We start from the raw sequence: 57,671 nt of genomic DNA on the forward strand, positions 1-57,671 counted from the left end.
CACCACCGTATACTTTTGCAAGTACGTTTGTGATTGCTGCTGTTAGAGTTGTTTTACCGTGGTCAACGTGGCCGATTGTACCAACGTTTACGTGCGGTTTTACGCGTTCAAACTTTTCTTTTGCCATGACGGAACCTATCAGTTTTGTGTATCTAGATTACATATGAAAATAATCCACCGAGGGTAGATTAATTTAATTTTTTCAAATTTCAAATAGTTTTTTCTGACAGATAAAGGAAGATATTAAGATGAGTTCTCGATACTGGTGCTGATAGGCAGATTTGAACTGCCGACCTCACCCTTACCAAGGGTGCGCTCTACCAACTGAGCTATATCAGCAACACCAGAAGTCTGGAGCGGGCAGCGGGAATCGAACCCGCATCATCAGCTTGGAAGGCTGAGGTAATAGCCATTATACGATGCCCGCATAGGAACCTGTTCTTAAACTACCTCTAACCGTCAAGAATAAAGTGGTGGAGGGAGCTGGATTCGAACCAGCGAAGGCTGAGCCGTCAGATTTACAGTCTGATCCCTTTGGCCGCTCGGGAACCCCTCCACGAAAATTCTTTACTAAGTCACTTCCGGTAAAAGGAAAGTGGTGCCGACTATCCGAGTTGAACGGATGACCTACTGATTACAAGTCAGTTGCTCTACCAACTGAGCTAAGTCGGCACTGCTTTAGTACGGGGCGAGATTCTAAGGTAAGGTTTATTGTGATGCAACCATAAAATTAAAAAAAATGTGATTTTATGTGTTAAACGCTCACTATTCAGACAAATACCCATACTTTTACTATTTTGTGGCTATTTCATGCCAATAATTCAGCCCTTTAAAAACCAGTAAGCTGTCAAATTTAGCATCTATAAATGAATCTGCTAACAGTTTGCCATAGCCACCAGCAAATAATAGCTGACAATCTTGTTGGTTAAGATGTTGTTTTGCTAGCTCGATTGCACCTAGGGTAGCAACCATGGCACCATTTTTTAGACCATTTGGAGTATTACGCCCTAAATCTGTAGTAAAGGGTATTTGTTTATCATCAAATACCCGCTGCGTATTTTGGGTAAGTGAAGACGTCATTAAATCAAGACCGGGTAAAATCCAGCCCCCTAAATGCGCCCCTTCTTTGTTGAGCACATCGATTGTCGTTGCGGTACCGGCATCGATAATGATGCAGTTTTGCTGAGGATATTCTACATACGCAGCTATCACCGCGAGCCAGCGATCAATTCCTAAGTTTTGAAACTGCTGATAGGCGCAGGTTAACATAGCGAGTTTAGCTGTCACCTCTGCTTCAAAGTAAGGAACAGCATGTTGCTGCGCCTGTGCCAATAAAGGTTTAAGTAGCTCAGCGCTACCCACGCAGGCATATACCAGCTCTTTTATTTGTAACCAAGGTAAATTGCTGAGCTCACATGCTTGATAACCCTTACCATCAAATAAAACGGCTTTAATTGCGGTATTGCCAACATCCACTAATAGTTTCATAGCTCAGCCTTACGTAATGAAATTTCACCACCATAATAACTTTTTACTTCGCCATCTTGACGAATGCGCACGCCACCTTGGTTATCAATCCCTTCGCAAATGCCACGCCAGCTTCGATGACCAGTATTTAGCTCAACGCACTCGCCTGCAAATGCATTTAACTGATTCCACTGTAGATACATACCGTTTAAACCTGATTGCTGATACTGGGTTAAGCGTTTTTCTAAATAAAAGCACAAATAAGCCACCAGCTTGTTTTTATCTAACCCCTTTACATGCTGGCTTAAGTCAGTCCATGCTTGATCTATGTGTTGGCTAACACTTTCTGGCATATGTAAGTTGATACCTATACCTATTACAAGCTGGCAAGGTCCTTGTGGTTGACCATCAAGTTCAACTAATACACCTGCTAATTTTTCACGGTTTAAGTAGATATCATTTGGCCATTTAAGCTCTACATCCAATTGGTACAAGGCTTTAAGTGTATCGTAAACAGCCAGCCCAACAGCAATAGATACCCCCATAGCAGCTTGCAAACCATCATCCAAACGCCAAAAATAACTAAAGTATAAGTTTGCACCAAACGGAGATTGCCAAACGCGCCCACGGCGTCCTCTTCCAGCTTGCTGCATTTCTGCAACTAACACGCTACCAGATGGCAGTGGTACCTCTGTTTGCAAACGGCGCATAAGCTCACTGTTAGTTGAATCAATAATTGGCTGCACTTCGACCTCAGCGGTGCTGCCACCCAATACAGTATAATACTGGCCGATTTTATCTTTGTTCAGTAAGCCTGCACTATTGTTAAGGCAATACCCTTTACCAGTGACCTTGAAAATATCGAGCCCCATTTCCTGTAACGAGTGAATATGTTTACCCACTGCTGCGCGGCTAATACCAAGTTGCTCACCCAATTGCTGACCAGAAATAAAACCACCAGTATTCAGAGCATGTAAAATAGCGAGCTTATTACCGTCTGGTGCTTTCATAATGAAGCTCCTAATTCAATGTGACACTCATGAACGGCATTAATCAGTCGTACTTCGTGTTGTAGAGCAATCTGATATTTTTGCCAAACTTGTTGTTGAACATGTTTTACCATGGCAATTAAATCATCGCCTGTACTATTACCATGATTGACTAGCACTAACGCTTGCTGTTGATGAACCTCAATACCTGCGATTTTACAACCTTTTAATCCTGCTTGTTCAATCAACCATCCTGCCGCAACCTTATGGTGCTCAGCATCAACAAAGTAATGAGGTAACTCAGGATACTGTTTTAAAAGTAACGCAAGTTGCTCATTACTGATCACTGGGTTTTTAAAAAAGCTGCCAGCATTCGCAAGTTTGTTTGGATTTGGTAATTTACTGCTTCTAGTTGCGATGATTTGCTCAAACACCTGCTGAGGAGAGGGAGCTGAAAGCTGTTGCAATGGTCCATAACTAAGCACTGGCTGCCATTTTTTAGGTAACAGTAACCCTACTTGGGTGATCACAGCTTTATTTTTCAAGGCATGTTTGAATATAGAATCACGATAGCCAAATTGGCATTCATTCTTAGCTAAGCGGTTTATCGTTTTGGTTGCAATATCAAAGTACTCAACATAACTAACAAACTTTTCAAGCTCCACACCATAAGCACCAATATTTTGCACTGGCGCAGCCCCAACAGTACCTGGAATTAAAGCAAGGTTTTCAAGCCCAGGCATTTCATTGGCAACGGTCATAGAGACTAATTGGTGCCAGTTTTCTCCGGCTGCGATGTGCAATAAAAAGCCATCACTTTGCTGCTCTATATCTATGCCCTTCGTGTTCATGTGGATCACAGAACCTTGGTAGTCAGATAAAAACACCGTATTACTACCCTCACCTAAAATACAAAATGGCTTAGAAAAGTCTGTGCTTAAAAGCTGATCCACTTCATCAATTTGATAAAAATGCTGGCATTGGCTAGGCAAAGAAAAGGTATGAAAAGATTGCAGGGACTGAGCCACAAAACGCCTCAAAGGTTACCGGTAACTAATCGCATTAGTGTAACCTATCGTCGCAAAATACGCATTAGATTGTAAAAATCACTCAACCCACTGCACTAATCATGTTATAAAACGAGCTCTTTTTCATTTCCGTTCCAGGGTTATTATGAAGTTTAAACCATTACTTTTAAGTCTTGCTATGGCCGGTGCTTGCTCTCAAGCAACTGCAGATGCAATCAGCCAGCACACTTACGCAAACTTAGATGACGTAACAACCACTCACCTACTACTAGATTTAGATGTTGATTTTGATGACAAACAACTAGAAGGTTTTGTTGAGCACACGCTAGATTGGCACAATGCAACAAGCAAAACGCTAGTACTTGATACACGCGATTTAGATATCGACAAAGTAATGTATCAAGATCAAAAAGGCAGCTGGCACAAGGCTGACTTCACCCTTGCTGCACGTGATGACGTGAAGGGCTCAAAATTAACAATTAAATTTAAAAGCCAAGCGGTTAAAGCTCGTATTTACTACAACAGCCGCCCAGAAGCTTCAGGTTTACAGTGGTTAACGCCAGAGCAAACAGCCAGTAAATCACACCCATTTATGTACAGCCAATCACAAGCAATTCATGCTCGTAGCTGGATCCCAGTACAAGATACGCCAGCAATGCGCGTAACATACTCGGCACGTATTCACACCCCTAAAGACATTCGTGCGGTAATGAGTGCTGATAATAAAGATGCTCTTTATAAAGACGGCGATTACTTATTTAATATGCCACAACCAATTTCGCCATACTTAATCGCAATTGGTGCTGGTAATTTAGAATTTAAAGCCATGTCTAAGCAAACAGGTATCTTTGCTGAGCCAACAATTTTAGATGCATCTGTTGCTGAGTTTAACGACACACAAGCGATGATCGATAAAACTAACGCTATGTATGGTGAATACGCATGGGGTCGTTATGACTTATTAATGCTACCACCAAGCTTCCCATTTGGTGGCATGGAAAACCCACGCTTATCTTTCATCACCCCAACAGTTGTTGCTGGTGATAAAAGCTTAGTAAACCTAATTGCTCACGAGCTTGCTCACTCTTGGTCTGGTAACTTAGTGACTAATGCGACGTGGGAAGACTTATGGCTAAATGAAGGTTTCACGTCTTACGTTGAAAACCGCATTATGGAAGAAGTGTTTGGCCGTGACCGTGCAGTTATGGAACAAGCGCTTGATGCAGCCGGCTTACGTGCATTACTTAAAACTCTGCCAGCACCAGATACGCGCCTTAACTTAAAACTTAATGGCCGCGATCCTGATGATGCATTTAGCTCAGTGCCTTACACTAAAGGTCAGCTTTTCTTAATTTATCTTGAAAACAAATTTGGCCGTGACAAGTTCGACCCATTCGTAAAAGGTTACTTTGACCAGTTTGCGTTTAAGTCTCTTACAACAGCTCAATTTGTTACTTACTTAAAAGCCAACCTTATCGACAAATATCCTGGCGTAGTGAGCATGGATAAAGTCAATGAATGGATCTTTGAGCCTGGTTTACCAAGCGATGCACCGAATCCAACCTCTGATGCCTTCGATAAAGTTGATGCAGTAACCAAAACATGGTTAAACGGTGAGATCAGTGCAGCCCAATTACCAACAGCAGATTGGTCAGTTCATGAGTGGCTACACTTTTTAAATAATCTTCCTCGCGATTTAAGCATTGCAAAAATGACTGAGCTGGATAATCAATTCAACCTAACACAGTCAACTAATGCAGAGCGCGCTTTCGCATGGTTTATGCTAGCGGTAGGTAATGGTTATCAACCTATCTACCCTGCTTTAGATAAACATCTATCAGGCATCGGTCGCCGTAAATTAATTGTGCCACTCTATAAAGCACTTATTAAAAACGGTAGAAAAGACTGGGCACATGATGTGTACTTAAAAGCACGTCCGGGTTACCACCCACTTGCACAAGGTACTGTTGACGACTTATTTGCAAAGTAAGTCATCAAACACAAAAAAGGCGCTGAAAATCAGCGCCTTTTTTAATTCTTTTATTAGTTACTTACTTTTTGTAAGAAGGCACGGCGCTCTTCAGGGCTTGCTTGTTGCCACCAAAATTCAAGCATAGCAGCCGCATTTGGCATATTTTTAAGTCCTGCTTGTCCGCCGGGTACTTTTGCAGGCAATGTAACAGGTTTTGCAGTCGCAGGCTTGTTGCTTGTAGCAGCAACTGGGGCGCTTGCCACAGCTTGTACAGGCGTGCTTGCTACACGATAGCTAACTATAGATAAAGGCACAGCAAGTTCACTGCCCTTGGCTTTTAAGCTTACTTGCGGTGCTTCAGCAAATACTTCTGCGGCAACAGCATTATTGGCACGATTGAACACTAAATCATAGTCTTTGCCACTTTCCACCGTGAGCTCAACCCAAAACGGCTCAGACTCAACAACTTGATGGTCATCATATCCTTGTTCGTATAGATCTGTGTATTTCATCTTCACTTGGTATGTACCAGGAGCAAGCTCAACATCGTCAACACGACTGAAAAACGACTGCTCAATAAGGCGCTCTCCAACTTGTAAAGGTACAAACTCTTCTGGAAAGTGAATAGTCTCAGCTACACTGCTAAAACTGTTAAATAGCATTAACGCACTACTCAGTAATACTAACTTACGCATGTTCACTCCTTGGTTGTTCAACTTGCGGCAGTTTCAGTTTGACACTGCAAATAAAGTTTGTCATTAGTGGGTGGTCATTTAACCACATTTATAAGAGAGCTAAGTATGAGCCAAGAGACTATTTTTACAAAGATTATTAACCGAGAGATCCCAGCTGATATTATTTATGAAGATGAGCTATCACTGGCTTTTAAAGATATCAACCCGCAAGCCCCTTTTCATGTACTGATCATCCCAAAAACTCCAATAGCGACAATTAACGATGTTACAGAAGAAAATGCAGCTTTAGTCGGTCACTTATATGTGGTTGCAGCAAAGCTCGCCAAGCAATTTGGCTTTAGTGAAGACGGTTTTCGCGTCGTAATGAACTGTAATGACCATGGTGGACAAACTGTGTACCATATACATCTACACATGCTAGCAGGTAAAGAAATGGGCTGGCCTCCATATCAAGACAAGAAAAAACAACCGATCTAATACTTTGATATGTAAACAATTGTAAAAACTAGCACAAACATATTATTTTCGGCTATAATAATTATATATCAGTTAGTTAACATACTGCACTTTGTTAACTAACTGTAATTTTTGACAGAAAACAGACACAAACTGTACTTTTCCTGCACAACTCTCAGAAATTTCTAATACGAAAGGGGTGGATTGCGTGATAGGATTTAACTGTCAACTTTATTCAAGAGTGTATATATATGAGTAGTTCAGCCTTTTTATTATTAGATCCAGAGCCAATTAACACTATTGGCATAAACGTATTAGAGCCATTGTTAAAAACACAAGGACTTGCAGTGACATCTGGTACTGATATCTCTGAAGTACCAGAAGGAACACGCTTGTTATTTATTGAAACTTCAAGCACTGATCCGTGGGGTAAGTTAAAAGAACAACTAGTTAATCTTCGAATGAAATGCGATATCGTACTGTTTAACTTAGATGAAAACCCTGAACTTGCTAACCGTGCTCTATTAAGTGGTATTCGTGGTGTATTTTACACAACAGATAATGCAGATGTGTTAATGAAAGGCATTCGTTTATTACTTGAAGATCAACTATGGTACCGCCGCGATATCATGTGTAACGCACTAAATCGTATGTTGCAGTTCAATAAAGATGCACTCCACAAATTGACAGATGGTGATATCGAACCGGTTAAACTTACTAAACGTGAAAAAGCAATTATCTCACTAATGAGTAAAGGTTCGAAGAATAAAGAAATTGCTGAAGACTTAAGCATCAGCCCACATACAGTTAAAACTCATTTATATAGTGCATTTAGAAAAACTAAATGTCGTAACCGTATCGAGCTATTGTCTTGGGCACAGCAAAATATTCCAGACGAAATTCGTTAAACCAAACATCCTACTAATTAAAACAGACGCAGCCGCGTCTGTTTTTGTTTCTGGTTGCTAAACACTGCAATTGACTTTATGCTCAAACTGATTGCAAAACACCGGAAATACAATGCTCGATTCTGTTACTTTATATTACGCCAGTGCAGCCATGATGGCAGTGATGACCCTTCTTAACTATCTTACATGGCGAACCAATAAAAAAACTCCGGGTACTTTACTTTATATTTTCTATCCTTTAGTGATGTTTGCATCAGTAATGAGTTTTGCATTACATGGCCACATCAATAATATTGCCAGTGTTGGCATTGCAAATACGTTGCTCTTTAGTGCCTCCATTATTCATGTACTCGCTATTTGCCAGTTTTTAAATGCCAAATGCGTTGGCTTTAAAACCTTTATTGCTATTACCGTCGTACTAGCTATCAGTATAATTTACCTTGCCTCCGACAGCGCAGAATTACGTAGTCGAATTCTGGTTTCAGACCTTCAACATATCGTTGAGGTACTATTTTTACTGGCTTTATTCATTCGTAATGGTCGTAAAAGTTACCCAAATGGCAGTATTGTTTATATTTTAATTCTCAGCATTCTTCTAGCGGTTTTCACAGGCCGTACTGTAATGATGGAAAATGTCACTGCAGCTAATCTACTATCTACAAATTGGTTTAGTATCCCTTTGTTGATAAATGGCGTCATCGCGCCGATCTTTTACGCAACAGGTATGGCACTTTTATGTAATGAACGTCGCGAACAAAACTTAAACCAATTAGCCGAAAAAGCGCATAAAGATCTAGAAATACGTGGCTTATTCTTATCAACTATCAGCCATGAGATACGCACACCATTAAATGGAATTTTAGGAAGTGCACAGTTAATAATGAATCAGTCGAGTGACCCACGAGATAAGCCTTACTGTGAGGCGATAATTAACTCAGCTGAATCACTAAACCTATTGGTAGATAAAGTACTCGACTATGCAAGCCTCGACCAACGTGATGAAGCGCTTTACGAAGAAGACGTAGAGTTTAAAACCTGGCTCAATAACCTCTGCCTTTTACTAAGCCCTTTAGCAGAGCAAAAACACTTAAAATTTGAACTTATTTACAACCTACCCGAACAAGCATGTTATTACTGCGACCAACAAAAACTCAGGCAAGTAATTATTAATCTTGTTGGAAATGCGATTAAATTTACCGACCACGGTGCCGTGAAAATCCATGTTAAACTGCTAAATGAAGGTCAATTAGATCACCTTGTGCGTGTTAGTGTAATAGACTCAGGTCCAGGTATTGAAGATGAAGAGATTGCATACCTAACAGAACCTTATGTACAAAGCAGCGCAGGTAAAGAAAAAGGCGGAACGGGCCTTGGCTTAGCGATCACCAGTCGTTTACTCGAAAAATTAGGCAGTAAACTGATTATTGAAAGTGAACTAGATAAAGGCAGTACTTTCAGCTTTGATATTCCTCTTGCTATTGGTGAACTCAGCTTAGTTGAACAACGCCATCAATCAAAAGATTACGTAACCGGTCTTGATGTTTTATTAGTTGAAGATCTCGATTTAAACCAGAAAATTGCCATTGAATTTATGGCCGATGATGAACACAAAATTAAGCTTGCTAAAGATGGTACCAGCGCAATTGAACTGATGCAGAAACATCACTTTGATGTAGTATTATTGGATATGAATTTACCAGATCTAACTGGCCAAGAAGTGCTGAAAAAGCTAAAAAATATTGACCATTTAAACCAACGAACCCCTGTATTAGCGTTTACCGCAAGCCTTAGTCCGGATGAAATTAAAGAGTACTTAGCACTCGGTATTAAAGACATTGTAGGCAAGCCAATAAAGCAGCAAAAACTACGCCAAGCGCTCAGTGATTCACAAACGAATCAAGCAGCAAGTATTGCCGTAGAACTGCGTGATACACTTTATGATGAAACGGCCGCAGCCACTCTTGTAAGTTCATTCAATGAAGATGAGATGTCATCAATTTACAACGAGTTTGTACTCTCAGCTAGAAACAAACTGATCCGCTGCCAGCAGCTTGTCGAAGACGATAAAGATCAGTGTATCAAGCTACTCCACCGCCAAGCTAGCACAGCTTTGCAACTAGGCTTTAACCGCTATGGTTTAGAACTTAAGAAAATTGAGCGTAGGCTACTCGATAACAAACCTTTGAAGGATTCATTAACTGATGCCATGGTACTTTGGCAAGAAAGCCTACAAGCCTATTTAAAGCATGTGAGAAATGAATTGGCATAGCGGTAACAAACTTGAGTTAATGAACTCAAGTTAAAAAGCCACTCTCTCGATCAGCATATTGCTGTATTTTAAAAACAAAAAGCCCCAGCAGATGCCGGGGCTTTTTAGTAAGGAAACTTAATTAAAAATTAAGCTTTCTTTGGACGCTCAACAACGTCTACTAAAGTCCAAGACTTAGTCTTAGAAATAGGAGCGCACTCAGAAATAGTAACTACGTCACCAGTTTGAGCTGTGTTGTTTTCGTCATGTACGTGTAGTTTAGTCGTACGTTTGATGAATTTACCATATACTGGATGCTTCACGTAACGTGCGATAGCAACAGTGAAAGATTTGTCCATCTTGTCGCTGATTACACGGCCTTGAAGAGTACGGATTTTATCGCTCATTATTGACCTGCCTTCTGGTTAATAACTGTTTTTACACGCGCGATATCGCGACGTACTGTTCTTAGCGTGTGTGTCTGAGCTAACTGACCAGTGCTTGCTTGCATGCGCAGGTTGAACTGCTCACGAAGAAGTCCTAGAAGTTCAGCATTTAGCTCTTCTACGCTTTTGTCTTTTAGTTCGCTAGCTTTCATTACATCACCGTCCGAGTTACGAAAGTTGTTGTGAATGGTAATTTACGCGCTGCAAGGTTGAATGCTTCACGAGCAAGCTCTTCAGAAACACCTTCCATTTCGTAAAGTACTTTACCAGGTTGAATTTCAGCAACCCAATATTCAACAGAACCTTTACCTTTACCCATACGAACTTCTAATGGTTTGTTCGTAATTGGCTTATCTGGGAATACACGAATCCAGATTTTACCTTGACGCTTTACGTGACGTGTCATAGCACGACGAGCTGCTTCGATTTGACGAGCAGTCATACGGCCACGGCCAGTAGCTTTCAAACCGAAAGTACCGAAGCTTACTTTGTTACCGTTTTGCGCTAAACCGCGGTTGCGGCCTTTGTGCATTTTACGGAATTTTGTACGTTTTGGCTGTAACATTACTCGCTACCTCTACTTAGCACTTTTTTTGGCTTTCTTTGGCGCGCGTTTAGCTGGCTTCTCTTGCTCTTGTACTAGTGGTAAACCACCAATAACTTCGCCTTTGAAGATCCAAACTTTAACACCAATGATACCATAAGTGGTTAAGGCTTCAGAAGTTGCGTAGTCGATATCAGCACGAAGAGTATGTAGAGGTACACGACCTTCACGATACCATTCTGAACGTGCGATCTCAGCACCGCCAAGACGACCGCTAACTTCAACTTTGATACCCTTTGCACCAATGCGCATTGCATTTTGTACCGAACGCTTCATAGCGCGACGGAACATAACACGACGCTCTAGCTGTGACGCAATACCGTCAGCTACTAGTTGTGCATCAAGTTCAGGCTTACGAACTTCAGCGATATTAATCTGAGCCGGAACACCTGCAATCTTAGTTACTGCTTGACGTAGTTTTTCAACGTCTTCGCCTTTTTTACCGATAACAACACCAGGACGAGCTGTGTGAATTGTTACACGGATAGATTTAGCTGGACGCTCAATAACGATTTTAGACACAGAAGCCGCTTTTAATTCCTTAGTAAGGAATGTACGTACTTTGTGATCGCCAAAAAGCTGATCAGAGAAATCTTTTGAATTCGCGTACCAGGTAGAAACCCAAGGTTTAGAGATACCTAGGCGAATACCAGTAGGATGAACTTTTTGTCCCATTACTTATACTCCTAGCTATCTGAAACCACAACAGTGATGTGGCTTGTACGCTTAAGGATGCGGTCTGCGCGTCCTTTAGCACGTGGCATAATACGCTTCATTGTTGGACCATCGTCCACAAAGATCGTAGTTACACGAAGCTCATCAATGTCAGCACCTTCGTTATGCTCTGCGTTAGCAATAGCAGACTCAAGTACTTTCTTAACTAATACAGCCGCTTTTTTAGGGCTGTACGCCAGGATTTCTAGAGCGCGATCAACCGGAAGTCCGCGGATCTGATCTGCAACTAGACGTGCTTTTTGCGCCGAACCAGAGGCGAATTTATGTTTAGCTAATGCTTGCATTTATCATTCCCCTCTTAACGTTTCTTCGCTTTCTTATCCGCAGCGTGACCGCGGTAAGTGCGAGTTGGTGCAAATTCACCTAGTTTGTGACCGATCATTTCGTCTGTGATGAACACAGGAACGTGCTGACGACCATTATGGACAGCGATGGTCAATCCGATCATGTTAGGTATGATCATTGAACGACGGCTCCAAGTTTTAATTGGCTTCTTGTCACCGCTTTCCAACGCTTTCTCTACCTTCTTCAGCAAGTGTAGGTCAATAAAAGGACCTTTCTTGAGAGAACGTGGCATGGCTATTCCTCAACTATTATTTAGTACGACGACGTACGATAAATTTATCAGTACGCTTGTTCTTACGTGTCTTAGCACCTTTAGTCGGTTTACCCCATGGAGACACAGGATGACGACCACCAGATGTACGACCTTCACCACCACCGTGCGGGTGATCTACCGGGTTCATGGCAACACCACGAACTGTCGGACGGATACCACGCCAGCGATTTGCACCAGCTTTACCTAGTGAACGAAGCATATGCTCAGCATTACCTACTTCACCAAGTGTTGCGCGACAGTCAGATAGAACTTTACGAACTTCGCCAGAACGAAGACGTAGAGTTACGTATTGACCTTCACGAGCAAGGATTTGAACGTATGCACCAGCAGAACGTGCGATTTGCGCACCTTTACCTGGTTTTAATTCTACGTTGTGAACAGTCGAACCTACAGGCATGTTACGCATTGGTAACGTGTTACCAGCTTTGATTGGTGCATCAATACCAGATTGGATTGAATCACCAGCTTTTAAGCCTTTAGGTGCAATAATGTAACGACGCTCACCGTCTGCATATAATACAAGAGCGATGTTTGCGCTACGGTTTGGATCATACTCTAGACGCTCAACAACAGCTGGAATGCCATCTTTAGTGCGTTTAAAGTCGATTACACGGTAATGATGCTTATGACCACCACCGATGTGACGAACCGTGATACGACCTTTGTTATTACGACCACCAGACTTAGAGTTTTTCTCTAGTAGTGGTGCGTAAGGTTTACCCTTATGTAGATCTGGGTTAACCACTTTAACCAGGTGACGACGACCCGCAGAAGTTGGTTTACACTTTTGAAGTGCCATAATTCTAACTCCCCTTATTACTCGGCGCCGCCGACAAAGTCTAGCTCGCTACCTTCTTTAAGAGTAACGTAAGCTTTCTTCCAGTCTGAACGACGACCGAAACGCATGCCAGTACGTTTTGTTTTACCCTTAACGTTTAGTGTGCGAACACCAGTTACTTCTACTTCAAAAAGCTTTTCTGCTGCAGCTTTGATTTCAGCTTTAGTTGCATCAGAAGCTACTTTGAAAACAATCGTGTTGTTTTCTTCAGCAGCGATAGTGCTTTTTTCAGAGATGTGTGGAGCAAGGATCACTTTTAAAAGACGTTCTTCACGGATCATGCTAGCGCCTCCTCAAGTTGCTTAACAGCAGCAGCTGTAATAAGTACCTTATCGAAAGCGATTAGGCTTACAGGATCGATACCAGCTACATCACGCGTGTCAACCTTGTATAGGTTACGTGCCGATAAGAAAAGATTCTCATCTACTTCTTCAGTCACGATTAGAACATCTTTAAGCTCAAGTTCTTTAAGCTTAGCAACTAGTTCTTTAGTTTTTGGTGCTTCAAGACCAAACTGTTCAACAACGATTAAACGCTCTTGACGAACTAATTCAGATAAGATGCTTTTGATCGCACCGCGGTACATTTTACGGTTTACTTTTTGGCTGTGATCTTGTGGTTTAGCTGCGAAGCTAACGCCACCTGAACGCCAAATTGGGCTACGAATTGTACCAGCACGTGCACGGCCAGTACCTTTTTGAGACCATGGTTTTTTACCACCACCGCTTACTTCAGAACGTGTCTTCTGAGCACGAGTACCTTGACGAGCACCTGCTGCGTAAGCAACAACTACTTGGTGTACTAATGCTTCGTTAAACTCACGTCCAAAAGTAGCTTCAGAAACTTCAAGAGCGCCAGAAGCGTCTTTAATTGCTAATTCCATCACTAAATCTCCAGGACTTATGCTTTAACAGCTGGTTTAACGATAACGTCACCGCCGATAGCGCCAGGTACTGCACCTTTAACTAAAAGCAAGTTACGCTCAGCGTCAACGCGAACTAGTTCTAAGTTTTGAGTCGTTACACGCTCAGCACCCATGTGACCGGCCATTTTCTTACCTTTAAACACCTTACCAGGTGATTGGTTTTGACCGATTGAACCAGGAGCACGGTGAGATAGAGAGTTACCGTGAGTAGCGTCTTGCATGCTGAAGTTCCAGCGCTTAACACCACCTTGGAAACCTTTACCTTTAGAAGTACCGGTTACGTCAACTTTGTTGATTTCGTTGAATAATTCAACAGTAAGCTCAGCGCCTACTTCAAAATCGCCTTCACCACCATTTAGGCGGAATTCCCACAGACCGCGACCCGCTTCAACACCAGCTTTAGCGAAGTGACCCGCTGCTGCTTTGTTTACACGGCTTGCTTTTTTAGTGCCTGCGGTTACTTGAAGCGCGTTATAACCGTCAGTTGCTTCAGATTTGATCTGAGCAATACGGTTAGGAGTCGCTTCGATAACTGTCACAGGGATAGATACACCATCTTCAGTGAAGATACGTGTCATACCCACTTTACGACCGACTAGACCTAATGCCATTTTCCTAAAACCTCTCTAATCTTCCGATTAACCCAGGCTGATTTGAACATCAACACCAGCAGCAAGATCTAAACGCATAAGAGCGTCAACAGTCTTGTCAGTTGGTTCTACGATGTCGATCAGACGTTTATGGGTGCGGATTTCGTACTGATCACGCGCGTCTTTGTTAACGTGCGGTGAAGTTAGTACAGTAAAACGTTCAAAGCGTGTAGGTAGTGGGATTGGACCACGTACTTGTGCGCCAGTGCGTTTCGCAGTTTCCACGATTTCCGCCGTTGATTGGTCAATCAAACGGTGGTCAAAAGCTTTTAGGCGAATACGAATGCGTTGATTTGACATTCTTAAACCTCAATATAAAGAGCATTTAAAAAGAGCATAAAAAAACGACCGAAACATACTTATTAATTAAGATGTCGGCTGTTCTCTTATATCTACGTTGAATTCCAAATCGGAATTCCTGTTTATTAGCTTGAAATCCAAGCTTAATTTTTCCTTCCAAGTTCCCGAGGGAATTTTGAAAGCCTGCGTATTATAGATAGATTGGTGATAAATGCAACAACTATTTTGAAAATCCCCAAGGTCTAAATTAAATTTTGTTTATTTTTCGAACTTTATCAATAACATTAGCGTCTTTAAATTATACTTGGTTCGGTAAAGGAGCTAGAAAATCGCTTTTAAATGGTCAGTCCAGTTAATAATTGTTATTCTATGCTGCTTATTTTTGACCACACTCGGTCTATTTAATATCTACTAATAACTTTGGTGAGTTGATGCGTATCATTAATCGTTGTTTAAATTTCATTTCTGCCGGTATGAACCGCTTGTTTGTAAAAAGTAAGGTGCTACCAGAAAACCCGATTGAACAATACAATCTAAACCCAGCCAACCCGACCTTCTATATTGTTAGGCTTAATGCGCGTTCTGATTTAGCCGCACTCGCACGGGTATGTAAGAAATACGGTTTACCAGACCCAACCGAAGAACAGTTATTAGGTAATGCTGAACTTGATCGCTTTATTGGTATTCAAAACCCGCCACCGCTAATTGGTAACAAAAGCAAACCAAGCAATGCCCTGCAACAAGGCAAACAGATTATTGACCATCTGATGCAATCAGGTGAGAAAAACGTTCAAGTGATCCCAGTGACGATTTTATGGGGCAGAAACCCAGGAAAAGAAAAGCCAGGTTTGGGGACTTTGGTATCTCACTCATTAACTCCTAGCTGGTTTCGTAAGTTCTTTGTGTTGCTATTTTCTGGGCGCGATAACTTTATTCGCTTTAGTCAGCCGCTCGATTTATCGTTATTGGTCAATGAAAAAGCCGATGTTGATGAACTACCACATAAGCTGTTACGTGTAGCCCGCGTGCACTTTCGTCGCCAAAAGTTGGCAGCGACAGGCCCGAAAATGCCATCACGTGAACAGCTATTTAATTCGCTACTTGCATCACCAACAATAAAAAAAGCAATTCAAATAGAAGCGAAAGAAAAAAACATCAGCCAAGAGCAAGCTCGCCAAAATGCACTGAAGTTACTTGATGAGATTGCCGCCAATTATAGCGACGCCACTATTCGTGTTGCAGACCGTATTTTAACTTGGCTTTGGAATAAGCTTTATAACGGTATTGATATTAAGTTTTCTGAGCAAGTGCATGAGCTTACAGATAAAGGCCACGAAATTATCTATATGCCATGTCACCGCTCGCACATGGATTACTTATTGCTGACCTATTCTATATACCATTTAGGGTTAGTTCCGCCGCATATCGCCGCGGGTATCAACCTAAACTTCTTCCCTGCAGGGGGGATTTTCCGTCGCAGTGGTGCTTTCTTTATTCGCCGCTCATTCGCGGGCAATAAACTGTATTCGTCAGTATTTAAAGAGTACCTGAGTCAGTTATTTATCAAAGGCTATTCAGTAAAGTTTTACACTGAAGGTGGTCGTAGCCGTACGGGTCGCTTGTTACCGCCAAAAACAGGTATGCTAGCCATGACACTACAAGCCATGTTACGTGGCATTGATCGCCCTATTTCGATTGTGCCTGTATATATTGGTTATGAACACGTAATGGAAATAAATACCTACCTAAAAGAGCTTGCCGGTAACGATAAAAAAGGTGAGTCGGTATTAGGTATCTTTAAAGCGATAAAAAATCTGAAAAACTATGGTCGTGGTTATTTAAACTTTGGCGACCCTATTTCGATTAATCAATACCTAAATGATCAACAACCTGATTGGCGTGAATCTATTCACCCAACTGATGTTCAGAAACCACAATGGCTTGGACCGCAGGTCGCCGAACTTGCTGATAAGGTAATGGTTAATATTAATAGTGCTGCTGCACTAAATGCAGTGAATCTACTTGCCATGATTTTATTAGTTAATGATAAACATGCATTGAGTAGACCTAAGCTGATTGCTCAACTTGAGTTTTATCTTCATTTACAACGTAGCGCAAGTTACAGTGAAAAGGTGACCACACCAGACGAAAGCGCAGAACAGCTACTAGAGCATGCACTCAAACTTAATAAGTTTGATGTTATCAGTGATGAATTTGGCGAAATTATCGCTATCAACGATAAAGAAAAAACACTGTTTAACTACTACCGAAATAACGTATTGCACTTATTTGCAGTTCCAAGCTTATTGGCGCTGCATTTATTCAAGGCACACAAAACGACCTTAGCAGAGTGCCAAGCCTTAATTGCGCGTTTTTACCCGCTGTTTGCCAAAGAGTGGTTCCTACATGAGTTAGATGAAAACTACATTACTCGGGTTCTAGCAAGCTTCGTTGATCAAGATCTCATTGAAATTGATGGCGATAATATCAAGATCACCAACAGCAACGACTGTTTAGCAAAACTCGAAATGCTAGGTCGTGCCTTAAACCTAACGCTACAGCGTTACGCTATCGTGGTTGGCTTTATTCAAACTAGCAGTGGTATTGAGCGTGAAGAACTTGAACACGAAAGCCAAGTGTTAGCAGAGCGCTTAGGCACCTTGCATGGCATTAAAACCCCAGAGTTCTTTGATAAAAAAGTGCTTATTGGTTTTATTTCAAGCTTACGTGAGCAAAAGCTAATTACCGAAACAGAGCAAGGCTTAACGGGCAGCAATGAGCTGTGTGAAGTGTATTTATATCTTAAAGCATTGCTGCCAGCACGGGTCTGGCAGTCAATTGATGATATAGTGCAAAGCCAAGCTCAGCATTCAGAAAATTAACGCTGGCGCATGACCCCTTCTTGGATCGTTGAGGCAACCAAATTGCCTTGACGATCAAAGAACTGACCTCGTACCAAACCACGACCAGAACTCGCACTTGGGCTATCAACCGAATATAAAATCCAATCATCAAGTCTAAAAGGACGGTGGAACCACATTGCATGGTCAATCGTCGCAACCTGCATATTCGGCTGCATAAACGATACACCGTGTGGTTGTAATGCGGTTGGTAAAAATTCAAAATCAGACGCGTAAGCAAGTAAGTAATTATGAATACGCTGGTCATCAGGCATCTCACCATTTGCTTTAAACCAAATATGCTTAACTGGCTCCATAACTTGTGGTTTGAACGGGTTATGGAAAGTCACAGGACGCATTTCAATCGGTACTTCACGGATGAACTTATTACGAATTTGTTCAGGAATAAGCTCTGCATTTGCTTGGTAAAATTCAAGAGATGATTTTAATTCTTCAGGCTGAGGTACATCAGGCATCTGCGCTTGATGTGATAAGCCCTCTTCTTCACCTTGAAATGAGGCGGTCATGTAAAAAATCGGCTTACCGTATTGAATTGCTTTTACACGGCGAGTACTAAAGCTTTTACCATCACGAATATTCTCGACATCATAGACAATCGGCTTTGCAGCATCACCTGGGCGTAAAAAGTAAGAGTGTAAAGAGTGAACAATACGCCCTTGTGGTAATGTTTCTTTTGCTGCAGATAGGGCTTGCCCCATTACTTGGCCACCGAATACAGCTCTAAACCCTAAATCTTGGCTTTGCCCGCGATACAAGCCTTGCTCGATCTCTTCTAACGACATTAATGACAGTAGGTCATCTAATACTTGGCTCATTTATTTATCCTCAATCCCGACAAGCGTTTAATGATACTATAGACTAATTGGAAGTAAATCTTTGTAAGAGCACCTAATTATGGCTTATTGGCTTTTTAAAACCGAACCCGATGCATTTTCAATTGATGATCTAAAAAACGCACCTGAGCAAACCTCTATGTGGGATGGCGTGCGTAATTATCAAGCCCGCAACTTTCTTCGCGATGGTATCAAGCAAGGTGACTTGGTGATGATTTATCATTCAAGTTGCAAACAGGTGGGTGTTGCAGGTATCGCTACGGTAACTCGCGAAGCCTATGCCGACCCAACACAGTTTGATCTAAATAGCGATTACTACGATGCCAAAGCAACCGCTGATAACCCGCGCTGGTTTGTGGTCGATGTGAAATATCAATCACACCTTAAAAAGCTAGTTAGCCTGCAAGCAATTAAAGTCAATGAGTCAATTACCGAAATAGCCCTTAAAAAAGGCGGACGACTGTCAGTAATGCCGGTAACCGAACACGATTGGCAACAGATCATAGCAATGAGCGAATCAAAGTAGCGACCATTTTTAATGAGCTGCTATTTTTGCTATAATTTCGCCCCTTTATTTTAGAGGTACTAAGGGGGATGTATGAAATTACTGTATTGGTTAGAGGAATGGACCAGTCTCCCCCGCGATGAGCAACAAAGCCTTACTCCTATGACCGGCGGTGACTTGCTCGGCGATGTTTATGTAAAATACCATATCATTGATGCCAATAAGCCCCTGCTAATTACCTTCTCTCCTGCTGGAACAAATTATCAAGAACATGATATCACTGATGATTTTTCGCCTTGGGCTTATAAGCTCGCGAAAAAGCAAGATGTGAATATTATCGCCTTTCAACATTTAGGCATTAGTAACTGGTTTAGACACCGTAATCTGTTGTTTTTCATTGAGCAGCTAGCACCACTGATTGGTGGATTTAAAGAGCGGTTAGGTTATGGCTTGAGTCGAGGAGGCTTTGCCGTTGGTGCATTTGCCAATCTATTAAAGCTTGATAAAGTTTTACTCTTTCACCCTGTTAGCACAAAAAACAAAGAAAAAGCGCCATGGGATGATCGTTCAAGCACCGAAATCGCGCAAAAATTCGATTGGAACGGTGACTACCACGATTTAGATTTAGGCCATGCAAAGGGTTATATTATTTACGATCCAACTAATCGCATCGACCGCGCTCATGCTAAACGTTACCCACAACTAACCCACTTACGCGTGTTTGGTATGGGCCATAGTGTTCATGCAACATATTTAAATAAGTTTGGCTTTTATAAAGATGTTGCTGTTGATTTTATTAGCCACCAGCAAGTTGATATAGCCCAGTTCCGCCAACAAACAAAAACCCTGCGCTTTAAAGAAGACTATTATCGTCGTCTAAATAAAGCAAACAAGAGTTCGCCACATCGTTTAGCCTTACTAAGCACCGCGCATACAATTTTAGCAGAAGAAAAAGCTGAGCATATGCAAGAGCAAAAGGATGCGATTGATGTGCAACCGCTGATTGATGTTGCAATCAAACATCAAGATGAACACCCAAACGATGCTATTAAGGTATTAGAAGTAGCGCAGCAACTCTCACCGGATGACCCTGTGATAGATCATAAACTAAAACAGTTGAAGTGATACAGCAGCTGTAAGCTTAAGGCGTAAGTTAACCCTTGGGTTTTACTTTGCGGTGTTTTTTGACCCGTCCGTGTTTGGGGATAATTGTTAAGTACATCACTAAAGCTAACCACGAAAAGAAGATGATACCTATTAACCAAGCATTCTTTTCGTGGCCCTGAGTGCGTTTACTATTGAGCACAATGACCACAGGTAAGATGTAGGCACTCAATACAATAATTAAAAACGCAACTTCACTCATAAATACCAATTCGCTTAATTAAGTGGTCCATTTTGAGGCAATAAAACCTTGTTGATAGCAAGGCAAAAATTTTGTTATTTAGTTGTTCTAAATGAGGAATTTTTAACGCAGTTAGCAACAGGTTTAATCCCTCAAAATGATTAAGTATTATTGCGGATTGGTACTATACCAACGCTGACCAATCAACTTCGTCGCTCAAAACACGCTCCGCAGCAATATAATGCAAAATATCTCCCTCACTTACTACATAATCAAGTGGTGGGTTTAAGTCCATATTTTTTGCACTCAAGTTATGTGCGACACCCAGTAGTATAGCATCGTGACTATATTTAAAGTGATGAAACAGCTTGCCAAATTCCATTGCTTGCACGCCTTTTGGAATTGGTAAACTAAATTGAGTATCCCCGTGTAGTGTCGATAACAACTCTTCTTGCACGCGGCTTGAACCTGGGTCTTGCATTGAACGCACTAATATCTCTGCTGATTTAGCACTGCTACATTCTACATTGTGGCAATGCTCATGTAGCATTTCGATTTTAGTTTCATCAGTAAAGTGCGCACTGATGTGGCACTGTTCATTGACCAACTTGCTGATACGCAGGGCTGTTGTAAAGGTTTGGTCATCATCTTGGCCATCAATTATAATTTTGTCGGCGCGATCAATGGCGATTCTTTTCAACTCATCTAAGTCAGTAAAGCTACTTAGCCGAGCAAAATCAACCATCGGATTTGCTAAAAATGGATGTTCCATTTGCTCTGTGACCGCCAATAGAATACGACGATCTAAACGTTTATGATCGGCCAAGATATAGTCAACCATCTTCTTAGTCCGTGTATCGTGCCAACCAAAGATAATTATGTGATTGTTTATATGTGCGAAGCTTTTATCACCCGTCATAGCGCGCCTAATTAAATAAGTTACTGTTTGCCCTGTTTTTCCTAACAGAACGCCAAATAATGCTAAACCAAAAGGTATTTGTAGTAATGCGACAATCCAACGGCCAAGCTCTGTGCTAGCGCTAAAGTCGCCATAGCCAACTGTTGATGTTGTTACTACATAATAATAAAAATAAGTACTGAGTGGTGTGAGCGCTTGCTCTCCTGCAAGCATAAGTAGCCACCAAATAAGTAGCATATGCAAAAGCGTAGTAAATACCACAGCCTGCCAACTTACTTGATCTATATGACTGCGAATAAGTACCACTAAACGATTAAATATATGATGCATAATCCTTGCGATTTATAGTGGAGGAAATTATCGATACGGTACTGTAATGCTTGCTCTTTGGCAACTGATGGAAAATTCCTAATGCATGTCGATGAAAAATAATAGTAGACTATACTATCTCTGTATTAGGTATTTAGGGTGAAATATGTCAGGTGTTCTTGCTTCTGTTGATAAGCGTACGCAACTGGTCGGTGAAAACCGCTTAGAGCTTTTGCTATTTTACCTACACAGTCGCCACTTATTCGCACTCAATGTGTTCAAAGTAAAAGAAGTGGTCAAGTTACCGCAAATTAGTAAAATTCCCCATGCGCATCCTAAAGTGTCTGGGGTCGTAAATATTCGCGGCGAATCCATTCCGGTGATTGATTTACGCAAAGCGATAAACATGCCAGAAGCTAAACACATCGAAGATACAAACCTCGTTATCACTGAGTACAATCGCACCGTGCAAGGCTTTTTAATTGGTAAAGTTGATCAAATTGTCAATATGACATGGTCAGATATCATGCCGCCGCCAACTGCTATTGGTAAAAATCACTACCTAACTGCCTTAACGAAATTGAAACGTGATGACCAAGAGCAGTTGGTTGAAATTATTGATGTAGAAAAAGTGCTCGCCGAAATCGTTGAGTACGAAGTCCAAATATCTGAAGATATTCTTGATAAAAGCATCGTGAACGAATTTGCAGGCCGCAAAATTCTTCATGCCGATGATTCACCTACAGCACGTAAGCAAGTAAGCGATACATTATCGCAACTTGGTATCGAAATCATACCTGCTCGTAACGGACTTGAAGCTCTTGAGATGTTAAAAGGCTGGGCTGATCAAGGCAAAGATGTTGAGAAAGAATTACTTATGGTGATCACCGATGCTGAAATGCCAGCAATGGATGGCTATCGTTTAACACACGAAATTCGTAACGACAGCCGAATGAAGAACTTACATATCGTTCTTAATACATCCCTAAGCGGAAGCTTTAACCAAGCTTTAGTTGAGAAGGTTGGCTGTAATGCCTTTTTATCCAAGTTCCAGCCAATACTATTAGTAGAAGAAGTTCAAGCTCGCTTAAAAGCCGTGCTAGAGCAAGACTCACAGTAATCGCTATAGCATCTGTTTTTAAACGCATCAGCTAAAGCAACGGCGTCGCAATTTGCCAATTATCGTTATTCATGATTTATTGGCATTATCGATTCGACGACAACAATAAAAACTATGCTAAATCGCGTTGCTAAACCATTCACTAAACTAGTTGAGCGTTATCTACCCGACCCGTTTGTATTTGTTATTTTACTCACCTTGCTGAGCTTTATCGTTGCGAGCCTCTTTACGCCGTCAACGCCCACGCAGGTACTCGCGGCTTGGGGAGGTGGGTTTTGGAACCTATTACAATTTGCCATGCAAATGCTGCTGGTGCTGCTAACGGGCTACATGCTAGCGAGTACCCCTGTTATGCGCAGCATACTCAACAAACTTGCAACTCTCGCCAACAGCCCTGCCAAAGCGATCATACTCGTTACGCTCGTGTCTTTATTGGCTAGCTGGCTAAATTGGGGCTTTGGTTTAGTGATTGGCGCTTTGTTCGCCAAAGCTATTGCGAAACAAACCCGCGTTGATTACCGTTTACTAGTTGCCAGTGCTTATTCTGGTTTTATTGTTTGGCATGGCGGCTTAGCCGGCTCAGTACCGCTGACTATCGCAACCGATGGTCACTTTTCACAGCAAAGCATTGGCATAATAGGCACCGAGAACACGATCTTTTCAGCATTCAATATCGCCATCGTTGTGGGCTTATTTATTATTATGCCGCTGGTAAATCGCTATATGTTGCCAAGCGAAAAAGACAGCGTTTATGTTGACCTAGCAAAGCTTGAAGATGAATCACAACAAATGGCGACGCCTACCCGCCCTGCCGAAGTCATCGAGCACAGTCGCTTGCTTGGTATGGGGGTAGGTGCCGTTGGTCTTGCCTATTTATTCTATTATTTTGTGCTAAACGGTGGCGGCTTAAACTTAAATAGCGTGATCGCTATTTTCTTATTCAGTGCAATTTTACTGCATCAAACACCACATAATTTACTAAGCAGCTTACAACAAGCAATCCCCAGCGGCGCTGGTATTGTCATTCAATTTCCATTTTATGCTGGGATCATGGCGATTATGGTAAAAACGGGACTCGCTCAACAAATCTCTGAAGGGTTTATTGCCATTGCAACCGCCGAGACGCTGCCATTTTGGAGCTTTGTAAGTGCAGGGTTTGTGAATATATTTGTGCCATCAGGCGGCGGCCAGTGGGCAGTGCAAGCGCCGATTGTCATTCCAGCCGCACAAACACTTGGCGCTGATATGCCACGAGTTGCTATGGCGGTTGCATGGGGCGATGCCTGGACCAACCTAATTCAACCGTTCTGGTCACTCCCTGTGCTTGCTATTGCCGGCCTAAAAGCAAAAGACATCATGGGCTTTTGCCTTGTACAGCTGATCATCACCGGCGTGTTTATATCTTTGATGCTGAGCTTTTATCCTTAACTCAAAATTAGGAAGTGAAAAAACACTTCCTAATATTTAATATTGCAATGCTTATTAACTTGCTAAAATCTTCATTGGTAAGCTTAGGATTGCGCTTTCTGAATCGGCAAAGTGCATCATCACTGCCACATGACCTGCAACAACCAGTGCGTACATTACCGCTGAGAAGCCTTGCCCATAAGTATCAAGAGGGATGAGGTGTGAGTAGTGACGTCCGCGCCACTCAAAGATAATCTCAAGTGCCCCTACAAATAAGAAGAACACAAGTAGCATCAAACCAAAGGTGTAGCTTAGCCATAAGCCAAATAACACACCTAACAAACACACACTTAGACCTATCCATGAACGCATCGAAAAACTAATACTTTTAAGTACATGGCCGCCATCTAAGGGCAGAATAGGTAACAAGTTGAATAGGTTTAACAGTGCACTGAGTACCGCCACACCAGCGAATATTTCCATTTCAGTGGCGTAGTAAAGCACGACTCCCAGTACTGAGGTAATTAAGCCAAAAGCGGGCCCCATGAGTGAGATCACCACATCTTGCCATCGCGTGGTAATTTTATCATCGGAAACAGCCAAACCACCAATAAAGGGAATAAGGTAAATACCTTTAGTTTTAATGCCAAAATATTTCATAGCACGCACATGACCATATTCATGTACAACCAAGCAAGCAATTAACATTAAGGCAAATTCAATGGAAAATAACCAAGCGTAGCCTGCCACCGAAGCGCCCGCTAAAGCTGCTTTCACTACTTTTGCACTTTTGAATAATTTAAAACCCAGTGCCAGCAAACCTATAATGCCGCGTTTTGGTTCAGCTTCTTGTAACTCAGGTAAAGCAAGTTGGCTCACCTGCTGCTGATTAACAAAAATTGCTAAGCTTTTTTCGTGCACTTTACTGGTATCAAGACCAATACGCTGCCCCTGAAAATCAAACTCATAAAGTTCGAGCTCTGGGTTATCGAAGGCAATTGCTTGTTGTTGATGAAAAAGCTGAATTAACTGTGAGCCATTTAAATGCAAAATAAAGGTTTCGTCTGCGAGACTCAGCTGAAGTCTGACCATAGTTCTTATATATACGAATAAAAAGTGCGGCCATTATACTTAGGCCTTGCAAAATTACTAATTTCCTTTAGGGACAAGGTTGTGTATTTTTTACGCTATAAAACAGGTAAAAAACATGACGAAATACCTTTTATCTACTACTTTTAACTTTAGCGTTCTTGTTCATGGAGTGAATATGGTGAAGTCAAATAGACACATTCTCGTAGTAGATGACTCTAAAGCCATCTTGATTGTTATGCATGCCATTTTAAATGAGCTTGAGGTTCCGCATATAACAACCTGTCTAAGTGCCGAAGAAGCATTAGAAAAGGTGAAAAAAGCCCCTCACTTTTTTGATGCTATTTTTACTGATCTCAACATGCCAGACATGGATGGTATGGAGCTTATTCGTCATTTAGGCTCTATGAAGTACCATGGAGCAATTGCTATTATTTCGGAAATGGATCCTAAAGTTATTGACCTTGCTGCTGATCTGGCACGTAAGCATAACGCCCACTTAATTGGTAATGTCACTAAACCGGTACAGCTAAATCAGGTTTATTTACTACTGCAAAAACTTGAGCACTTTGCTATTCATGTTGAGCGCACCAAAACCCCTATTTCTGAGTCACTGTTACTACACGCTATCAGCCATAATGAAATTATTCCGTTTTATCAGCCTAAGATTAATCGCCATGATAATCGGGTCGAAAGTATTGAGGTACTTGCCCGTATAAATACTAGCCAAGAAGAGGAAATAATCTTACCGGATCGTTTCATTTGCATAGCTGAAGACCTAGATTTAATAAACCTCATCACATTTCAATTATTTGAAAAGGCGACTAACGACTTTGCAGAAATCAAAGAGCAGTTTGATCCTAACTTAAAATTGGCGTTTAACTTATCACCCTCACAGCTCGAGGACTTAAGTTGCCCAGATAAACTCGCTTTAATACTTCACCTTAACAATTTAACACCAAGTGAAGTAATTTTAGAAATTACCGAACAGTATGCGCTCCGTAGTACTGCTCAACTTGAAACACTCAACCGCCTGAGAATGCGCGGTTTTGGTATTTCACTTGATGACTTTGGCACAGGATTTACTAATGTTCAGCAGCTAAAAACGCTGCCATTTACCGAAATAAAGATCGATCGTACCCTGATTAGCAATATTGAAACCGACCAGTTTTCCCAAGTGATTGTTAGTAGTTTGGTGAATATAGCAATTCAAGAAGACCTTGCCATTGTTGCTGAAGGCATTGAGCGTGTGGAAGAGCTTGAGTACCTTGACCGCTACAAAGAGTTTATTTTAATGCAGGGCTTTTTACTGTGCCGCCCGAAGGCCAAAGAAGATTTTTTAAATTGGTCACTCTCATGGCGGCAAATGGTAAAGACGGCAGCAGGACACCGCCGTTAAGGATTACGCTTATCGTCACTAACGATGGTATTACTCGATGCTAAACGTTGTCGCCAGCGCTGTTTGGCGACTTTTTGCATATTAGCTGATTGATCATGCTCATCAACAATTTCAAGTCCCATTAATGCTTCAATTAAATCTTCAAGAGTAACAATGCCTTGTACATCACCGTACTCATCTACCACTAAACAAATGTGAGTACGCTCTGACAGTAAAGTCTCGAGTAATGTAGGCACATGCAAGGTTTCTGGTACCGTGTAAATAGGCTTAACGAGCTTGCTAATTTTATAGTCTTCACCTAAGCGATGATAAGCCAGCATGATGTCATTTTTATGCACGAAGCCAATAATATCGTCACCATTTTTGTCATACACCAATACCCTTGAAAACGAAGACGAACCATGTTCCGACAAGTATTGGTTTACAGTTAAATCTTTATGCACTTTAAAAAGCACCGTACGTGGCGTCATTAAGGTATCGAGTTTGGCATGACGAAAATGCAGCAGGCTGCGAATGATTTCAGATTCATCTTGCCCAAGCGCTCCTGACTCAGAGCCAATATCAGCCATTGCTTCAATCTCTTGGCGGATGTAATAAGCTTCATCGTAATTACGCCCCAAAAAGCGCGTTAAGATATCTGCAAACCACACAAAAGGTTTTAAAATAAATACCAACCAAATGAGGCTCACACTAACAATGGGGGTTAATCCTCGCCAATAATTAGCGCCTAATGTTTTAGGAATAATTTCAGAAAGCACCAGTACTAATAACGTCATAATTGCGGAGGCAACGCCAACTGCTGCATCTGAAAACACCACTGCAGCTTGTGCGCCAACGCCAGCGGCGCCTGCCGTGTGCGCTATGGTATTTAACGTCAGTATTGCTGCTAAAGGTTGGTCTATATTATCTTTAAGCTTACCAACACGTTTTGCCAGTTGCGGTTGTTGCTTTCTGAGCATGGCAACATAACTTGGTGTAATACTTAACAGTACCGCCTCCATCACTGAGCACAAAAACGAAACCGCAATGGCAACAAACATATAAACAAGTAACAATGTCACTGTAAGCCCTCTTAAAAAGTTAACCTGCTCACCATAGCAATTGAAAACCACAAGCTCAAACCCGACTGCAATCTAACGCAGAGCACTTTTTGGGTAATTTGCAGCGTGCTATATTGGTTTAAATTACCTTCAACAGGCGAAACTATGACACTTTCAACTACTTGGCTAAGCCAATCAGCCAAGCTAAAAACAACATTTAGTGCATTAGCGCTATGTGCATTAAGCAATACTGCAATGGCCGCTGCCATTGATAAATCAGCGGTGCAATTTATTGGTCCTCTTGGCGAAGATATGCAACTTAAGCCATATCAAACGGACCATCGTGATGCCATTATTGCCAACCTATTACCTAGCTTACAGAAAAGCAGCAATAGCATTCGTGTATTTGGTAATGAGCTTGACTGGCAATCATTCGACAAAATTAGTGCGCTAACACTTGGTGGTTTACAAGCCCTTAAATTTACCGCCTCAGCTGAGCGCTTTAGCCAAGGCTCATTAACGCTTAAAGGCATTGAAAACGCACAGCTATTTATTGATGGTGAAAAGCAAACAGAAAAGAATAAAAGCTATGAGCTAGCTTTAAGCCAAGGCGATCATCAGTTTGTTATCATTACTGAACAAGTTGCCAACTGGAATGAGGTTGAGCTTGATTTTACAGCTAAGTCTGAACTAGATGCTGTGCAATTTAGCGCTAAACAACAACACGGTTTGTCTGCTAAGCAATTATTCGATGCGCCAACGGTAAGTTATATTTCAATGGCGCCAAATGGCGATTACTTCATTACTAGCCAACGTCATTACGAAGATGCAACCGCTAATCAAGCGCAATATGTTACTGAGCTTAAAGACGCCAAAAACAACACCCTTTATCGTTTTGAGTCAGCCCAACCGAGTAACATTACTTGGAGCCCAGATAGTAAAACTTTAGTGTATCTATTAAATGGCGAGCTTAAACGTTTAAACCTAAAAACCATGCAACTTAACGTGATTGCTAAAAACCTTGCTGGTGCAAATGGTTTTCAGTTTTTTGATAACAACAGCTTAATTTTTAGTTGGTCAAAATCTCCAACAGATAATGGTAAGCTCACTAAACATTATCAAGGCCTGCAAGACCGTTGGTCTTATGCTCGTACTACATCGCAAGTATATTTACTCGATATCGCTACAGGTCTAAGCAAAATCTTAAGCCAAGGCCCGCTTAGCCATTCACTTGAAGATTTTGATGCTAAAAACGGCCACGTTTTAATGAGCCGCTCAGCACAAGCAATGCAGCTATCACCACAACCCGCAACTGAACTTGTTGAGTTAGACCTAACTACATCGGCCCTCACAGTACTTGGTCAATACAATACCTTTAATCAGGCTAAATATACTGATGACGGTATTTATGTCACTGCCGGCCCTGATTTTAATAATGGCTTAGGTCGTAATCTTCCTGAAGGAATGCTTGCTAATAACTATGACGGTCAACTTTATCTACTGAGCCGTGACGGTAAAAAAGCCAGCGCTCTAAGTAAAGAGTTTAACCCAGCTATCGGCCAGTTAAATGTGCTTGATAATGGTGATGCACTAATTAAAGTTACCGAGCGAGACACTGTGCAGCTTTATCAATTCGACTTGAGTAAAAAACGTTTTAATAAAGTGAATACGGGCTTTGATGTTGTTGAGCAAGTTAGCTATTCACACGAACGCACCCCGCGGATCTTGGTTACCGGCACCACAGCGTCAACACCTCAGCAGTTAAAACAACTACACTTAGGTAAGAATCGCGCTAAAGTATTGTGGGACTCTAAGCCAATTGGCTATGAAGATACTCAAGTAGCCTCACTGGAAGAGTTTAACTTTACTAATAAAGATGGCATTGAAATTAAAGGCCGTGTTTATCTGCCCCATGATTTAGATAGCAATAAACAATACCCTGCACTGGTTTATTACTATGGCGGTACATCGCCTGTAACACGTGGTTTTACGGGTCGTTACCCATTTAACTTATGGGCTGAGCATGGCTATGTTGTTTACGTTGTACAACCTACTGGTGCAACAGGTTTTGGCCAAGAGTTTTCAGCTAAACACGTAAACGCATGGGGTGAGTACACAGCCAACGACATCATTGACGGCACAAAAGCCTTTTTAGATAAATATAGCTTCGTAGATAGTAAACGTGTGGGTAATCTAGGTGCATCTTACGGTGGCTTTATGACCATGTTATTAGCAACCAAAACGGATATGTTCAGTGCATCGATTGCCCATGCGGGGATTTCAAATATCACCTCGTATTGGGGCCAAGGTTGGTGGGGTTACTTATACTCAGCTGAGGCATCTAAAAATAGCTACCCTTGGAACAATCCTACACTTTATAGCCAACATAGCCCTGTGTTTCATGCTGACAAAGTAACAACGCCGTTATTACTACTTCACGGTGACTCAGATACCAATGTACCTGTTGGTGAAAGTCACAATATGTACACGGCATTAAAATTATTGGGTAAGGATGTTGAGCTGATTGAGTACAAGGGTGCTGATCACCAAATATTTGCTCGCGATAAGCGCTTTGATTGGTGGAATACGATGTTGGCTTATTTTGATAAAAACTTAAAAGATCAGCCACAATGGTGGCAATATCTTTATCCTGAAAAGTAGTTTAGTTATTTAACTGGGCACTCGTTGAGTGCTCAGTTTTCCCTCTATTTAAAAAACGCTAAGCTATTAAATTGTAAGAAATAGTTACAAACTTCGCCATGACACTTCTCAGCCTTTGCCATACAGTGCTAACATAACAACAAATCAAGTGTGAAATTAAAGCGAATGACTATTCAAGTTTTATTGGTTGAAGACGACGAATTACTCGTTAAACGCATTCTTAATCATTTTAAAGAAACTGAGTTTAATATTGAGGTAGATTCAACGGGTGCAGATGCACTAAGCATTGTGCAATCACGTGCTTCGTCTAAAGAAGCAATTTCTCTAGCAGTTATCGATATTGTATTACCAAAGCGCGATGGGCTGCTTCTTGCCAAAGAACTTAACGCCTTAACTGATATTGGTGTTATTGTACTGTCTAGTCGTGACTCGCAAGCTGACCGTATTGCCGGACTTGCACAAGGTGCCGATGACTACATTTGCAAGCCAGTTGACTTACTAGAACTTGAACTAAGAATGCGCGCCCTTTTTAAACGTATAAAAGGCTCACAGCATGATGATGAAAGTGAAGAATTTATAGAATATTCCGACTTTAAACTGCACCCAGATAACCGCACATTGATCACTCCTAATGGTGAAGAGTCTCGTCTTACAGAGGCAGAGCACAAGGTACTTATTTGTCTTATTGCAAATGCTGGTAAGGCCACATCACGTGAAAAAATTTCCGAAGAAATTGGTCAACCTGACTGGAGCCCAAGCGATCGTACCGTTGATGTACTTATTGGCCGCTTACGTAAAAAGTTAAGCGATGAAAAAGACCAAAAACGTATCGTTACCGTTCGCGGCAAAGGCTACATGCTGTCTATTTAACAAGCTTGCTAATACTGCGTTAGTTGGCTAATTAACCGTTCAAAGGCGCGATAATTCAGCGCCTCTTTTAATTCGTTTAAGGTAATTGAAGGCTGCGCTTTTAAGTCGCTAATGGTACGCGCAACTTTAATAACACGATGATACGAGCGGGGTGATAAGGCCAGTTTTTCACTGGCTTTTGCTAAAAAGTGTAGCTCAGCAGTTGCAAGCGTACAATGTATGCTCATTTCTTTATTATTCAATCGCGCATTCACTTTACCTTGTCGATTAAGCTGAATTGTATAGGCTCTTTCGACTCTGGCTCTCACCTGTTCACTACTCTCTTCCACTTGCGTGCTCTGTAATTGGCTACTGGTAAGTCGCGGCAGCTCAATTTGTAAATCAATCCTATCGATAAATGGCCCAGACACCCGAGATAAGTACCGCAGAACTTGATCTGGTGTTGCACGTTTATCGGTATGACTTCCTGTGGGGCTAGGGTTTAATGCGGCGATTAGCTGGAATTGCGATGGAAATTCCATTTGTCGTGCCGCTCGCGATATAGTCACCACGCCCGTTTCCATTGGTTCACGCAGTGAATCGAGCACTTTTCTTTCGAATTCGGGCAGCTCGTCTAAAAACAGTACGCCATTATGAGCAAGGGAGATTTCACCCGGCTTAGGGTTCGAAGAACCACCGACTAGGGCAACTGCAGAGCAAGTATGATGAGGGTTTCTGAAGGGGCGTTCACGCCAATTAGATAAATCAACCGATTGACCAATAATAGAATATAACGCGGCAGTACTAATTGCTTCATCATCGGACATAGTTGGCATAATCGTTGGCATGCGCTGGGCAAGCATTGATTTACCAGTACCTGGAGGACCAAGAAACAGCAAATTATGGCCACCAGCGGCAGCAATTTCGAGCACTCTTTTTGCGCCAGGCTGGCCTTTCACATCGCTTAAATCGAGTAGTGAATCACGCTGCGACTGCTGTTCTGGATAGCTAATATTAAGTGGTAAAGGTTGCTGATTTAATAAGTCATTCCAGACATCTTGTAAGGAGTAAACGGCTTTTCGAGAAACGCCCGACACTAGGCTTGCGAGGTTATCGTTTTCCGCGGGTAAGAAACAACAGCGGCCCAGCTCTTTTGCTCCCAATACCGATGGTAAAATAGCGTTAACCCCTCTTACTTCACCATTTAAAGCCAACTCTCCGTAAAACTCATATCGATGTATATCAGGGCAGTTTATTTGCCCAGAGGCGACTAAAATACCCACAGCAATAGCCAGATCAAAACGACCACCCTCTTTAGGCAAATCGGCAGGCGCAAGGTTGACGGTTATACGTTGGTCAGGAAAACCAAACTGTGAGTTTTCGAGAGCACTACGCACTCTGTCTTTCGACTCTTTGACTGATGCCTCTGGCAAGCCAACGATATGAAAAGCTGGCAAGCCATTTCCTAGGTGTACTTCAACAATTACTTCAGGGGCTTGCACACCTACTTGTGCACGTGAAAATATTCTAGCTAAAGACACAATCCATGATGTCCCTATCATTAATCCTTAATACTAAGCTTAGTCGGGATATTTAAAAACGTGAAGTGTAAGTTGCCACTTCATTGCCGCTAAACGAAGCGATAAGGTCATTAGCATTGCTAAAATCATGGCTACTTCGGTTACTAAACCAAGCGAGATACTTAATGTATAAACGATGCCACCAGCAATACAAGCAATAGCATAGAGCTCACCTTTTAACAGCATCGGCATATTTCCAGCAAGCACATCACGGATAACGCCACCAAAACAGGCTGTTATTACACCCATAATAATCGCCGTAGTGTCTGGCATACCTGCAAGCATGGCTTTTTGTGTGCCCATCACCGCAAAAAATGCCAAACCAAATGCATCTGCAACTTGCAGCGCATTAAGTGAAATCGAGCGCTGCTTATTGATTAAACGAGTGGTGACAAATACAGACAATAAAATAGCCCAAAAGTAGCTTTGATCATGCAGCCAAAATACAGGAACATCTAAAATAACGTCGCGTACTGTACCACCGCCAATAGCAGTGACTGTGGCTAACACAACAACCCCAAAGCCATCCATTTTTTTGTTGTACGCCAGTAGCGTTCCTGAGACAGCAAACACGGCTACGCCGAATAAATCAAACCAATGGTAAAGTTCAGTCATGTTTGTAACTAAAGAGTATTGTTAGTGTCGTTGTAACATAAACTTTTCAACCTTTTAAGCAAAGTTGTAATAAAAATAGGCTCTGAAAATTGATCATTATGTAATGCTAGCAGCTTAACGCCACTATTTAAGTACCAATAAATAACTGCGATTCGTTATCGAGTGCCGAAGAATAGATACTGTGGATACAGTAAACTCATAACCATCAAACGGTTTAAACCTGCCTGTGATTAAAACCACATGAGGCCTTGAAGAACTTGCAGAATATCAAAAATGACACTTTGCGATAGACCATCATCATTATTGAAAATTTGAGATGCAGGCCAAGCTGAAGGTAAAACATATGCGGTAAAAAGATATACTCCAATTCACGATAGCCAAGCTATCTCTATCAAAAAGCAATTCTCTCGATCTGCTTAAAACTTATAGCTTTCAGCTAGCCTCTCCCATACCTGTCATCAAATCGCTCGATATCGCATTCATCAAGTATTGCACCAGTTTGCACTTCAATAACGATCAGTGGCGTGCTTTGTTGATTAGCAAGACTATGCAATTGCTTAGCGGCAATATAACAAGATTGATCGGCTGTTAATTCAAATTCTTCATCGCCAACTCGTACACTTGCGACACCAGATACTACAACCCAATGCTCTGCACGATGCTGATGGCGTTGAGTTGAGAGCTTTGCGCCACTGTTGACGATTATTTTCTTTACCTTAAAACCAGTACTTTCAATTAAAGTTCGATAGTTTCCCCAAGGTCTAAATACGGCTTGATGGTGAGTCAATTTATCACTATCAACTACAGCAAGCTGTTTAAGTAAATCAGGAAGCTTATCGAGCGAGCTTTTGTCTGCCACTAAGGTGGCATCATGAGTATGTATAATTGCTTTATTACTGACGCCGAGCGCCGCAATGGTGTGATCAGCTTCACTTATAAGTAGATTATTTTCACTATCTAAACTCACTCCTTGCGAGCCCAGATAGTTACCATGATGGTCTTTTTCAGCGATTCTCGATAATGCTGAAAAGCTGCCAACATCACTCCAAGTTAAATCAACAGGAATAACTGCAACGTTAGCACTACGCTCCAAAATAGCATAATCAATAGAATCACTTGGACATGCTGTTAGCGCATCCGCAACAGGCCTTTGAAACCCTAAGTCTTCAGTAAAGCTAGCCGCTTTTGCGACACTTTGTGCAATCTTTGGCGCAAAGCGATTAAGCTCGTTTAAATACACTTCTGGCAAAAATAAGAACATGCCGCTATTCCAGCCATACTCACCACTGGCAAGGTATTTTTTAGCTAATTGCAGGGCTGGTTTTTCTTTGAATTCAGCCACCTTAAAACAACCTTCATGGGCTAATGGCTCGCCTTGGCGAATATAACCATAGCCGGTATGTGGCTCAGTGGGAGTAATAGCAAAGGTTACTAATTGTTGTTGCTGACAAAGCGCTATCGCATTATCTAAGCAGGCAATAAGCTTATCAAAATCACTGATATGGTGATCAGCAGGCATGACTAGTAAGGGATCGGTTAGACCATTTTGCAATGCAAATTCAGCGGCCAAGGCAATCGCTGGCGCGGTATTTTTACCTTCAGGTTCAAGCAATAAAGTATAGCTATCTGTGATTTCTGCAACTTGCGCTTTAGCGATAAAGCGATGCTCTTCATTGCACACTAAAATTGCCGCATTAAATCGTGAGTCAGCCACTCGTAAAAGCGTGCTCTGTAACAGTGATTTTTCGCTAAGTAAAGATAAAAACTGCTTAGGCATCGCTTTACGCGACAAAGGCCATAAACGAGAACCTATGCCACCAGCAAGAATAACGGGGGTGATTTTGCGACTCATGATTGCTTATAGTAAATAATCCAACCATGAGTTTAACAAATTTTTGAGTATGCGGCTTCGAGCAATTACAGTAACTGAAATTGATCAGCATCTAAGTGAGCAGGAAACGCTCTTCGAAAGTCATCAAGCGGTGATTTTTCTAAGCGCTGAATAATGATGCCCGATTGGTCATCTTCAAGCTTCGCCAAGGTGTCGCCTTTAAAATCATAAACGGCAGTACCACCACTGTGGGCAACATTATTACCATCAGCACCAATGCGATTCACACCCACGACATAACAAAGGTTTTCCATTGCGCGTGCTTTTAGAAGAGTATCCCAGACATGGCGACGAGCTGCTGGCCAATTCGCTACGTTGATCATCACATCGTAGTCGTTGCAATTACGCTGAAATACAGGAAAGCGTAAGTCGTAACACACTTGCGGTAAAATGCGAAAGTCATTAATCGTAAATATCTCACGCTGCTTACCCGCTACAACAAAATTGCCTTCGTTACCTAAGCAAAATAAATGACGTTTGTCGTAATACTTTACTTCGCCATTTGGCCAAACCCAATAAAAGCGATTGGCCTTTTTCTCGTCTTGTGCGACTAACACAGAGCCAGCAACTACAGCATTCTTTTGCTTAGCTGTGGCTTTTAACCAACGAAGTACCTCGCCTTGCTCAGGCTCACTGCAATCTAGATTAATCGCAAAACCAGTGGCAAATGTTTCTGGCAAGACAATTAAATCAACCTGCTCGCTAAAACTGTTAAGCTGCTCTGTAAAGTGCGCAAGGTTAGCGCTTTTATCAAGCCAATGTAGTGAAGACTGCACTAAAGCTAAGGTTAAAGTTGACATAAAATCTCCGCGGCACGTTTTAATGTGTCATCATTTTTAGCAAAACATAAACGAATCACTTTATCGCTGCTAGCACTGTTATAAAACACACTGAGTGGTACAGCTGCAACACCCGCTTGCTCAACCAGCCATTGGCAAAACTCAACATCATCAAGATCAGACACCTCACTATAATCAAGTAGTAAAAAGTAGGTACCTTCACTTGGTAAAATTTTAAAGCGGCTTTGCGCTAACGCTTCACTGAGCAAGTCGCGTTTTTGTTGGTAAAAACAACTTAGTTCATCAACATGTTCTGGCTCTAACTCGAGCATATCGGCTAGTGCATGCTGGGCAGGCGTAAAGCTTGAAAAGGTCACATATTGGTGAATTTTACGAAACTCTACCATTAACTGGGCAGGTGCAACACAATAACCCATCTTCCAACCAGTGCTATGAAAAGTTTTACCAAAGCTTGAGATCACAAAACTGCGTGCAAATAACTGAGGGTCGGTCAGCGCGCTTAAATGCAAAGCGCCATCAAAGGTAATGTGCTCATACACTTCATCGCTAATTACATATAAATCATGCTTAGTAACAAGCGCTTTAAGGGCATTAATATCTTCTGTTTTAAAGATTTTACCGCTTGGGTTATGTGGCGTGTTGATGATGATGACACGTGTTTTTTCTGTAATGACATCGGATACGGCTTGCCAATCGATTTTGTAGTCTGGCGCACGCAAGGCAACGTGAACTGAGCGACCGCCAGCAAGTTCAATTGCTGGTTGGTACGAGTCATAAGCGGGGTCAAACACCACAACTTCATCACCCTCTTTAACAAGCGCTTGAATTGCTACAAATAATGCTTCTGTTGCCCCTGAAGTGACAGTGACTTGTTGCTCGTAGTTTATGTTGTTATGGTATTTTCTAGCAATCAGAGCAGCTATTTGCTGTTGTAGCTTTGTAACCCCACTTGAAGGCGCATATTGATTAACCCCTTCAAGTACATAGTGATTGAGTTGTTTTTTTAACAAATCAGGTGCATCAAACTCAGGAAAACCCTGAGATAGATTAATAGCTTGGTACTGATTTGCCAGAGCTGTCATTTGACTAAAAATACTAGTGCCTAAATTCGGCAATTTACTTTCAAACACAGAGGTTCCTTAAAGATGGTTTTGCGCCCAAAGCGATGCTATCATTGCTTAAAACAGATGTATAGCCGTCTAAATAACTTTTAGAATGTCGAGGAATATATGCATAACAATACCGCTATTTCAGAACTAATTGAAGCTGGTAAATGGGTAAGCCAACGTGGCTGGGTCCCTGCTACTGGTGGTAACTTTTCAGCCCGCACTGCAAGCGGTTATGTTGTCACGGCAAGTGGCTTCGATAAAGGTCAACTCGGCACTCATGCATTTATCGAATTTGATCATGAAGGCAATCGCACCAAAGGCTCTGGTAATCCATCAGCAGAAACTGAGCTACATCTAAATATGTATAAGCTAATCCCATCTGCTAAATTTGTTTTGCACACTCATTCTGTCGCAGCAACCGTGCTATCTCGTGTTATTAAGGGCCATACTATCAACTTAAATGGCTACGAAATGCAAAAGTCTCTAAGTGGTGTTAAATCGCATTTAGATACGCTAAGTATTCCAATTTTTGATAATGACCAAGACATCGACCGTTTAAGCTTACTTGTTAGTGATCATCACCTTCACACCCCTATTGAGCATGCTGTATTGATTCGTGGCCATGGTTTATATGTAGTAGGTCGAAATATCAAAGAAGTACTTCGTCATTTAGAAGGCTTAGAGTTCCTATTTAGCTGTGAACTTGAGCGCTTAAAACTAGAAGGTATTCAAGCCGGAGTTCAGCCATGATCAAAGCGATTTTAACCGATATTGAAGGCACGATTACCCGAATCTCATTTGTTAAGGACGTATTATTTCCATACGCGGCTGGGCAGTTACCTGAGTTTGTAAAGTCACATCAAACAGACCCAGAAGTAGCAGCCCAAATTGAGGCTGTTAAAGCACATATAGAACAACCTGATGCCGATATCGAGACGGTAATTAAGCATTTAATTCATTGGATTGAAACAGATCAAAAAATTACCCCACTCAAGCAATTACAAGGCTTAATTTGGCAAACAGGCTACGAAAATGGCGATTTTACTGGCCACCTTTACCCAGATGCTTATGACTTTTTACAAGCCCAAAAACAGGCTGGCAAAAGTTTATATGTCTACTCATCAGGCTCTGTGAAAGCCCAGCACCTGATTTTTGAGTTCTCTGATTATGGTGATGTGAGACCTTTGTTCAGTGATTACTTCGACACTAAAGTCGGTGCAAAACAACAACAAAGCTCTTATGAGAATATTATTGCTGAACTGCCTTTTGACGCTGAAGAGGTGCTATTTTTAAGCGATGTGGTAGCAGAGCTTGATGCTGCAAAAGCGGCAGGTCTGCGAACGCTTCACCTTATTCGAGATGGCCAAGAAGCAAGTGATATCCACCCATATATTAACGATTTCACAGCATTCAGCGCGGAGCTTTTAGTATGAGTCAATTAACTATTTTTAATGATACAAACGCAGATAACATACTGTTTCATAGTGAAGATTTAAGCGCTATTGCTAGAGAGCTTAATGCAGTTGGCGTTCGCTTTGAGCAGTGGCAAGCAACTGCAAAGATTGATCAGGATACCAGTCATGACGCTATTTTAAGTGCCTATGCTAACGATATAGAGCGTCTTAAAGCAGAGGGTGGTTATCAAACAGTCGATGTTATTTCACTTGCCAAAGGTAACCCCAATGCCAGCGAGTTACGCAGCAAATTTTTGTTTGAACATACTCATAGCGAAGATGAAGTACGTTTCTTTGTAAAAGGCCAAGGTTTATTTTGCTTACACTTAGGCGATAAGGTGTATCAAGTGCTTTGCCAACAAGGGGACTTAATTTCAGTACCAGAACTCACACCACATTGGTTTGATATGGGCAGCGACCCTGAATTCACAGCAATTCGCTTATTCAATAATACCGAAGGTTGGGTCGCTAAAAGCACTGAGTCAACCATTGCGACCAACTTCCCACTGCTGGATTAACATGGAAAAGCTATTTTCGTACGGTACCTTGCAGTACCGACAAGTTCAATTGGATACCTTCGGGCGCTTGCTCGAAGGTATTCCTGCGACATTATCAGGGTATATCATTGGCGAGGTCGAGATCACCGACGAAGCAGTTCTTAAAAGTAGTGGCCAGCGTTTTCACCCCGCTTTAATCAAAACGGGCAAACAAAGTGATACGGTTAATGGCACAATTTATTTAATCACTGAACAAGAGCTTGCTCAGGCAGATGCTTACGAAGTTGACGATTATCAGCGCATTGAAGAAACATTTCAGTGTAGCAACCAAGCTTGGTTATATGTTGCCAAAAAGAGCCTTTAATTTACAAAATTAAAACAAAAAAACCCAAATACAGAACAAAAGCTGTTATTATTCTCCCTCATCAAGATCATTACTAATTATTAGTTAAAGGACTAAACATGGGGTCGGCATTTTCACCCTTACGCGATACTGTTATTTATGTGGGTGAGTGGCAATTTAACACACAGCAGCAAACCATCAGCGATGGCACTCATACGCGCGAACTAGAACCTTTACTTTATAAACTATTATGCTTTTTCATTACCCATAATGATCGCATTATTACTCGCCAAGAATTAGTTGAGAACATTTGGCAACAAAGCTTTGTTGATGACAATGCCATCAACCGTGCAATCTCAGAGCTAAGAAAAGTACTCAAGTCAGAAAAGCAACCTGGGCAAACCATTAAAACCCATTACCGCAAAGGTTACAGTTTATTTATTGAAGTTAAGTCTCTTGATCACGCTGTGAGTACAGAACAGCTAAAAACAGAAAATGTAATAACAGTAGATAAAGACGCTGAGACTCAAGTTAATACAGCCAACATTAGTCCACAAAAAGATCATACTTCACGCTGGCCGTGGCCTTTTGCAGCCTTAGTATTGAGTTTATTGCTTGCTGCTATTTGGTTGTTCTTACAACAGCCTAAAGCCACTACTGAAGAGCAAAGCGAAGTACCTCATTTAGACCTGCAAGCAGAAACTATTTCATGGCATAAAGGCACACACTATCAGTTATTACTAAACCAAAGCAAAACGAAACTTGCCTATGTGCTGCAAAATGATAATAAGCATCTTTTTGTTGTCGACTTAGCGACTAAAAAAGAGTATCAAATCGCATCAGGGGAGCTATTTTTACAGGGGTGGTCTGAAGATGGGGAACGTCTATTTTATGGTTCATGTGAGGGTGGTGATTACAACAATTGTATCACTTGGCAAGCAAGTAACCTGTTATCTAATGAAGCCGTAATAAAGCCACGAACTAATCAACCTTTACTAAACCAAACCCCAAGCGAGTACATTGAAGTCGGCAATGTGGCAATAACAAGGCGTAATAATTACCGCGGCTTAACTCACCTGTATGCCCTTTATGCACAAGACTTAAAAACGGGTGAAGAAATTCGTATTACCTCACCAAATATTACTGGGACCGGCGACTTTCTATTAACAACCCTTCAAAACCCTAGTCGTATCATTTTCGAGCGCCACAATGTGAGTCAAGCAGAAATCTATATGGCTAATTTAGACGGCAGTTCACTAAAACTTTTAACGACGAACGATTACCGAGCTTGGGCTGCAACTTATGATCAGCAAACTAACTCTCTTGTTTGGTATAACCGCGGCAAATTGACGATTGAATCATTTTCGTTTGATACCATGAGCCGCGGGCAACCTATTAAAGCCCCTGTAAAACGAGCTAATTACGCTTACCCTCTTAATAAACATAGCGTGCTAATTAGCACAGATATACACGACAGTGATGCCGCTATTTTTGACTTAAAATCAAAACAAATGAGCTATATAGCGACGGTCAATAAGCATGAGGATGACTTGGTCGCATTGACTAATAATGATGTCTACTTCGCTGATTTTGAGTACTATAAACGCCAACACTGGCTGAGAAAAGACAACCAATATATCAATATAACCGACAAACTTGGCGAAGCTACTACCGTTATTACTGCAAATAGCGATAGCAGTAAGCTTGTTAGTTTTAATAAAGCCAATCAGCAACTCAGCTTACTAAATGCCCATGACTTTTCAGAAATTAAGCACTGGACATTACCTGGGAACAGCAAACTGGCAGCGGTCAGAGGTAATAAAATTGCAGTAATTTATACTGAGCTTAGCAGTCAGCAAAACCAAATAATGATTTTACACACCAACAGCGATCAAATTGTCAAAAGCACCATAGACACCCCATTGGCAATTGCTTGGTATGACGATACTCAACTAATCGTACATTCTAAGTACGGTAAATATCTGCTTTTAGATAGTGACAGCAATACCTATAGTGAACTGACGACCCCAGATAAACTAATCGAGCTGAAGCCTTCAATTATCTCTATGGCAAGCAACCAACACAGCTTGTATATCGCCACGGAAACTGAAGTATATAGCATTAAATTAGCAAACCTGCAGGATGTCGAATTAGCTCTGCAAATGCAGCGTTTGCACTTTATTTCCCATATCAATGCAAATAATGACAAGCTCGCAATTTCATTCATAACTGCAAATAGTCAAAATAGTATTGAGCTCTATACAGAAAAAAGTGCAGAATAATTTACTCTTTTAACTGCTTTAGAATACCTTGCTCGATATCGGATTGGTTATAAACGCCGGTATCGAGCACCCACCCCGTGACTAAGTTAGCCGGTGTTACATCAAAGGCTGGGTTATAAACCTGTGCATTAGTCGGTGCCCACATTGCTTCACCAAAACTACCACTAACACCGCGCACTTCATTTACACTGCGCTGCTCAATTTCAATGTCATTACCACATATCGTTTGCGTATCAAGTGTCGTGAGTGGCGCTACAACATAAAATGGAATGTTATGGAAATGCGCTAACACAGCGAGGTTATAAGTGCCTACCTTATTGGCAAAATCTCCGTTTGCAGCAATACGATCTGCGCCCACAAATATCTTATCGACTTTGCCCGCAGCCATTAAACTGGCCGCCATGTTATCGCAAATCAAGGTGTAAGGAATTTGCCAACGCTCGAGCTCAAAAGCAGTTAAACGACCGCCTTGCAGTAACGGTCGTGTTTCATCAACCCAAACATGAATATCACCATAGCGTTGCTGCGCTTTATAAATCACCCCTAATGCAGTGCCAACACCCGCAGTCGCTAACGCACCTGTATTACAATGGGTTAAAATGTTGTCGCCTTTATCAACCAAGGCAGCACCACGTTCAGCCATACTATCGCAAAGGGCAATATCTTCTTTAAATAACTGCTCAGCTGTAGAGACAACAGCAGCAACAAAATCAGTCTCTGTTAGCGCTTCACGTAACTTGGCCATACAGTGCATAAGGTTTACTGCTGTGGGGCGTGTTGCTTCAAGTTCATCAATGGCAGTAGAAAGTGCTGATTGACTCATGCCCTGCTCAGCTAAATGTGCAACCAATAAGCTAGCACCTAAGCCGATTAAAGGTGCGCCCCGGATTTTCAAAGTCAGAATCAAATCTTTCATCGTTTCAACATCGTTACATACATGCCAATGCTGTTGATGTGGCAACAAATACTGATCAAGCACGGTTAGCGTACCTTGCTGATATTTAATACTGCTCGCGATGAGATCTTGCATACAAAATCCAGATAACTAATTTAGATGAGTCGTTATTTTACATCAGTTTTGAGAACTAACAAGTTAGATGTATGGACATCTAAACGGTTACAGGTATAGAATGCTTAAAGTTAATTGTATTACGAGATTAAGCCATGGCTAAATATACTGCCTTCACTGCAGAGCATGCTGTTGATTACATTAAAGAACTTATTGAAAGTAAGCTAATTTCAGTATTCACTAATGATGCAAAGCTTAGTGCATACGAATTTGGCGACGGAAACTTAAACTTAGTTTTTCGTGTTGCTGATCAGCACAACAATAGTGTAATTTTAAAACAAGCACTTCCTTACGCCCGTTGTGTAGGTGAGTCATGGCCGTTATCTTTGGACCGCGCACGCATTGAAGCCGAAGTATTGATTAATCATGGTCAGTTATGTCCAGAGCATACCGTGGCGATATTGCATCATAATGTAGAACTGGCTTTAACTGTATTAGAAGATTTAGGTGAGTTACAAATTTTACGTGGCGCACAAATCAACGCAGAGCAATTTCCATTATTGGCAAGTCATGTTGCGCTCTATTTAAGCCGAACAGGCTTTTATAACTCAGACTTTTACTTATCTGCTGAAGATAAAAAAGCCAAAGTCAGTCAATTTATTAATCCTGATTTATGTAAGATCACAGAAGACTTATTCTTTACTGATCCGTACATTGAGCATGAGCGCAATAATTTCCCAGCTGAGCTTAATGAGCACGTCGAAAGTATTCGTAATAATGATGCTTTAAAACTAGCAGCAGCAAAATTAAAAGCTAAATTCTTATCTTGCCCACAAACTTTATTACATGGTGATATGCATAGCGGCAGTATTTTTGTTGATAGCAATACCACCAAAATGATCGATCCAGAGTTCGGCTTTTTTGGTCCTGTTGGTTTTGATATCGGCTCATTTATGGGTAATTTGTTACTAAATTACTGCGCCCAAAACGCGCGTATCGCTGAGCAAGCAAAGCGCCGCCAATACCAAACCCATTTATTAACTTGCTTACAAGACTGTTATAGCCAATTTGAACAACATTGGCTAAACCTTGCAAGTAACGAAGCAACTGATATTAGCTTTGCAAACCGGGCTTTTAGCGAAGATTACTTACAACAAGTACTGCGAGATGCGATTGGCTACTGTGGCGCAGAACTTATTCGCCGTACTATTGGTTTAGCTCATGTTGCTGATATCGATGGTATTGAAGATGGAGAGGCTCGTTTAGCTGTACAACAGCAAACACTTGTACTCGGCGAGCAACTGATGCTCAATGCCACAAGCTGTAATAATAAAGACGAGTTCTTTTCTTTGTTAATCAGTTTATTAAACTAATAGTCAAAAATTTAAAAAGGCGCTCAATGCGCCTTTTAATTATTCAACCCAACTAGATTATTTATTGTAGTGCTCATACATTTTATCGAGCGGTTCTGATAAGCCATTTTCTTGTACCACCCGCACATGCTGACGAGCCAGCTCTCTGGCACTTGATACGCCACACGAATGGGCTATAAGCCCTGCGCCGTAATGAATGTACTTATTATAGTTAGCAACACGCTGGGCTTTATCTGTTACATCCAAGCCTCGTTGTAAGCGTTCATTATGCGTAGTAATGCCGGTTGGGCAGGTATCTTTATTACATTGCAATGCTTGAATACAACCAAGCGAAAACATGTGACCACGAGCTGAAACAATAAAGTCAGCGCCCAATGCCAATGCCCAAGCAACTTTAGATGGTACAATCAACTTACCCGAGGCAATCACTTTCACTCGCTCTCTAAGCCCATGTTTCTTCAATAAATCAACAACCAAAGGTAAGCTTTCTCGCAGGGGCAACCCCACAGAATCCATCAAAGGCTGAGGGGCAGCGCCCGTACCACCATCGGCACTATCTATTGTGATAAAATCTGGGGCTGATTCAATGCCACGGTTATTAATTTCACTAAACAAGGTTTCCAGCCAGGTATACTCGCCAATCACCGCTTTGAAACCTGTGGGTTTGCCCGTGGTATTGCGCACCATGGCGACCATATCAAGTAGGTCAGCTGGTGATTTAATCTCAGGATGACCATTTGGACTAATTGAGTCTTGCCCTTCAGGAATCCCCCGAATTTTTGCGATTTCTGCAGTCACTTTACGTCCCGGCAACATACCTCCCTTACCGGGTTTTGCGCCTTGACTCATTTTAATTTCAAACATCTTAACTTGTTCATGTTCTGCAATCGCTTTAAGCTTTTCTACACTTAACTTACCTTGCTCATCACGCACACCATATTTGGCTGTACCAATCTGAAACACGATATCAGCACCACCTTCAAGATGATAAGAGCTTAGCCCGCCTTCACCTGTGTTCATCCAACAGCCAGCTAATTTAGCACCTCGAGATAGTGCTCGAACAGCCGGCTTAGATAGAGCACCAAAGCTCATGCCTGAAATATTAAATAATGCATTTGTGGTATAGGGTTTAGGACAATAAGGTCCTAAAGTGACTTCACTAGGATCGAGCGCCTCTTCATCTAAGGTAGGAAACGCGCAATTCATAAACATTACGGTTCCTGTCGCTTCAAGACTCTGAGTTGAACCAAAGGCCGTCGTACGGTCAACATTCTTCGCAGCACGATACACCCAACTCCGCTCTGCACGGTTAAAGGGTAATTCTTCTCTATCCATAGCAAAGAAGTACTGACGGAAAAATTCCCCCTGGCGTTCAAAAAAGTAACGAAAGCGGCCAATCACAGGGTAGTTACGGCGAATAGCATGTTTAGATTGCGTTACATCACTAATGTAAAAACACACAATCACTAGCAAAACGATGCCTAATGCAAAAATAAATAAACTGGCAAATACATCGATACTAAAAATTATAAAATCACTCATCCAAGGCCCCTTTGTGAAATGACATCTATCAAATCATATAAGTTGTTTATATTAGGTGCAATAAACAAAAAAGGCGTGATTTAAATCACGCCTTTTCGTTTCTTTTATGCCGCTATGCTGCTCGTTTGGCTAACTCAGCTTTAATATAAAGTTGAATTTGCTCTTCAAGTACTGACATTGGCACTGAGCCATGACGTAATATTTGATGATGAAATTCGCGAATATCGAAATCTTGACCAAGCGCTTGCTCAGCTTCGTGGCGTAAACGTTTAATTGTTAACTCACCAATTTTGTATGACAATGCTTGTGCAGGCCATGAAATATAACGGTCGGTTTCGGTCTTCACATTATGCAATGAAAGCGCGGTATTTTCGCTCATAAACCTCATCGCACGCTCGCGGCTCCAGCCATACATATGCATACCTGTATCAACCACTAAACGAGCTGCACGCCACATTTCATAGGTCAAACGACCAAAGTCACTGTATGGGTCTTGATAAAAACCCGCTTCGATACCTAAAAACTCTGAATATAAGCCCCAACCCTCACCAAATGCCGATAAATAAGCATTACGGCGATAACTTGGCAGTGACTCAAGCTCCGCATTAAGTGAGATTTGCAAGTGGTGCCCCGGAACAGCTTCGTGCAAAGTTAATGCTTCAAGAACATACAATGGACGCTTGTCTAACGCATAGGTATTAACCCAATAATAACCCGCTTGGTCATCGCGACGAGAACCTGAGTAACGGCCAGTTGTATATTTAGGCGCAATACTCGCTGGCACTGGCGCAACACCATAAGGCATTCTTGGTAAGGTGTGGAATAACTTAGGTAATTGAGCATCCATTTTCTTAGCGATGTAAGAGGCTTCTTTTAGCAGTTCTTTTGGTGTTTTTGCGTAAAATTGCGGATCAGTACGTAAAAAGTGGACAAAATCAGCAAATGAGCCTTCAAAACCTACTTTCTTAATAATTTTTTCCATTTCGGCACGAATCCGTGCCACTTCTTGTAAACCCAGCTCGTGGATTTCTTTTGGCGTCATATCTGTGGTGGTATAGTATTTAGCACGGTTTTCGTAAAACGCTTTACCGTTTGGCGTACTAGAAATACCAATGTCTGTTCGTGCACCTGGCTGATATTCATTATTAAAGAAAGTTAAGTAACCTTGATAAGCCGGAATAACCTGCTCTTTAATGATAGTTTGCGCTTGCTTTTGCAATGCTGCAAATTCGCTGTCACTAATACCTGCGGTATTTTTTAAAAATGGTTTGTAGAATTCAGACTCTGTTGCATCATCAACAATATACGCAGTAATTGAGTCTTGATACCCCTCTAAAACAGCCTTAGGTTGAGTCAGCCCCACCTCAAGACCCTTGCGCATCCAACCAATATTTTGCGAAAAATAGCGAGGAATTTGCTGTAATTTAGCAAGATATAGTTGGTAATCTTGTTCTTTTGTGTAGTCAGAGCTTGAAATCATAAATGATAAGCCAGAATGAAACCCATACTCAGACGTTAGTGGCATATAATGCGTGTTAAACACATATTCATCGACACTATTTTGCACTTGACCACGTAAAATAGTTAGGTTGATGCGGTTTTCTTCAGATAATTTATCACGGTCTATAGCATCTAAATCGGCGAGTAACGCTGTATTTTTCTTATATTTTTGCTCTAGAAACTCTGCTGATAGGTTTTCTAATAAATAACCATCTACGCCATTTTCTTTACCATATGGACTGATACTTTGACGGTAATTAACAATATTTTCGGCTACTTGAGTAAATTGCTGATCAGCATCAATATTTGTTACCTGGCAAGCGCTTAAAGTACAAGCTAAAGCAACCGCAATAACAGAACGGTTTAAAGTTCGCGACAGTGTTTGTTTCATAGCATTCTTTTTAGTTTTAATCAGTATTGCTAAAGTAGCGCAGCACTGACTAAAACCCAAGCAAATGCGACCAAGCTCAGTTTAAATGCGCTCAAATTAGCATCACTGGGGAAGCATCAATGTGCAAGCTTTAAGCAATTTTTAATTACACTTGTTAAAGTTGTTGAGAAAATCAGCTAATAGACACAAACAGAACAAATTTAAGTTCCAAAATTAGCTATTTTGCTTTTAAATAGGCTGATTACAGATTACTGTAGACTCAGTATTTATGCTTGGAAGCAAATACACTTTACGGAAGAGATGATTAATTGGTTGATATGCGTATTTAGTGGTATTGAAAAATGATGTTCCATGATCCCATGGCTATTGCTCAAGAAAAAATGACAAAGGTATGTATCTTTTTAGAACACCATGCATTACCGCCGTCACCACTTAACTACCAAGTTGTTTACACCTACGTCAGCCAATCTAACCCCAAACTTAATGCCACAATTGACCGCGCCATTGCACAAAGAAAAGCCATTGATTGTGTCTATGTAGAACAGCTGTATTTCGATTTTATAGAACAAGGTCATAAAATGAAAACCGCCATTGTTCGCAACGTTGACTCAGTCATTAACACCCTTTCGCGTAATGCTAGCAATAACGAGCAAAATATTGTGCGCTTTGCTGATCAAGTTAGTGACTGTGTGCATTCAATCGATGAAAACAATATTGAACAAACGCGTCACGCATTAAAAATGCTCAGTAAGCAATCTGAAGTACTGCTCAACCAGCATCGCCAATTTAAGCAAGAAATAGCAAAAGCCAAATCAATACAAGAAAAAACCCAAAAACAGCTCACTCAATTACGCAAGCAACACATTACCGACCAACAAACTGGCTTATACAAGCGCCATTACTTAAATCAACAAACCCAACTCTGGGTCGGCCAAAATAAAGCGGTTTGTGCTATCTCTATTCACATAGAAAACTTAAATCATTTTATTGAAAACTATGGTGATGTAATTGGTGAAGTCATTTTAAGTAAAGTCGCGAAGCAAGTGCAAAAATACGTACAAGAAAGTGGTTTGCCAGGGCGCACAAGTAAGGATGAATTTACCATCTTACTTGCTGACATAGAGCCTGAAACTGCCAACTTAATAGCTGAAAAAGTACGAAATGGCGTCGAAAAGCTACGCTTTGTAAGCTCAAAAAATGGCACCAAACTACCTGCTATCACCCTAGCCCTTGGTATCGCCAAGCATGAAGGCGATGGTGACTTTAATAGTTTAGCCCGTAAAGCTTCTTTAGCAGCTGCTAAAGCCAAGTCGCTTGGACAAAGTAGTTTTATTGCCGGTCAATAAAGTTTAACACTGCGCTAAGTCATGAAAAGCCACGCTAATCTGATGATTTAGTTATAATCAAATTGCACCCCACAGCCACAATCAAGTACACTAGTCTTTATTGCCACGATAGAGATTAATCATGAACGAGAATCAAGAAAAGACCACGCATTTTGGCTATAAAACCGTTGCTGAAAACGACAAAGCATCAATGGTTGCAGATGTATTCCACTCAGTCGCTGCAAAGTATGACGTAATGAATGATCTTATGTCGTTCGGTATTCATCGTTTATGGAAACGCCAAACTATTGCAAGTTCAGGTGTTCGTAAAGGTCACTATGTATTAGACCTTGCGGGCGGTACTGGTGATTTAACCGCTAAATTTAGTCAATTAGTTGGTGAAACGGGTCAGGTTATCTTAGGCGATATTAACTCTTCAATGCTGAAAGTTGGCCGCGAGAAACTTCGTAACCTTGGTCGTGTTGGCAATATTGAATATGTACAAATGAATGCAGAAGCATTGCCATTTCCTGATAACAGCTTTGACTTGATCACTATCGCATTTGGTCTTCGTAACGTTACCGATAAAGATAAAGCACTACGCTCAATGTATCGTATTCTGAAGCCTGGCGGTCGCTTATTAGTACTTGAATTCTCTAAACCAGAACAAGAAATACTGAGCAAAGCCTATGACTTCTATTCATTTAATATCTTACCTAAAATGGGCGAGCTAGTAGCGAATGATGGCGAGTCTTATCAATACCTTGCGGAATCTATCCGAATGCATCCAGATCAAGAAACGTTAAAAAGCATGATGGAAGATGCAGGTTTTGAACAAACTAATTATCAAAATCTTACTGGCGGTATTGTTGCCCTCCATCGTGGTTTTAAATACTAAAAACTCTATTAATTAAGTAGGTAACGCGATGTTAGCAAACGCTCTGTTATCACTCGTCGAACGAATCATTAATCAACTGCTGCAGTTAGACCCTCAGTTAAAAGGCAAACTTGCAGCAATTGCTGATAAACAGCTGTTGGTTGAGATACGTGATTGGCAACAGTCAATTTTGTGCGTATACAGCGACGAGCAAATTCATTTATACAGTACGCCAGAGCGCAATTTTGACTGCATGATCAGCGCTGATATCAATACCTTGTTGGCGCTTAAAGATCCGTCAATGCTAACGCAACTCATTCGCCAAGATAAGCTCGACTTGCAAGGCGATTTAAATCTTGCACAAGGCTTTAGCAATACTTTTGCAGAGCTTGATATTGACTGGCCAGAGCACTTTTCTCGATACATTGGCGATGCCCCAGCACAACAGTTGTGGCTCTCTTTACAAACCTTAAAACGTCGTGGTTCACAAACAAAGAGTAAGTTAGAAAATACCTTAACAACACTTTGCCAAGATGAGTTAGCAGTGACCATACACCCTCTTGAGCTTGCTGAGTTTAAACAGCAAAATCGCCAATTAAAAAGCCAAGTATCTCAATTAGAGATGCGAATTAACGCGCTGTTACAGTCACGCTAATGCGCTAAGGAACTTGTGTGTCGTCTGCTCGTCTTTATTACATCACTAAAACCCTTCTGAGCTACGGCTTAGACGAATTAATTCCGCGTAAAAGAGTGCCTTGGTTTGCAAAGCTCGGACGCGGAAGCTTATTTTGGTTACGCAACCAACATAAAGATAAACCTGCAGGTATGCGCTTGCGACTTGCTCTACAAGAACTTGGCCCGGTATGGATCAAGTTTGGCCAAATGCTTTCAACACGCCGTGACTTACTCCCTCATGATGTCGCATTAGAGCTTGCACTACTTCAAGATCAGGTTGAACCTTTTGAAGGTGAACTTGCCCAGCAGCTTATCGAAAAAGCGCTGGGTATTAATGATATTAGTGAATTGTTCAGTGACTTTTCGCAAACACCTTTAGCATCAGCATCGATCGCACAAGTCCATACTGCTACCTTAATTGATGAGCATGGCGCAGCTCAAGATGTGGTAATTAAAGTCATACGCCCCAATATAAAAGAGCAAATTGATGCTGACTTAATGCTGATGCAAAAAGTCGCTCGATTAGTTGCAAAGTTATTAAAAGAGGCTAAACGTTTACGTCCTATTGAAGTCGTAAACGAGTACAAAAAAACCTTGTTGGATGAACTCGACTTAATGCGAGAAGGGGCGAATGCAATACAGCTACGTCGTAACTTTGAAGACTCAAATTCACTTTACATCCCTTTTGTATACAGTGATTACAGTCGAAGTAATGTATTGGTAATGGAGCGTATTTACGGAATTCCTGTATCAGATACTGAAGCATTGCTTGCGCAAAATACCAATATGCAGCTACTAGCCGAACGCGGAGTAGAAGTCTTTTTCACGCAAGTATTCCGTGACAGTTTCTTCCATGCAGATATGCACCCGGGTAATATTTTTGTTTCTCGTGAAAACCCACATAACCCAAAATATATAGGTATTGACTGTGGCATTGTAGGCACCCTTAATCGCGAAGATAAACGCTATTTAGCAGAAAACTTTATTGCCTTTTTCAATCGTGATTATCGCCAAGTAGCGCAACTACACGTTGATTCTGGCTGGGTACCAGCCGATACCAGCATCGAAGAGTTTGAGTTTGCTATTCGTACTGTGTGTGAGCCAATTTTTAATAAACCATTAGCTGAAATCTCTTTTGGCCATGTGTTAGTCAACCTGTTTAATACGGCTCGTCGCTTTAATATGCAAGTTCAACCGCAATTAGTGTTACTGCAAAAGACGCTGTTGTATGTTGAAGGCCTTGGCAGACAACTGTATCCGCAGCTTGATCTATGGAAAACTGCTAAACCTTTCCTAGAAGATTGGGTCAAAGAACAAGTTGGTCCGCTTGCAGTAATGAAAAAAATGTATGCGAACTTGCCATTTTGGGCAGAAAAAATGCCTGAATTACCTGATTTAATTTATCAAAACTTAAAACGTCAACAACAACCTGTACAATTGCCTGCGCCGCAATCTGCTAAACCTTTGTTACTTAGCATCTTTGCTGGTAGCTGCTTGATTGTTTCAGGCTTATGTTATTTACAGCATGATTTAGTTGCGAGCGCAATTACCGCTGGCTTTGCTGTAGCGGGCTTTATTGCTGCATGGCGAAGCACATAAACTAAGTGCTATTTATGTTTTGGTGAGTATAATCGAGACAAGTCTATTCTAAAAATTTGATAAAAACGGAGTAACCCATGGGTTTTGGTGGTATCAGTATTTGGCAATTAATCATTATTTTAGCAATCATCGTTTTGTTATTTGGCACAAAGAAACTTCGTGGCATTGGCGGTGATTTAGGCAGTGCTGTAAAAGGCTTTAAAAAAGCAGTGTCTGATGAAGACCAAACTAACGCAAAAAGCGAGCAGATAGAAAAATCTTCTAACACGCAAAGCAAAGAAACCGTAGAGAAAAGCAAAGACGACCATAAGGCTTAATCAACATGGGGATGTGGGAACTTGTTGTCGTACTGATCGTAGGTCTGATTGTATTAGGTCCAGAGCGCTTGCCTGTGGCAATTCGCACTGTGAGCCGCTGGGTAAAAACATTAAAATCAGTCGCCAACTCAGTGAAAGCTGAAGTGAACGAAGAACTCCGTATCCATGAGCTTCACGAAAACTTAAAAAAAGCAGAGCAACAAAATTTGCAAGAACTCTCTCCAGATCTGCAAGACTCTGTAAACGAACTACAAAAGGCTGCCCAGTCAGTCACCCACAGTTACAAGAAAGACACGCCTGAAAAAGCAGAAATTAACAATAATGATGAAAAAAAGTGAATTTAATCTCTGCTTTTGTGGTCAATAACAACGATGATGAATAGTAAATTATGACCGAGCAAGCTCACACAGGCTTTGTTGGCCACTTAATTGAGTTGCGAAATCGACTCATGAAAGCTTTGTTAAGCATTTTGCTAATATTTATCGGCTTGGTTTATTTTGCCAACGATATTTATAGCTTTGTTGCAGCACCTCTTATAGCAAATTTGCCAAGCACTGCCACCATGATCGCAACGGATGTAACAGCACCCTTTTTTGCACCGTTTAAACTCACTCTATTTGTGGCTTTATTTGCTGCTATTCCAATGATACTGCACCAAGTTTGGAGCTTTATAGCACCCGGCTTGTATCAACATGAAAAGCGTATGCTAATGCCGATTTTGGCCTCGAGTATTTTGCTATTTTATAGTGGTATCGCATTTTGCTACTTTGTAGTGCTGCCAATCATTTTAGGGTTTTTTACTAACGCTGGCCCTGATATGATGACATTAGCGCCTGATATTAGTAGCTATTTAAGTTTTGCTTTAAAACTGTTTTTTGCTTTTGGTATTGCGTTTGAAATACCCGTCGCCATCATGCTGTTATGCTGGAGTGGTGCTACAACAACAAAAAGTTTAAAAGAAAAACGACCTTATATTGTGGTAGGTGTATTTGTGGTTGCCATGTTTTTAACACCTCCTGATGTACTGTCACAGACATTACTAGCATTACCCATGCTGTTATTATTTGAATTAGGTTTAATTTTGGCTGCATTTTATACCGCCAAGCCTCAACAGGAATCCGAGGAATAAAATGAAAAAACAACTCATTCCCTTCGTTGCTCTTTTAACAATTGCTGGTACTACTCAAGCAAACGAAGTTAACTTACAAGCACTACAAGCGTGTACTTTTGTTGAAAATGATTTTAATCGCTTACTTTGTTACGACAACGTAATGGCTGGTAAATCGCTGTCTAAACCAGCAACAAAACAACAAATTAAACAACCTGCAGCAAGCTCTACAGCAGCTGTTGTCGCGGCGCCTGTTGCAGCTGCAACAAGCGAACAAATTGTAAAAACAAAAAATGAAGACTTTGGTTTAGAGCATAAAGAAGTTGCAAAAGTTAACGATGACCAAATAAGTTCCTTAGTAAAAAGCGTAAAAAAAGCACCTTATGGTGAACTGATCATCGAGCTTGATAATGGTCAGCAATGGCGTCAAGTTGGCTCTGATAGCTTACGTTTAAAAGCACAAGATGTTGTCATAATTGAACGAGGTATTTTCAATTCTTTCCTCCTAAAAGTTAAAGGTCAAAACCGTTCGATTCGTGTAAAACGTACTAACTAATGAGCACTTCGCTAGTTGATGCTGGTGTCAACTTAAGCAATCATCAATTTGATGATATTCATGACGCTGTGTTACAACGTGCCGCTGAGGCAGATGTAACACAGATGCTGCTTATTGGCTGCGATCTTCAGAGCAGCCAAACTTCTTTGAAACTCGCTAAACAGTTCAATCAGTATTGCACAGCAGGAGTTCATCCTCACGATGCAAAAACAGCAGATAAACACCTTGAAGAACACTTAATGACTCTTAGCCAAAACATGGAAGTGGTTGCCATTGGTGAGTGTGGTTTAGATTACAATCGTGACTTTTCTCCTCGAGATGTGCAGCGTAGCGTGTTTAGACGCCAACTGAAGCTTGCTGAACAGCTTGATATGCCAGTGTACTTGCATGAACGAGATGCCTGCGAAGATATGCTCGCAATTTTGAGTGACTATAAGGTGCGAGGTGTATTGCACTGCTTTACTGGTGACCAAGATGCATTACAAAACTACCTAGCTATGGGGCTTTATATTGGTGTCACGGGCTGGGTATGCGATGAGCGCAGAGGTGAGCAACTACAGGCCTTGGTACCGTCAATTCCTTTGAATCGTTTGTTAATTGAGACCGATGCCCCCTTTTTGATGCCGAGAAATATCAGACCAAGACCGAAATCTCGCCGCAATGAGCCTCAGAACCTTCCTTATATATGCCAGCAAATTGCTGATTTGAAAGGATGCGAATTTACTGATGTTGCAAAACACACTACACTAAACTTTTGGCAATTATTTACCACTAAGGGTTAAGATGAAGCGCCTATGGTCACTGTGTGGCGTACTCTTCGTTGTTGTTTTTACTCCCTGCTTGCTGGCTAACCCGATTACTGTTAGCCCACACTTTAAATCTCTGCATTCTCTTGATGTTGAGTACACGCTTGATCCTATTACAAAACAGCAAGCATTTACGAGTGATGCTGTACCTTGGCAAAAAAACCATGGCAACACTCTTAACTTAGGCATGAACTTAAGTCCTTTGTGGTTAAAAATGTCGATTCAGAATACATCACTACATGACTTACCACTGATCTTGTCAATTGATAACCCTTTACTTGATGAAGTGGATGTATTCCACCTCCAAGCTAGCCATGTTTTATTTAGCACAAAAATTGGAGATGCTCTTCCCTTAGAAAATCGACAAATAAAAAATGAATCACTGCTTGTATCTCTAACAATTCCCAAAGCAAGCCATTCTATCGTTTATTTGAGAGTTAAAAATAACGGTGGCCTTAGAGTACCCTTAAGCCTTTGGAAGCCCTCAGAATACCTAAAACATAAAAGTAAGTTTAATTTACTCTACGGATTACTAGTAGGGTTCATTTTATCTTTAGCGATTACTAATTTGGTACTTTATGGTTTTTCAAGACGCAGTTATTTTGCTTATACAGGCTTTCTACTGATGTTATTATGGCTATCACTTACCTACTTATATGGCTTTGGGTATCGCTACCTTCAACCAAGTGGCACATCATTTCAACAATTAACGATTCCAAGCTTGTTTTTTATATGCTGCGCATTATTCGTACCTTTACAGCGTCATATTTTTGGTGCAGAGAAAAGTCGCTTGAGCCTTATTCAAAATTGGCTCGCATGGGGTGTCATTTTCATTACTTTCATATTGTGGTTTTTACCTGTTTATGTCGCGATTTCGCTCTGCTTATTAAGCTTGCCTATTTTATTAGCTGCCTTTATTGCTATCGCTATAAAACAGTTTAACCACGAATATAAACAGCCATCCATTGCATTTATTATTGCTATGTTAGCGTTCTGCTCAGCAATTATTCACAGCGCATTTGCCGTTTTTAATCCATACAACTTGTATATAAATGAGCAGTCACTCATCTTTATTTTCTTTTTAATTTGTAGTTTAAGCCTAAGCTATGCTGTTACAAAACTGTTTATAATGCAACGTGATGCAGAAGTAGCATTACAGCAGACAGCTCTGGCTGAAAGTAAAGCACAAGATAATCTGATGCAAGAACGCCTAAAACTTCAAGAGCAAGCTCGGCAAAATCTTGAGGCTAATATTGAGGAGCGTACTTTCGAGTTACAAGTCACCCTTCGCGAGCTAGAAGAAAAAAACCGGGAGCTTGAACAGCTCAATATGGAAGATGCGCTGACCAAAACCAAGAACCGCCGCTATTTTGATAAAAAACTGCTGATGGATATTCGCCGTTCTCGTCGTGAACAAACGCCATTGGCTATAATTATGATAGATATTGATCACTTCAAAGCCGTCAATGACACTTACGGCCATTTAACAGGTGATCAAACAATTCAAGCTGCCGCCGATGTCATCAAGCAGCACCTTAAGCGACCGCTCGATGAGGTCGCACGCTATGGTGGCGAAGAATTTGTAGTGCTATTGCCCAATACGCCCCTTACAGGTGCATTAGAAATTGCTGAACAAATACGCAAAGCAGCAGAAAAGACTGATATAATAGTTGCCGGAACAACGATTAAATTTACTTTGAGTGCAGGTGTTTACAGCGCAATTGCTGAAGACATTAATAACCCAAGTTTATTCACTGACTATGCCGACAAAGCCTTATATCATGCCAAGCAATCAGGTCGAAATCGCGTAGTGAGTTATCCTCTACCAAACTAGGAGTATACAAGCATGGCCCAATCAGGACTCGACCTTTTCCCTTATACACGTATGCGCCGCATGCGTCGTGATGGCTTCTCTCGTCGCCTAATGGCTGAAAACCAACTGACCGTTAATGACCTTATTTTTCCTGTATTTGTTTTAGAAGGTAAAAACCGCCGCGAAGCTATTGAGTCTATGCCAGGCGTAGAGCGCCTTTCTATTGATTTACTACTTGAAGAAGCAAAAGAACTCGTTGAATTAGGTGTACCTGCCGTTGCTCTTTTCCCCGTAACACCTAGCGATAAAAAATCTTTACTAGCTGAAGAAGCCTACAACCCTGATGCATTAGCACAGCGTACAGTTCGCGCATTAAAAGAAGCGTTTCCTGAGCTTGGTGTGATCACTGATGTTGCACTTGACCCGTTCACAGTACATGGCCAAGATGGCATAATTGATGAAGATGGTTACGTGATTAATGATGTAACAACTGAAATCTTAGTTAAGCAAGCGCTATCACATGCCGAAGCAGGTGCCGATATAGTCGCACCTTCAGACATGATGGATGGACGCATTGGTGCAATTCGTGAAGCACTCGAAGCCGAAGGCCATATCCACACTCGTATTATGGCTTACTCTGCAAAATACGCTTCAAGCTACTACGGTCCGTTCCGTGATGCAGTGGGCTCTGCAGGTAACTTGAAAGGCGCCGATAAAAAGACCTATCAAATGGACCCTGCCAACTCTGATGAAGCTATTCGTGAAGTAGCCCTTGACCTTCAAGAAGGTGCAGACATGGTTATGGTGAAACCTGGCATGCCATATTTAGATGTTGTACGTCGCGTAAAAGATGAATTTGGTGTACCAACATTTGCTTACCAAGTCAGTGGTGAATATGCCATGCATAAAGCAGCCATTGATAACGGTTGGCT

58 protein-coding genes and 4 tRNA genes (1 of these 62 running past the window's edge) are annotated in these 57,671 nt (G+C 41.4%); 29 read left to right on the forward strand and 33 right to left on the reverse strand.

Annotated elements, in window-relative coordinates:
- From J3455_RS15940 to murB, 8 genes are all read right to left on the reverse strand, one after another.
- A partial coding sequence (locus tag J3455_RS15940; protein ID WP_033023824.1) for a GTP-binding protein occupies nucleotides 1–127 on the reverse strand: 127 nt, incomplete at its 3' end.
- Nucleotides 128–263: 136 nt separating this feature from the next.
- Nucleotides 264–339: transfer RNA gene (locus tag J3455_RS15945), tRNA-Thr, on the reverse strand.
- A 13-nt stretch (nucleotides 340–352) separates the two neighbouring features.
- Nucleotides 353–427: transfer RNA gene (locus J3455_RS15950), tRNA-Gly, on the reverse strand.
- A 44-nt stretch (nucleotides 428–471) separates the two neighbouring features.
- A tRNA-Tyr gene (locus J3455_RS15955) sits at nucleotides 472–556 on the reverse strand.
- Nucleotides 557–596: 40 nt separating this feature from the next.
- Nucleotides 597–672: transfer RNA gene (locus J3455_RS15960), tRNA-Thr, on the reverse strand.
- A 120-nt stretch (nucleotides 673–792) separates the two neighbouring features.
- Nucleotides 793–1,488, reverse strand: coding sequence for a type III pantothenate kinase (locus tag J3455_RS15965; RefSeq protein WP_167658231.1), 696 nt, complete (start codon nucleotides 1,486–1,488; stop codon nucleotides 793–795).
- A complete protein-coding gene (birA, locus tag J3455_RS15970; protein ID WP_130050283.1) occupies nucleotides 1,485–2,477 on the reverse strand; it encodes a bifunctional biotin--[acetyl-CoA-carboxylase] ligase/biotin operon repressor BirA in 993 nt (330 codons plus the stop codon). The genes J3455_RS15965 and birA overlap by 4 nt, the downstream gene beginning before the upstream one ends.
- Nucleotides 2,474–3,484 carry a UDP-N-acetylmuramate dehydrogenase gene (gene murB, locus J3455_RS15975; RefSeq protein WP_130050282.1) on the reverse strand — a complete coding sequence of 337 codons (1,011 nt, stop codon included), beginning with the start codon at nucleotides 3,482–3,484 and terminating at the stop codon, nucleotides 2,474–2,476. Before murB ends, birA begins: the two co-directional genes overlap by 4 nt.
- 145 nt (nucleotides 3,485–3,629) lie before the next feature.
- On the opposite strand from murB, the gene J3455_RS15980 reads away from it, so the two are divergent.
- Complete coding sequence (locus tag J3455_RS15980; protein WP_130050281.1) at nucleotides 3,630–5,474, forward strand: M1 family metallopeptidase; 1,845 nt, start codon at nucleotides 3,630–3,632, stop codon at nucleotides 5,472–5,474.
- A gap of 53 nt (nucleotides 5,475–5,527) precedes the next feature.
- Here the strand turns inward: J3455_RS15980 and J3455_RS15985 are convergent, their stop codons facing one another.
- Nucleotides 5,528–6,151, reverse strand: a complete 624-nt coding sequence (locus J3455_RS15985) for a DUF2057 domain-containing protein (protein ID WP_130050280.1) — start codon at nucleotides 6,149–6,151, stop codon at nucleotides 5,528–5,530.
- 105 nt (nucleotides 6,152–6,256) lie between these two features.
- Here J3455_RS15985 and J3455_RS15990 point away from each other — a divergent pair, with 105 nt between their 5' ends.
- From J3455_RS15990 to J3455_RS16000, 3 genes are all read left to right on the forward strand, one after another.
- On the forward strand, nucleotides 6,257–6,628 hold the full coding sequence (locus J3455_RS15990; protein ID WP_130050279.1) for a histidine triad nucleotide-binding protein: 372 nt from the start codon (nucleotides 6,257–6,259) through the stop codon (nucleotides 6,626–6,628).
- A gap of 230 nt (nucleotides 6,629–6,858) precedes the next feature.
- Nucleotides 6,859–7,515, forward strand: coding sequence for a helix-turn-helix transcriptional regulator (locus tag J3455_RS15995; protein WP_063701100.1), 657 nt, complete (start codon nucleotides 6,859–6,861; stop codon nucleotides 7,513–7,515).
- Between the two features lie 112 nt (nucleotides 7,516–7,627).
- On the forward strand, nucleotides 7,628–9,784 hold the full coding sequence (locus J3455_RS16000) for an ATP-binding protein (protein ID WP_239977047.1): 2,157 nt from the start codon (nucleotides 7,628–7,630) through the stop codon (nucleotides 9,782–9,784).
- A 128-nt stretch (nucleotides 9,785–9,912) separates the two neighbouring features.
- Here J3455_RS16000 and rpsQ read toward each other — a convergent pair whose 3' ends face one another.
- Genes rpsQ through rpsJ form a run of 11 tightly spaced genes read right to left on the reverse strand, consistent with a single transcriptional unit; the run spans nucleotide 9,913 to nucleotide 14,880 of the window.
- Complete coding sequence (rpsQ, locus tag J3455_RS16005; RefSeq protein ID WP_054552372.1) at nucleotides 9,913–10,170, reverse strand: 30S ribosomal protein S17; 258 nt, start codon at nucleotides 10,168–10,170, stop codon at nucleotides 9,913–9,915.
- The gene (gene rpmC, locus J3455_RS16010; RefSeq protein WP_054552371.1) at nucleotides 10,170–10,361 is read right to left on the reverse strand and encodes a 50S ribosomal protein L29; all 192 of its coding nucleotides are present in this window, start codon (nucleotides 10,359–10,361) and stop codon (nucleotides 10,170–10,172) included. Before rpmC ends, rpsQ begins: the two co-directional genes overlap by 1 nt.
- Nucleotides 10,361–10,774, reverse strand: coding sequence for a 50S ribosomal protein L16 (rplP, locus tag J3455_RS16015; protein ID WP_036974208.1), 414 nt, complete (start codon nucleotides 10,772–10,774; stop codon nucleotides 10,361–10,363). The genes rpmC and rplP overlap by 1 nt, the downstream gene beginning before the upstream one ends.
- A gap of 12 nt (nucleotides 10,775–10,786) precedes the next feature.
- Nucleotides 10,787–11,488, reverse strand: coding sequence for a 30S ribosomal protein S3 (gene rpsC / locus J3455_RS16020; protein WP_054552370.1), 702 nt, complete (start codon nucleotides 11,486–11,488; stop codon nucleotides 10,787–10,789).
- Between the two features lie 11 nt (nucleotides 11,489–11,499).
- Complete coding sequence (rplV, locus tag J3455_RS16025; protein WP_004588690.1) at nucleotides 11,500–11,832, reverse strand: 50S ribosomal protein L22; 333 nt, start codon at nucleotides 11,830–11,832, stop codon at nucleotides 11,500–11,502.
- A 14-nt stretch (nucleotides 11,833–11,846) separates the two neighbouring features.
- On the reverse strand, nucleotides 11,847–12,125 hold the full coding sequence (gene rpsS / locus J3455_RS16030) for a 30S ribosomal protein S19 (RefSeq protein ID WP_010376377.1): 279 nt from the start codon (nucleotides 12,123–12,125) through the stop codon (nucleotides 11,847–11,849).
- A 16-nt stretch (nucleotides 12,126–12,141) separates the two neighbouring features.
- Nucleotides 12,142–12,966, reverse strand: coding sequence for a 50S ribosomal protein L2 (rplB, locus tag J3455_RS16035; RefSeq protein WP_130050277.1), 825 nt, complete (start codon nucleotides 12,964–12,966; stop codon nucleotides 12,142–12,144).
- Nucleotides 12,967–12,983: 17 nt separating this feature from the next.
- Complete coding sequence (rplW, locus tag J3455_RS16040; protein WP_054552368.1) at nucleotides 12,984–13,286, reverse strand: 50S ribosomal protein L23; 303 nt, start codon at nucleotides 13,284–13,286, stop codon at nucleotides 12,984–12,986.
- A complete protein-coding gene (rplD, locus tag J3455_RS16045; RefSeq protein WP_062568199.1) occupies nucleotides 13,283–13,888 on the reverse strand; it encodes a 50S ribosomal protein L4 in 606 nt (201 codons plus the stop codon). The genes rplW and rplD overlap by 4 nt, the downstream gene beginning before the upstream one ends.
- A gap of 17 nt (nucleotides 13,889–13,905) precedes the next feature.
- Complete coding sequence (gene rplC / locus J3455_RS16050; RefSeq protein WP_036974218.1) at nucleotides 13,906–14,541, reverse strand: 50S ribosomal protein L3; 636 nt, start codon at nucleotides 14,539–14,541, stop codon at nucleotides 13,906–13,908.
- A gap of 27 nt (nucleotides 14,542–14,568) precedes the next feature.
- Nucleotides 14,569–14,880: a 30S ribosomal protein S10 gene (rpsJ, locus tag J3455_RS16055; RefSeq protein ID WP_002957900.1), complete on the reverse strand. Its 312-nt coding sequence runs from the start codon at nucleotides 14,878–14,880 to the stop codon at nucleotides 14,569–14,571.
- A gap of 431 nt (nucleotides 14,881–15,311) precedes the next feature.
- Here rpsJ and plsB point away from each other — a divergent pair, with 431 nt between their 5' ends.
- Nucleotides 15,312–17,762: a glycerol-3-phosphate 1-O-acyltransferase PlsB gene (plsB, locus tag J3455_RS16060; RefSeq protein ID WP_167658234.1), complete on the forward strand. Its 2,451-nt coding sequence runs from the start codon at nucleotides 15,312–15,314 to the stop codon at nucleotides 17,760–17,762.
- Here the strand turns inward: plsB and tesB are convergent.
- Nucleotides 17,759–18,616, reverse strand: coding sequence for an acyl-CoA thioesterase II (tesB, locus tag J3455_RS16065; protein WP_167658235.1), 858 nt, complete (start codon nucleotides 18,614–18,616; stop codon nucleotides 17,759–17,761). The two genes, plsB and tesB, sit on opposite strands and share 4 nt — an antisense overlap.
- 79 nt (nucleotides 18,617–18,695) lie before the next feature.
- Here tesB and J3455_RS16070 point away from each other — a divergent pair, with 79 nt between their 5' ends.
- Nucleotides 18,696–19,160 (forward strand): EVE domain-containing protein, encoded by a 465-nt coding sequence (locus J3455_RS16070; protein ID WP_167658236.1) that lies wholly within the window; start codon nucleotides 18,696–18,698, stop codon nucleotides 19,158–19,160.
- 72 nt (nucleotides 19,161–19,232) lie between these two features.
- A complete protein-coding gene (locus J3455_RS16075) occupies nucleotides 19,233–20,264 on the forward strand; it encodes a cytosolic protein (RefSeq protein WP_167658237.1) in 1,032 nt (343 codons plus the stop codon).
- Nucleotides 20,265–20,292: 28 nt separating this feature from the next.
- Here the strand turns inward: J3455_RS16075 and J3455_RS16080 are convergent, their stop codons facing one another.
- Nucleotides 20,293–20,505 (reverse strand): hypothetical protein, encoded by a 213-nt coding sequence (locus J3455_RS16080; protein ID WP_130050272.1) that lies wholly within the window; start codon nucleotides 20,503–20,505, stop codon nucleotides 20,293–20,295.
- A 163-nt stretch (nucleotides 20,506–20,668) separates the two neighbouring features.
- Nucleotides 20,669–21,733, reverse strand: coding sequence for a potassium channel family protein (locus J3455_RS16085; protein WP_054563927.1), 1,065 nt, complete (start codon nucleotides 21,731–21,733; stop codon nucleotides 20,669–20,671).
- Nucleotides 21,734–21,878: 145 nt separating this feature from the next.
- On the opposite strand from J3455_RS16085, the gene J3455_RS16090 reads away from it, so the two are divergent.
- On the forward strand, nucleotides 21,879–22,832 hold the full coding sequence (locus J3455_RS16090) for a chemotaxis protein CheV (RefSeq protein ID WP_130050271.1): 954 nt from the start codon (nucleotides 21,879–21,881) through the stop codon (nucleotides 22,830–22,832).
- A gap of 114 nt (nucleotides 22,833–22,946) precedes the next feature.
- A complete protein-coding gene (locus J3455_RS16095) occupies nucleotides 22,947–24,260 on the forward strand; it encodes a short-chain fatty acid transporter (protein ID WP_349562032.1) in 1,314 nt (437 codons plus the stop codon).
- Nucleotides 24,261–24,314: 54 nt separating this feature from the next.
- On the opposite strand, the gene J3455_RS16100 is transcribed toward J3455_RS16095, so the two are convergent.
- A complete protein-coding gene (locus J3455_RS16100; protein WP_294090591.1) occupies nucleotides 24,315–25,331 on the reverse strand; it encodes a site-2 protease family protein in 1,017 nt (338 codons plus the stop codon).
- A 175-nt stretch (nucleotides 25,332–25,506) separates the two neighbouring features.
- Here J3455_RS16100 and J3455_RS16105 point away from each other — a divergent pair, with 175 nt between their 5' ends.
- Nucleotides 25,507–26,727, forward strand: a complete 1,221-nt coding sequence (locus tag J3455_RS16105; RefSeq protein ID WP_130050268.1) for an EAL domain-containing response regulator — start codon at nucleotides 25,507–25,509, stop codon at nucleotides 26,725–26,727.
- Here the strand turns inward: J3455_RS16105 and J3455_RS16110 are convergent.
- The gene (locus J3455_RS16110; protein ID WP_130050267.1) at nucleotides 26,724–27,788 is read right to left on the reverse strand and encodes a hemolysin family protein; all 1,065 of its coding nucleotides are present in this window, start codon (nucleotides 27,786–27,788) and stop codon (nucleotides 26,724–26,726) included. The genes J3455_RS16105 and J3455_RS16110 overlap by 4 nt on opposite strands.
- 144 nt (nucleotides 27,789–27,932) lie before the next feature.
- Here J3455_RS16110 and J3455_RS16115 point away from each other — a divergent pair, with 144 nt between their 5' ends.
- Together J3455_RS16115 and J3455_RS16120 are read left to right on the forward strand one after the other, a co-directional pair.
- Nucleotides 27,933–30,428 carry an alpha/beta hydrolase family protein gene (locus tag J3455_RS16115; protein ID WP_239977043.1) on the forward strand — a complete coding sequence of 832 codons (2,496 nt, stop codon included), beginning with the start codon at nucleotides 27,933–27,935 and terminating at the stop codon, nucleotides 30,426–30,428.
- A gap of 165 nt (nucleotides 30,429–30,593) precedes the next feature.
- Nucleotides 30,594–31,298, forward strand: a complete 705-nt coding sequence (locus J3455_RS16120; protein WP_130050265.1) for a response regulator transcription factor — start codon at nucleotides 30,594–30,596, stop codon at nucleotides 31,296–31,298.
- 8 nt (nucleotides 31,299–31,306) lie between these two features.
- On the opposite strand, the gene J3455_RS16125 is transcribed toward J3455_RS16120, so the two are convergent.
- The 5 genes from J3455_RS16125 to J3455_RS16145 all read right to left on the reverse strand — a co-directional run bounded on the left by J3455_RS16125 (nucleotide 31,307) and on the right by J3455_RS16145 (nucleotide 37,293).
- Nucleotides 31,307–32,818, reverse strand: a complete 1,512-nt coding sequence (locus J3455_RS16125; RefSeq protein WP_130052228.1) for a YifB family Mg chelatase-like AAA ATPase — start codon at nucleotides 32,816–32,818, stop codon at nucleotides 31,307–31,309.
- Between the two features lie 39 nt (nucleotides 32,819–32,857).
- Nucleotides 32,858–33,472: a trimeric intracellular cation channel family protein gene (locus J3455_RS16130; protein ID WP_054563935.1), complete on the reverse strand. Its 615-nt coding sequence runs from the start codon at nucleotides 33,470–33,472 to the stop codon at nucleotides 32,858–32,860.
- 436 nt (nucleotides 33,473–33,908) lie between these two features.
- Nucleotides 33,909–35,324, reverse strand: coding sequence for a mannose-1-phosphate guanylyltransferase/mannose-6-phosphate isomerase (locus J3455_RS16135; RefSeq protein WP_349562033.1), 1,416 nt, complete (start codon nucleotides 35,322–35,324; stop codon nucleotides 33,909–33,911).
- A gap of 65 nt (nucleotides 35,325–35,389) precedes the next feature.
- Entirely contained in the window at nucleotides 35,390–36,163 is a 774-nt protein-coding gene (locus J3455_RS16140) for an amidohydrolase (RefSeq protein WP_349562034.1), read from the reverse strand.
- The gene (locus J3455_RS16145) at nucleotides 36,151–37,293 is read right to left on the reverse strand and encodes a methionine aminotransferase (protein ID WP_349562035.1); all 1,143 of its coding nucleotides are present in this window, start codon (nucleotides 37,291–37,293) and stop codon (nucleotides 36,151–36,153) included. The genes J3455_RS16140 and J3455_RS16145 overlap by 13 nt, the downstream gene beginning before the upstream one ends.
- A 99-nt stretch (nucleotides 37,294–37,392) precedes the next feature.
- Between J3455_RS16145 and J3455_RS16150 the strand changes: the two genes are divergently transcribed.
- The 5 genes from J3455_RS16150 (at nucleotide 37,393) to J3455_RS16170 (ending at nucleotide 41,848) form a co-directional block, all read left to right on the forward strand.
- Nucleotides 37,393–38,022 carry a methylthioribulose 1-phosphate dehydratase gene (locus J3455_RS16150; RefSeq protein WP_130050261.1) on the forward strand — a complete coding sequence of 210 codons (630 nt, stop codon included), beginning with the start codon at nucleotides 37,393–37,395 and terminating at the stop codon, nucleotides 38,020–38,022.
- On the forward strand, nucleotides 38,019–38,705 hold the full coding sequence (mtnC, locus tag J3455_RS16155) for an acireductone synthase (protein WP_294090573.1): 687 nt from the start codon (nucleotides 38,019–38,021) through the stop codon (nucleotides 38,703–38,705). The genes J3455_RS16150 and mtnC overlap by 4 nt, the downstream gene beginning before the upstream one ends.
- Nucleotides 38,702–39,244 (forward strand): 1,2-dihydroxy-3-keto-5-methylthiopentene dioxygenase, encoded by a 543-nt coding sequence (locus J3455_RS16160; RefSeq protein WP_286260096.1) that lies wholly within the window; start codon nucleotides 38,702–38,704, stop codon nucleotides 39,242–39,244. The genes mtnC and J3455_RS16160 overlap by 4 nt, the downstream gene beginning before the upstream one ends.
- A gap of 1 nt (nucleotide 39,245) precedes the next feature.
- Nucleotides 39,246–39,587, forward strand: a complete 342-nt coding sequence (locus J3455_RS16165; RefSeq protein ID WP_130050258.1) for a gamma-glutamylcyclotransferase family protein — start codon at nucleotides 39,246–39,248, stop codon at nucleotides 39,585–39,587.
- A gap of 98 nt (nucleotides 39,588–39,685) precedes the next feature.
- Nucleotides 39,686–41,848 carry a winged helix-turn-helix domain-containing protein gene (locus J3455_RS16170; protein ID WP_349562036.1) on the forward strand — a complete coding sequence of 721 codons (2,163 nt, stop codon included), beginning with the start codon at nucleotides 39,686–39,688 and terminating at the stop codon, nucleotides 41,846–41,848.
- Nucleotide 41,849: 1 nt separating this feature from the next.
- Here J3455_RS16170 and mtnA read toward each other — a convergent pair whose 3' ends face one another.
- Nucleotides 41,850–42,878: an S-methyl-5-thioribose-1-phosphate isomerase gene (mtnA, locus tag J3455_RS16175; RefSeq protein WP_349562037.1), complete on the reverse strand. Its 1,029-nt coding sequence runs from the start codon at nucleotides 42,876–42,878 to the stop codon at nucleotides 41,850–41,852.
- Nucleotides 42,879–43,012: 134 nt separating this feature from the next.
- Between mtnA and mtnK the strand changes: the two genes are divergently transcribed.
- On the forward strand, nucleotides 43,013–44,230 hold the full coding sequence (mtnK, locus tag J3455_RS16180; RefSeq protein ID WP_349562038.1) for an S-methyl-5-thioribose kinase: 1,218 nt from the start codon (nucleotides 43,013–43,015) through the stop codon (nucleotides 44,228–44,230).
- A gap of 57 nt (nucleotides 44,231–44,287) precedes the next feature.
- Here mtnK and J3455_RS16185 read toward each other — a convergent pair whose 3' ends face one another.
- Both J3455_RS16185 and J3455_RS16190 read right to left on the reverse strand, forming a co-directional pair.
- Entirely contained in the window at nucleotides 44,288–45,772 is a 1,485-nt protein-coding gene (locus J3455_RS16185) for an FMN-binding glutamate synthase family protein (RefSeq protein ID WP_256855039.1), read from the reverse strand.
- 112 nt (nucleotides 45,773–45,884) lie between these two features.
- Nucleotides 45,885–47,663: a DUF885 domain-containing protein gene (locus tag J3455_RS16190; protein WP_349562039.1), complete on the reverse strand. Its 1,779-nt coding sequence runs from the start codon at nucleotides 47,661–47,663 to the stop codon at nucleotides 45,885–45,887.
- Between the two features lie 359 nt (nucleotides 47,664–48,022).
- Here J3455_RS16190 and J3455_RS16195 point away from each other — a divergent pair, with 359 nt between their 5' ends.
- The 11 genes from J3455_RS16195 to hemB all read left to right on the forward strand — a co-directional run.
- Entirely contained in the window at nucleotides 48,023–49,009 is a 987-nt protein-coding gene (locus tag J3455_RS16195; RefSeq protein WP_349562079.1) for a GGDEF domain-containing protein, read from the forward strand.
- Nucleotides 49,010–49,130: 121 nt separating this feature from the next.
- Complete coding sequence (ubiE, locus tag J3455_RS16200) at nucleotides 49,131–49,886, forward strand: bifunctional demethylmenaquinone methyltransferase/2-methoxy-6-polyprenyl-1,4-benzoquinol methylase UbiE (protein WP_130050252.1); 756 nt, start codon at nucleotides 49,131–49,133, stop codon at nucleotides 49,884–49,886.
- Between the two features lie 28 nt (nucleotides 49,887–49,914).
- Nucleotides 49,915–50,520, forward strand: coding sequence for a ubiquinone biosynthesis accessory factor UbiJ (locus J3455_RS16205; RefSeq protein WP_349562040.1), 606 nt, complete (start codon nucleotides 49,915–49,917; stop codon nucleotides 50,518–50,520).
- A 17-nt stretch (nucleotides 50,521–50,537) separates the two neighbouring features.
- Nucleotides 50,538–52,139 carry a ubiquinone biosynthesis regulatory protein kinase UbiB gene (gene ubiB, locus J3455_RS16210; RefSeq protein WP_130050250.1) on the forward strand — a complete coding sequence of 534 codons (1,602 nt, stop codon included), beginning with the start codon at nucleotides 50,538–50,540 and terminating at the stop codon, nucleotides 52,137–52,139.
- Nucleotides 52,140–52,216: 77 nt separating this feature from the next.
- Entirely contained in the window at nucleotides 52,217–52,456 is a 240-nt protein-coding gene (tatA, locus tag J3455_RS16215) for a Sec-independent protein translocase subunit TatA (RefSeq protein WP_130050249.1), read from the forward strand.
- Nucleotides 52,457–52,461: 5 nt separating this feature from the next.
- Complete coding sequence (gene tatB, locus J3455_RS16220) at nucleotides 52,462–52,794, forward strand: Sec-independent protein translocase protein TatB (RefSeq protein ID WP_130050248.1); 333 nt, start codon at nucleotides 52,462–52,464, stop codon at nucleotides 52,792–52,794.
- Nucleotides 52,795–52,844: 50 nt separating this feature from the next.
- On the forward strand, nucleotides 52,845–53,585 hold the full coding sequence (tatC, locus tag J3455_RS16225; protein ID WP_130050247.1) for a twin-arginine translocase subunit TatC: 741 nt from the start codon (nucleotides 52,845–52,847) through the stop codon (nucleotides 53,583–53,585).
- Between the two features lies 1 nt (nucleotide 53,586).
- Entirely contained in the window at nucleotides 53,587–54,120 is a 534-nt protein-coding gene (locus tag J3455_RS16230) for a hypothetical protein (RefSeq protein ID WP_130050246.1), read from the forward strand.
- Complete coding sequence (locus J3455_RS16235) at nucleotides 54,120–54,902, forward strand: TatD family hydrolase (RefSeq protein ID WP_130050245.1); 783 nt, start codon at nucleotides 54,120–54,122, stop codon at nucleotides 54,900–54,902. Before J3455_RS16230 ends, J3455_RS16235 begins: the two co-directional genes overlap by 1 nt.
- Nucleotide 54,903: 1 nt before the next feature.
- Nucleotides 54,904–56,760, forward strand: coding sequence for a sensor domain-containing diguanylate cyclase (locus J3455_RS16240; protein ID WP_130050244.1), 1,857 nt, complete (start codon nucleotides 54,904–54,906; stop codon nucleotides 56,758–56,760).
- Between the two features lie 12 nt (nucleotides 56,761–56,772).
- Nucleotides 56,773–57,671 carry the 5' portion of a porphobilinogen synthase gene (gene hemB / locus J3455_RS16245; RefSeq protein ID WP_130050243.1) on the forward strand. It continues 112 nt past the right edge of the window, so 899 of the gene's 1,011 nt are visible here — the first part of the coding sequence; the start codon lies at nucleotides 56,773–56,775; its stop codon lies beyond the right edge, outside the window.

Origin of the sequence: Pseudoalteromonas sp. NFXS39, from assembly GCF_040148775.1 — a bacterium.
Classification (GTDB): Bacteria; Pseudomonadota; Gammaproteobacteria; order Enterobacterales; family Alteromonadaceae; genus Pseudoalteromonas; species Pseudoalteromonas apostichopi.

Coding starts and splice junctions, on each gene's coding strand:
- J3455_RS15965 (WP_167658231.1), bottom strand. CDS start 1,488: ATGAAACTATTAGTGGATGTTGGCAATACCGCAATTAAAGCCGTTTTA.
- birA (WP_130050283.1), bottom strand. CDS start 2,477: ATGAAAGCACCAGACGGTAATAAGCTCGCTATTTTACATGCTCTGAAT.
- J3455_RS15980 (WP_130050281.1), top strand. CDS start 3,630: ATGAAGTTTAAACCATTACTTTTAAGTCTTGCTATGGCCGGTGCTTGC.
- J3455_RS15985 (WP_130050280.1), bottom strand. CDS start 6,151: ATGCGTAAGTTAGTATTACTGAGTAGTGCGTTAATGCTATTTAACAGT.
- J3455_RS15990 (WP_130050279.1), top strand. CDS start 6,257: ATGAGCCAAGAGACTATTTTTACAAAGATTATTAACCGAGAGATCCCA.
- J3455_RS15995 (WP_063701100.1), top strand. CDS start 6,859: ATGAGTAGTTCAGCCTTTTTATTATTAGATCCAGAGCCAATTAACACT.
- J3455_RS16000 (WP_239977047.1), top strand. CDS start 7,628: ATGCTCGATTCTGTTACTTTATATTACGCCAGTGCAGCCATGATGGCA.
- rpsQ (WP_054552372.1), bottom strand. CDS start 10,170: ATGAGCGATAAAATCCGTACTCTTCAAGGCCGTGTAATCAGCGACAAG.
- rpmC (WP_054552371.1), bottom strand. CDS start 10,361: ATGAAAGCTAGCGAACTAAAAGACAAAAGCGTAGAAGAGCTAAATGCT.
- rplP (WP_036974208.1), bottom strand. CDS start 10,774: ATGTTACAGCCAAAACGTACAAAATTCCGTAAAATGCACAAAGGCCGC.
- rpsC (WP_054552370.1), bottom strand. CDS start 11,488: ATGGGACAAAAAGTTCATCCTACTGGTATTCGCCTAGGTATCTCTAAA.
- rplV (WP_004588690.1), bottom strand. CDS start 11,832: ATGCAAGCATTAGCTAAACATAAATTCGCCTCTGGTTCGGCGCAAAAA.
- rpsS (WP_010376377.1), bottom strand. CDS start 12,125: ATGCCACGTTCTCTCAAGAAAGGTCCTTTTATTGACCTACACTTGCTG.
- rplB (WP_130050277.1), bottom strand. CDS start 12,966: ATGGCACTTCAAAAGTGTAAACCAACTTCTGCGGGTCGTCGTCACCTG.
- rplW (WP_054552368.1), bottom strand. CDS start 13,286: ATGATCCGTGAAGAACGTCTTTTAAAAGTGATCCTTGCTCCACACATC.
- rplD (WP_062568199.1), bottom strand. CDS start 13,888: ATGGAATTAGCAATTAAAGACGCTTCTGGCGCTCTTGAAGTTTCTGAA.
- rplC (WP_036974218.1), bottom strand. CDS start 14,541: ATGGCATTAGGTCTAGTCGGTCGTAAAGTGGGTATGACACGTATCTTC.
- rpsJ (WP_002957900.1), bottom strand. CDS start 14,880: ATGTCAAATCAACGCATTCGTATTCGCCTAAAAGCTTTTGACCACCGT.
- plsB (WP_167658234.1), top strand. CDS start 15,312: ATGCGTATCATTAATCGTTGTTTAAATTTCATTTCTGCCGGTATGAAC.
- tesB (WP_167658235.1), bottom strand. CDS start 18,616: ATGAGCCAAGTATTAGATGACCTACTGTCATTAATGTCGTTAGAAGAG.
- J3455_RS16070 (WP_167658236.1), top strand. CDS start 18,696: ATGGCTTATTGGCTTTTTAAAACCGAACCCGATGCATTTTCAATTGAT.
- J3455_RS16075 (WP_167658237.1), top strand. CDS start 19,233: ATGAAATTACTGTATTGGTTAGAGGAATGGACCAGTCTCCCCCGCGAT.
- J3455_RS16080 (WP_130050272.1), bottom strand. CDS start 20,505: ATGAGTGAAGTTGCGTTTTTAATTATTGTATTGAGTGCCTACATCTTA.
- J3455_RS16085 (WP_054563927.1), bottom strand. CDS start 21,733: ATGCATCATATATTTAATCGTTTAGTGGTACTTATTCGCAGTCATATA.
- J3455_RS16090 (WP_130050271.1), top strand. CDS start 21,879: ATGTCAGGTGTTCTTGCTTCTGTTGATAAGCGTACGCAACTGGTCGGT.
- J3455_RS16095 (WP_349562032.1), top strand. CDS start 22,947: ATGCTAAATCGCGTTGCTAAACCATTCACTAAACTAGTTGAGCGTTAT.
- J3455_RS16100 (WP_294090591.1), bottom strand. CDS start 25,331: ATGGTCAGACTTCAGCTGAGTCTCGCAGACGAAACCTTTATTTTGCAT.
- J3455_RS16105 (WP_130050268.1), top strand. CDS start 25,507: ATGGTGAAGTCAAATAGACACATTCTCGTAGTAGATGACTCTAAAGCC.
- J3455_RS16115 (WP_239977043.1), top strand. CDS start 27,933: ATGACACTTTCAACTACTTGGCTAAGCCAATCAGCCAAGCTAAAAACA.
- J3455_RS16120 (WP_130050265.1), top strand. CDS start 30,594: ATGACTATTCAAGTTTTATTGGTTGAAGACGACGAATTACTCGTTAAA.
- J3455_RS16130 (WP_054563935.1), bottom strand. CDS start 33,472: ATGACTGAACTTTACCATTGGTTTGATTTATTCGGCGTAGCCGTGTTT.
- J3455_RS16135 (WP_349562033.1), bottom strand. CDS start 35,324: ATGAGTCGCAAAATCACCCCCGTTATTCTTGCTGGTGGCATAGGTTCT.
- J3455_RS16140 (WP_349562034.1), bottom strand. CDS start 36,163: ATGTCAACTTTAACCTTAGCTTTAGTGCAGTCTTCACTACATTGGCTT.
- J3455_RS16150 (WP_130050261.1), top strand. CDS start 37,393: ATGCATAACAATACCGCTATTTCAGAACTAATTGAAGCTGGTAAATGG.
- mtnC (WP_294090573.1), top strand. CDS start 38,019: ATGATCAAAGCGATTTTAACCGATATTGAAGGCACGATTACCCGAATC.
- J3455_RS16160 (WP_286260096.1), top strand. CDS start 38,702: ATGAGTCAATTAACTATTTTTAATGATACAAACGCAGATAACATACTG.
- J3455_RS16165 (WP_130050258.1), top strand. CDS start 39,246: ATGGAAAAGCTATTTTCGTACGGTACCTTGCAGTACCGACAAGTTCAA.
- J3455_RS16170 (WP_349562036.1), top strand. CDS start 39,686: ATGGGGTCGGCATTTTCACCCTTACGCGATACTGTTATTTATGTGGGT.
- mtnA (WP_349562037.1), bottom strand. CDS start 42,878: ATGCAAGATCTCATCGCGAGCAGTATTAAATATCAGCAAGGTACGCTA.
- mtnK (WP_349562038.1), top strand. CDS start 43,013: ATGGCTAAATATACTGCCTTCACTGCAGAGCATGCTGTTGATTACATT.
- J3455_RS16185 (WP_256855039.1), bottom strand. CDS start 45,772: ATGAGTGATTTTATAATTTTTAGTATCGATGTATTTGCCAGTTTATTT.
- J3455_RS16190 (WP_349562039.1), bottom strand. CDS start 47,663: ATGAAACAAACACTGTCGCGAACTTTAAACCGTTCTGTTATTGCGGTT.
- J3455_RS16195 (WP_349562079.1), top strand. CDS start 48,023: ATGGCTATTGCTCAAGAAAAAATGACAAAGGTATGTATCTTTTTAGAA.
- ubiE (WP_130050252.1), top strand. CDS start 49,131: ATGAACGAGAATCAAGAAAAGACCACGCATTTTGGCTATAAAACCGTT.
- J3455_RS16205 (WP_349562040.1), top strand. CDS start 49,915: ATGTTAGCAAACGCTCTGTTATCACTCGTCGAACGAATCATTAATCAA.
- tatA (WP_130050249.1), top strand. CDS start 52,217: ATGGGTTTTGGTGGTATCAGTATTTGGCAATTAATCATTATTTTAGCA.
- tatB (WP_130050248.1), top strand. CDS start 52,462: ATGGGGATGTGGGAACTTGTTGTCGTACTGATCGTAGGTCTGATTGTA.
- tatC (WP_130050247.1), top strand. CDS start 52,845: ATGACCGAGCAAGCTCACACAGGCTTTGTTGGCCACTTAATTGAGTTG.
- J3455_RS16230 (WP_130050246.1), top strand. CDS start 53,587: ATGAAAAAACAACTCATTCCCTTCGTTGCTCTTTTAACAATTGCTGGT.
- J3455_RS16235 (WP_130050245.1), top strand. CDS start 54,120: ATGAGCACTTCGCTAGTTGATGCTGGTGTCAACTTAAGCAATCATCAA.
- J3455_RS16240 (WP_130050244.1), top strand. CDS start 54,904: ATGAAGCGCCTATGGTCACTGTGTGGCGTACTCTTCGTTGTTGTTTTT.